Below are 51569 nucleotides of genomic sequence, written 5' to 3'. Positions count from 1 at the left end.
CCTGGTGTAGTCGATGAACTCATCGGCGCCGAGCTTGCGCAGGAACTGCTCATGCCGGCCCGAGGCCACCGCGATGACGTGTGCCCCCTTCCATTGACGTCGAGATCGTCGCACGCAACCCGCAGGACAAGGGGTTCGTGCCGCAGCCGAAGCGGTGGAGGGTCGAGCAGACCTACGGGATCCTCATACGGCACCGGCGCCTGGTCCGCGACTACGAGCACCGCCCCTCCTCCGCCGCCTCCCGCGTCTACTGGGCGATGACCCACGTCATGACCCGACGCCTCACCGGCGCGAACGCCCCCACCTGGCGCGCGGCGCAGGCGGTGGCAGCGTGAACATCCGGCCCCTGCTCGATGCCCTGGACCTCCAGGAAGACGCCGCCCGGGCCCTGGCCGACGACCTCCGCTCGCAGATCGACGACCTGCAGACCCGGTTGCGGGAGGCCGAGATGCACCTGGAGCACCTCACGATCACCCGCAAGACCGTCACCGGTCTCGCCGACCGGCTCCCGGCCGTCGCGCCGGCCCTGCCCGAGCACCCGGACTACCCCCACATCCTCGCCGCCTTCAACCACGCGACCGGGCCGGAAGCAGTAGCCAGCATCCCTCCCCCAAGCATCACTTCGAAAGGGACATCAACTCACGAACGCCCACTCAGAAGCCGTATCTCAATCGTCCACGGGGCGGACATCGGCGGCCGGACTTGGCCATCAGGACACCATCACACTGCCCCTGCAGCGATCTCGTAAGAACCGGCTGATGACCCATCCCCGATGAGTAAACGGCCGGTGATGTACGGACTTTCGGTGAGCTCATATGCATAGGTTGAACTCTCCCCCAGCGGGAGAGTCAAGCCCGCAGTGCCTCTGAGTAGGGTCGACCGTGCATGCGTCCCCGGTCCGGTACCAGACTGGGGACCCCGGCGCCCTCAGCTCCTCGGCATCCTGGACCTCGGCGTACCTGGACGCCAGGGTCGGCACCATTTACGCCGGGTCCGCCCGGATCCAGCGCGGCATCATCCGCAGTCCTGATCCCGACCGGCGTCGGGCCATCAACCGATCACGTTGTGCTCGGTCGTCAAGAGCATGACCGTCTTCGACCGGTCGAGGAATTTCTCTTCGTCCGGAATCACCTTCTGCTCGTAGACCGGCGACTGCAACAGCTCGAAAATGTCCTCCGGCTTGTCGACCCAGAGCTCGGCGACCCCGTCGTACGGCAGCACCGGGACCTCCGCGGGGAGATCCCGCAGGACGTGCTGTTGTGTGTACCGGCGCACGCGCGACGTGAACTCCGGCAGGGAGAGCACCAACGGTCCATGCTGGTTCTTCCAGTGGTCGACGAACTCGTCGGGAGACATCCCCGGTCGACGGACTAGGTAGATACTGACTTTGATCAACGGCGTTTCCTTTGCGTCCAGTGGTGGCCGGCGCTTGGCGTGCGTGGCCAACTCCGGATCACGCTAAGGCGTACGATCGTACGCGTCAATCGATCCGATCGTATTGGCTATGCTGTACGTATGGCCACTACACGACCCGGAGACGAGCGGCGCCGCGCGATACTCGAACGCGCCATGCAGCTGGCCACGGTGGAGGGGCTCGAGGGCATCTCGCTGGGTGGGCTGGCGACCGCGCTCGGCATGACCAAGAGCGGGGTGCAGAGCCTGTTCGGCACCAAGCAGGACCTGCAGCTGGCGATCGTCGCCACCGCCAGGGAGGGTTTTGAGACGAAAGTGCTGCGACCCGCACAGCGCGCCGACGACGGACTTCCCCGCCTGCGCGCCCTGCTCGGCGGGTGGATCGACTATCTCGACGCGGTCGAGGGGGGGTGCTTCTTCTTCACCGTCGCCACCGAGTTCGATGGTCGGGAGGGGCCGGTGCGCGACGCGATCGCGGACTTGGCCCTCCAGGGATTCGACGCGCTGCGCAGGCAGATCGGGCTCGCCTGCCGGCTCGGCGAGCTCGACCCGGGTACCGACGTCGAACAGCTCCTCTTCGATCTGCACGCCGTCGTGCTGCAGGCGAACTACGCCCGCAGCCTCCTCGAGTACCCGGATGCGTACGACCGCGCCCGGCACGCGATCCGCGAACGCCTCGACCGCGCCCGGAGCGCTGCGGTGCCGCCCCGTTCGTGAGGTGTCACGGCGCATCACGTGCGTCCCCAGAACAGGCTGCAGGCCATCGGGAACAGGTGGGCGGCAACCCGGGAGCCCGGCCGACTGGCGCTCCGGCCGCCTCACGGGCGGATGTTCTGGTTGAACCGGAAGGTATTCCCCGGGTCGCAGGTCTGCTTGACATCTGCGAGCTGGGCGTATGCCGCGTCGCCGTAGTAGGCGCGGACGTAGTGTTCGGGCTTGTCCCGGTCCATTGCGAACACGCCTGGTGCCACAGGGTTCCGGCCAGCACGCTGCCAGTCACCTTCTCCGCCCAGTCGGCTCGTTCAGCGCCGAGATCTTGTGGTGGCGCCATGGTGTTGGCCATCAGATAGTGTGCGGCTTCCCGGTGCTGGAACGCGGTGGCCTCGGCCGAGACGCGGGCGATCGCGCCCCCGAGGGGCACCAGCATGACCGAGCACATGCGCGGCGGCTCGTCGGCCGCCGCTGCCAGCGCCTCGATCACGCCGGTGCGAATGATCGCTCCGTAGGGAATCGACAGCGAGGTCGTCCGTGGGAGGCACCGCATCGCACCGTACGGAGGCATCACATGGCCGCGATCTGGGCCGGCATTGACGCAGGAAAAACCCACCACCATTGCGTCGCGATCGATGAACGCGGCCGTCGGCTGCTGTCGCGATGCGTCGCCAACGACGAGCTGGAACTGCTTCAACTTCTCGCCGATGTCCTTGCTCTGGGCGACGACGTGACCTGGGGTATCGACTTGGCCGACGGCGGAGCCGCCCTCGCCATCACCATCCTCCTCAGCCGTGACCAGCCGGTGCATTACATCTCCGGCCGGGCCGTCCATCGCGCCTGCGAGACTTACCACGGTGAGGGAAAGACCGACGCCAAGGACGCAGCGGTCATCGCCGACCAGGCGCGCGTTCGCCGCGACCTGCGCCCCTTACGCGCCAGCGACGAAACCGTCACCGATCTCAACATTCTCACCAGCCGCCGCATGAGACCTGGTCGCTGACCGCACTCGCACCGTCAACCGCCTCCGGGCCCAACTGACCAGCGTTTTCCCTGGCCTGGAACGGATGCTGGACCTGACCAGCGTCGGCCCGCTCACCTTGCTGAGCGGCTACCAGACCCCCGCGGCCATCCGTCGAATCGGGAGCAAGCGGCTGGAGAGCTGGCTACGCAACCGCCACGTCCTGGACGCCGACCGGCTCGCCGAGATCGCCGTTCGGGCCGCCGAGCGCCAGCACACCAGCCTGCCGAGCGAGAAGCTGACCGCCCAGCTGGTGCGCACGCTAACAACAGAGGTGATAGCTCTCAACCAGCGGGTCACCGAGCTCGGCAAGGCAATAGAGGCCCGGTTTCGCCACCATGCAACCTTCGATGTGATCACCAGCATGCCCGGCATGGGTGTCATCCTCGGCGCCGAGTTCCTGGCCGCCACCGGCGGCGACATGAGCATCTTCGGCACTTCCGACCGGCTCGCCGGCTTCGGCGGCGTCGCACCGGTTCCTCGTGACTCCGGCAAGATCAGTGGCAACATGCGGCGCCCCCAGCGATACAACCGCCGCCTCCTGCGGGTCTTTCACACCTCGGCACTTTCAGCATCCGGCACTGCGAGGAATCTCGCCGCTTCTATCAACGCAAACGCGCGGAGGGCAAGCGCCACACGCAAGCCGTCCTTGCACTGGCCCGTCGCCGCGTCAACGTTCTCTGGGCCCTCCTGCGCGACGGACGGTGCTACGAGCCCACACCGCCCGACACTCTTGAGGCTTGACGGACGACATTAGGAATCGGTAGTACCGTCCGGCGCCATGCAGCCCCAGGGCGCAAACGGGCCAGCCAGGGGCGCCTTGGGACCAGACAGGAGGGAACTGAATGAAACGGACTGGCGCACGATGACTGCCGTCCCAATCACCTCAGCTGGCACCGACGGCACAACAACCCCAGATTAACCGGCTCCTGAATGGCCATCAAACACGATCGCCGGGGCAAAACGCTCTTTTAATGACATGATACGGGGCACCGCCAAGAGCATGCCGCCCTGTCGAGAACGGCCAGTTGCCGGCAGCCCCACAGGAAGTAGGCGAGCGCTGGTGTATGACACCGAAATCCCCGGGCCAGGTCCACGACAACGTCACTAGTGTGATCAGATGACAGAATTCAGCATCCTTGATGACGGCCTGGAATGGCAGAAGGACTTCGAGCGGCGGCTACGCACCTCGTACACAGTGGCCGGGCTCGGTGCGGCCACCGTGGAGCGCATGCTCGAGGATGCACGCGCCAGCATCGGCGACTGGACCGTCGCCGAGATCACGGACGCCGGAACCCGAGTGGGATACGTCGCCGTGGTCGTGACCGACGACAACGGCACGTTCGCGGGCCGCATCGGCGACCTCCACATCGACGCGCTCCACGCCGGACAGGGACACGAACAGGCCGCCCGAGACTGGGCCGAGGCATGGTGCACGCAGCGCGGCGCACGCCGACTGGACATACGGCTCACCGAGCCCGCCGGCGAACTGTTCAACGGTTACAGCGTCCGGGGCCAGCTCAGGGCGCGGCGCGTCAGTTCCCCGCCGGAACCACTCGACGGTGTCACCGCACGGCCGATGGCACCCGCCGAATATCCCGACTGGCTCACCTCCGAGAAGGCCGCCTACGTCGGCGACATCGTCCGGGCAGGAGCCCTGAGCCCCGAGGAGGCCGTACGCAAGTCCGACCAGGACTTCGCAAAGCTGCTTCCCGAGGGCCTGGCGACGCCCGGCAACACGTTCCTGGTGCTCGAAGCGTCGGGCGAGCAGATCGGCACCGGCTGGCTGAAGCACGGGCACCTCCCAGAGGTCACCTACGGCTTCTCGCTGCACATCCAAGAGCAGCACCGCGGCAAAGGGTACGGGCGAGCCGCGATGGCGGCCGGCGAACAGGCAGCGCTCGCAGCCGGCGACTCGCAGCTGATGTTCACCGTATGGGGCGGCAACGAGGTGGCAATGAACCTGTACACGAGCGCTGGCTACCAAGTCATCGAGGAAAGCCGGTTCATTAGTCTTCCCCGCTTCGCGGCTTGACGCGACTCACCGCAGCACCACGAAACCGCCGTGCGACTGGCTTGTCATACAGGCCTCAGACACTTCCTAATGTCGTTGTCAAGCCGCAGCATTGATCGGTTGTGAGGCTTGGTAGAGCACTCCGTCACGGATCATGGCCCATAGAACGTTGGCTCGTCGGCGGGCGAGACACAGGAGGGCTTGCTTATGGTTCTTGCCTTCGACGCCCTTTCGCTCGTAGTACGCCTTCGAGGCGGGACATGATCTGAGACTGGCCATAGCAGAGAGGTAGAAGGCTCGCAGGAGACCTCGGTGGTAGCGCCGGGGACGGCGCATGTTTCCGCTGACGCGCCCTGAGTCGCGGGGCACGGGAGCCAGGCCCGCGAAGGCGGCCAGGCGGTCCACAGTGCCGAACGCTTCCAGGTCACCGCCGGTGGCCGCGAGGAACTCCGCCCCGAGCATGGTCCCCATGCCTGGCATGCTGCTGGTCACTCGCACATGCGGGTGCTGGCGAAACCGGGCCTCGATCAGGGCGCGAGCTCGGGGATTTCCTCGTTGAGGGTCAGTACCCCCTTCGCAAGACAGGCGACCATCATCGCGGCCAGCTTTTCGCCGGGCAGAGCCGTGTACTGGGCCTGGGCCGCCTCGACGGCAGTGCGGGCACTCCGGCTCAGTGGTGACCTGGCGGCGCACGCTGATGGTGTTGCTGTCCGCGCAGGGCATGCCGGTTGCGAAGATTGCCGAGGTGACGTTCACCAGCGCGGACCGGGTGCGGGACGTGATCCACGACTTCAATGCCGACGGCTTCGAGGCGCTATACCCGAAGTGCAAGGGCGGCCGGCCCAGGACATTCACCCTGCCCGAGCGGCGCGAGATCAAGAAGATCGCCAAGTCCGAGCCGGTCGAGCACGACCTGCCGTTCTCGACCTGGAGCCTGGCCAAGCTGGCCGACTTCTTGGTCGCCGAGGGGGTGGTCGACGACATCAGCCATGAGGGCCTTCGGGTCCTGCTCCGCGAGGAGGGCGTGTCCTTTCAACGCATAGAGAGGTGGAAGACCTCCCGCGACCCCGACTACGCCGCCAAGAAGGCCCGTGTCAAGCACCTCTACGCGATCGCCGACGGCGAGGTCATACCCGAGGACGGCGATCCCGAAGTCATGTTCTGCCTGGACGAGTTCGGCCCGCTCAACCTCCAGCCCCACCCCGGCTGGCAGTGGGCCGAGCGCGGCGGACGGCACAAGGGCCCAGACCGGGAGCCGAGACCTCGCCGGCGCGCTACCTACACCCGACCGCACGGGGTCAGGCACCTGTTCGCCGTCTATGACCTCGGCAAGGACAAGCTCTACGGACACACCAAGCCGAAGAAGAACCGCACGAGGTTCCTGGAGTTCTGTCGGTACCTGCGCAGCCTCTACCCGCCCGACATCCGGATCGCGATCGTGCTCGACAACTTCTCCCCGCACCTGACCACGAACAAGGACACGCGGGTCGGCGACTGGGCGTCGGCCAACAACGTCGAGTTTGCCTACACACCGACGACCAGCTCCTGGCTCAACCGCATCGAGGCCCAGTTCACCACCCTGCGCTACTTCGCACTGGACGGGACCGACCATGCCAGCCACAAGGAGCAGGGCAGCACGATCCGCCGCTACATCAACTGGCGGAACAAGCACGCCGCCGACGAACGGCTACGCGAAGTGGTCGACAGGGCGAACGTTGCCTGATGCGGCACTAGTAGGGCTCCGTTAGGTCTGTCTCGCGGTCCTGTTTGGGGGCATGTTGGGGATGTGGACGCACATGAAGTGAACCGGGCTCGGGCAAAGTTGGCCTTATTCGTCGCCGACGTGTTCGCGTCGGTGCCGCGCAAGGATCAGCGGGCGAAGGGTGACTGGTATCTGCGGGGGCTGATGCTGGACGGGCGGCGCAAGTCCATCCAGCCGATGGCGGAGCGGCTGCCGGATGGCAACGAGCAGAACCTGCAGCAGTTCGTGAACCAGTCGACCTGGGATCCGGTGCCGGTGCGGCGGCGGATTGCGGAGCGCATGGTGCCGCAGATCGGCCCGGATGCATGGGCGGTCGATGACGTGTCGTTCCCCAAGGACGGCCGGATGTCGGTGGCGGTCGCGCCCCAGTACTGCGGGACGCTGGGCAAGCAGGCCAACTGCCAGGTCGCGGTGAGCGTGCACGCGGTCTCCGACACTGCCTCGTGTCCGTTGCAGTGGCAGCTGTTCGTGCCCGAGGAGTGGGCGGACGATATCGGACGGCGGCGCAGGACCGGGATTCCGCAGGAGGTCGGGCACCGGGAGAAGTGGCGCCTGGCCTTGGACAGCATCGACGAGCTGGCCGGGTGGGGTCTGGTGCCGCCGGTGGTGGTGGCCGATGCCGGCTACGGGCAGAACGCCGACTTCCGCGACGGCCTCGACGGCCGGGGCATCGACTATGTCGTCGCCATCCGTTCGGACGTGACCGTCCATCCGCACACCGCCGAGCCGTTCGCGCCGGCGTGGTCGGGCAACGGCCGCAAGCCGCAGCCCCGCTACCGGGACAAGCCGTCCTCGGTGGCCGCGCTGGCGGCCGGCCAGGGACGGGAAGCGTTCACCGAGGTGTCCTGGCGTGAAGGCTCCCGCGGCGTGATGCGCTCGCGCTTCCTGGCCGTGCGGGTGCGGCCGGCCGGGGTGAGAGCCCGCCGTCTGGCCCAGGCCGCCGCCACCGCCGAACACGGCCACTGGGACGGTGTCCTGCCCGAAGTCACACTGCTGGTCGAATGGCCCGAAGGCGCCGAAGCACCCACCGACTACTGGCTGTCCAACCTGCCCGCCGCCACCGCGCTGGCTGAACTGGTCCGCCTGGCGAAGATCCGCTGGCGGATCGAGCACGACTACCGGGAACTCAAGCACGGCCTCGGCCTGGACCACTTCGAGGGCCGTTCCTGGGCCGGGTGGCATCACCACGTCACCCTCGTCACCGCCGCCCACGCGTTCCTCACCGAACAGCGACTGGCCCCAAAAGCCGGTACAGCGGACTCACCCTCTACCAGATCCTCGACGCCATCCAAGACCTGCTGAACTGCTGGACCGGCACCTGCACCACCTGCCACCGCCCCCTGCCCAGAACATCCACCACCAGCCAGAACCCAAGAGCCAGAGCAACCTAACGGAGCCCTACTAGTTGAGTGGAGATAGCGCTCCGCCACATGACGATAGCAGTGTTGCACGCGCTCTTGCGCGCAGTGCGTGCATGAGGTTCAATTGAGCCCATGACAGACCTGCACGAGCTGGTCGCCCCGAACCGGCCGCCAACGCCCTCTTCGATCTCAGCCAACCCGACATCGACTTCACCGCCGTGGCCACCGGCATGGGCATCCCCGCGACCCGGGCTGCAAGCACAACCGAACTAGCCGAGCACTTCTCCACCGCGCTGGCCACACCCGGACCACACCTCATCGAAGCGACCCTCCAGCCGACCTGAAAGCGATGTCGGAAACAGCGACAGCCGAAGACCTCGATCATCAACGAACACGCAGACAGAAACGGTGCGATGCGAACGGAAACCTGGGACGCAAGCCTCTCAGGTTTCGCGTGCACCGCCGGGCAAGCCGGACAGCTCGGAGGAACCTTCTTCTGCACGGGGGCCGGGGACCGGGAAGTCGTTCCACCTGGAAGAGATGAGGCGACACGCCGTCGCGGCTGGTTCCCTTTGCCCGCACACCACCGGATTCCGCAATGAACGCGAAATCCCCTTCTCCCTTCTCGAACAGTTCGTCCACGTTCCGGGGATTCCCGACGACGTACGCTCGGCCGTACCGCGCCTCTTCCACCGCGCGCCACCAGCCACCACTCCCGTGCCGCTCCTGCAGGAGTTCGTCTCCGCGCTGGTGGTGACGGCCGCCGGACGCGCCGGGCTCCTCGTACTCGTCGACGACGCCCAGTACGCGGATCCCGCCTCGCAGTCGTGTCTGCTCCATCTCGCCCGCCGCCTCAAGTCCTACGACGTCACCCTCGCGATGGCCTATCCGCTGACCTTCCACGAAGGCGGCCGCGGCCATCTGGAGTTCGTCGGACTCCCTGGCACCCGACACGCACGGAAGACGAGCCTCACGTGAACCGAGAGAATTCCAGCCGCGTGATCGTCATGACAGGTGTCGGTACCGGCATCGGATCGCGGTTGCCACCGATTCGCCATCTACAGCGCCACACGATGGTGCACGTCGGACACAGGCCCGAAGCCGATCGCACGCGGGCACACCGCCATTGATGATCCGCAGTCCGGAGCGCACCACCGAAGCGCACGGAGCAAGCCGCCGTAGAGGATGGATGAGATCTTTGAAAGACGCCGATGTGACCTCGCTGTCGGTCCAGGAGCTTCTCCCGCAAATGGCCAACCTCCGGGCGCACTGGCTCGCTTGGGGTGGCTCCATGAGCGTCGACGAGGACCTGGTCGTCTACCGCAGCGGTCTTCAACACAGGCTGCTCAACGGCGTTCTCCGACTTCGCGGCCGGAGTGTTCCCGAAGTCGCCTCCGATGCCGAGCGACAACTGGCCGGCGTACCCTGGCGATGGTGGATCGGCCCGGACAGCGACACCGGCGTGGCCGAGGCACTGCGGGACCGGGGCTACCACCGCAACGGCGCCATGCCGGTCATGGCCGTCCGGCTCGACCAGCTGCCCGAGCCCTCTCTGTCCGCCCCTGCCGGCCTGGTCATCGAGCACGTCGACGGGCCGGAGGGCATAGCCGACTACGTCGACGGTTACGCGTCATCCTTCGGAGTCGGCGCCGGTCTCCGCGACGCCGTGGTGGCCGCCGAATCCGGCCTGCGCACCGATCTCGGCCGACTGATCCGACTGGTCGGGCGGATCGACGGCCGCCCGGTGGCCACGTCGGCCGTGCTGATCAGCAACGGCATCGCCGGTCTCTACTGGATCGGGACCGACCCGTCCCTACGCGCACGCGGCATCGGTACCGCGCTCACGGCGGCGGCGATGCAAGTAGCCCGAAGTGAACAGGCGTTGGTCTGCACGCTCCAGGCCAGCGACATGGGAGCACCGGTCTACCGCCGCCTCGGTTTCACGCAGGTGAGTGAAGTGGAGCTCTACTCCCCTCCTGCGGGGTTGTGAGGAACGAGATCCCCTCGCGTGATCTCCCGCACGACCACCCGCAACGGCTGCCGGTCCGGCATGGCGGGAGTGGCGGCGGTCGCCGCCGTTCTGGAAGAGACCCGCGGCTCGCTCAGGCGAAGCTTTCCGGTGCCATCCGCCTGACGGAGGAGCAATGCTCAAGACCTAAGACGCCATCCGCTTACCGCTGGGCAGGCTTGATGAGTCGAACACGGTTCCTGTTCGGGTGATCTCTCGGTGGGCATAACGGCAGAGCCTCCTGGTAGCTCGGGGTTGCGATCCCAACCGAGCAGCACCAGGAGGCCCTGTGTCGCAGTCTGTCGCGTGTGCGTCCGTGGAGTCCAACGCGCCGTCTCCGGCGTGTGACTGTCTCGCGCACAGGTTCGGCAACGCGGCGGACGGGCCGGACCGCGCCCCGTGTTACGACTCCGACCTGACGGAGGCCGAATGGCAGGTCATCCGGCCGCTGCTGCCGGTCCCCGCGTGGCTTCAGGGGCGGGGCGGACGACCGGAGGGCTATTGCCACCGCGTCATGCTGGACGCGGTCCGCTACGTCGTCGACAACGGCGTCAAGTGGGTCAACCTGCCCTGCGACTTCCCGTCGTACCGGCGGGTGCACGCGTTCGCCCGACGCTGGCAGGTGACGGGCCTGCTCACCGAACTCCACGACCGGCTGCGTGACAAGGTCCGCCAGAAGGACAGCCGTTCGCCGGACCCGACGGCCGCCATCGTGGACTCGCAGTCGCTGCGGGCGGCGACGAACATCCCGCGCTCGACGTCCGGGTGGGACGGCGGGAAGAAAGTGGGTGGCCGCAAGCGGCACCTGGTCATGGACTGCCTCGGCCTGGTCCTGGCCGTCGCAGTGACCGCGGTGAGCGTGCAGGACCGCGACGCCGCCGTCCCGCTGCTCGAGCGGCTGCGCACCATGTACTTCTCCATCCGCCTCGTCTGGGCGGACGGCGGTTATGCCGGTCGGCTCGTCGACTGGGCGGCAGAGAAACTCCAGCTCGCCCTTGAGATCGTCAAACGCACCGACGACACCAGCGGGTTCGTGGTGCTGCCGCGCAGGTGGGGGGTGGAGCGCACCCTGAGCTGGCTGATGCGATCGCGCCGCCTGGTGCGCGACTACGAGACACTGCCCGCCATGCACGAGGCCATGGTGCTGTGGTCCATGACCATGCTCATGAGCAGCCGCCTGGCCGGGCGCCGCCCCTGCGCCTTCAGCCGGCCGACGCCCCGAGCGGGGTGAACACCCCCGGCCGCACTGGAGCGCCCACCCCCGCTCCACCAGGCGTTTCGCCTTCGACCGCAGCCCCTCGACCGTCGCTGGAACCGCCTGAAGGCCCAGGGCCACGGCCAGTTGCTGGCACCGCATACCCTCCCGGGCCGCATCCGACTCCAGCACGGACATGATCCGCTGGTAGTCCGGAGGCAGGACCGTCGCTGTCATGCCCTCGGTCCTCTGGGCACCACCGACCCCGCCACCGCACTCACCACCGGCTCCGCGACCGCGACGGGCGGCTCGGCCAGCACCTCAGTCACCGTCACACGGGCATCCGCCAGACGCTGAAGTGCCCGTTCCGCCTGGCCGAGGGCAGCCTCCACCCGCTCGGCCTCCTCCCGCAGCCGTGCCACCTCTTCCCGGACCTTCTTCTCCCGGACCTTCTTCTCCCGGGCCTCCAACAGACCGAGCACCGACGGCACCAGCCACCTCCACAAACGGGACGAGCAGACGAACCACGCCCATCTCTCCTGCCACCAGCCGGAGTTCATGCCCACCCAGCCCGAACCAAATGATCACGTTCGGAAAGCGGATGGCGTCTAAGACCGTGTCCTACATGGTCAGTTTGCGGAGTCGTTTGTAGCAGCAGAGAGCGGCTGCGAGGCCAAGAAAGGCCAGGTAGTTGCCGGGTTCCGCTCGTAGCGGTGGTTGAGACGACGGTAGCCCGTCAGCCAGGACATGGTGCGTTCGATGACCCACCTGCGGCGGCCGAGCCGTTCGCTGGAGTCGATGCCCCTGCGGGCGAGCCGGACGCCGATGCGCTTGCCCCATAACCATCGTCGCAGGTGGGGTACGTCGTACGCCTTGTCGGCATGCAGGGGGTCTGTCCAATCAATTAGACACTCCCGAACGTGGGGACCGGCGAGAGGAGCCAGCGGGTGAGGCGGACGCCCTCCATGTGCTTGTCGACGGCCATGTCGGCGATCCGGCCGATGGCGTGGCGGGCGGCCACGACGGCGACCACGAACAGGATCGGGATCACCGCGTGCATGCCCACGCCCAGCGGGTCCGGGTCAGTCCCCCTCGGAAGGCGCCTTCCGCACCTGTCCCGCACTGCCTGCGTGGCGCCCCAGGGTCTAGGAGTCACTCCCGTCACCCAGGTTCTGGCCTGAGTTCTGGTGCGCGCGCTTCGTCCGACTCGACAACAACTCGCCCGCGACGAGCGTCAGGGCGCCCACGACACGCACCCAGCGGGGTCCGCCCCGCGCTGCCCACACCACACAGACGCACCCGCCGACGACCAGAACGAGCAAGCCGACCAGAACCAGAACCGCCATGTTCCCCACCCCTGTTGCCAAACCACTATAGCGAGACCGCCGTTGTGAACAGTCCCACGATCTTCTCAGACGGACGGTCCGGCGCCCGTGCCCGGCCCCGCTTCGGCAAGGTTTGGGGCCACCTGCGCTGCAGAGCCGGGACGCAGGCGTGGTCGGAGGTCGCGAGACATCGCACACAGCACATCGACCCGGCGACGGGCGAGAGGGAGAACGCCGATCGCAGCGCGCCACGACCGCATCCAGCCGGCCCCGGTCCGGTCGACGGCCCGCGATCTCCAGCGGCAGCACGATGTTCTCCGAGCCGTTCAGCTCCGGCAGCAGGTGCTGCCGGAAGACGAAGCCGATGCGATCGCGGCGCAGGTCCGTGCACTGTCGCTGGGACAGTACGGTGATCTCGGTGTCCTCGATAGTGACTGCTGCCGTAGCATAGGCCTGGGTCGCCGGCCGCGCGGACCGTCGTGCACGTGAGCAGATTCGAATTCGCCGGTGAGTCCTAGAGGTTGACGAAGCACGACAGCGAGCCCTTGGCGTCGGGCTTCTGCTCGTCCTTGAGCTTGCCGTCGACGTAGATGCGGCAGAGGGTGCCGGGAGCCGCGTCCTTGACCGCCAGGTCGTTGAAGCCGAATACTTCCTGGTCACCAAGCACGGCCTGGCCGTCGCGATGCAGGGAGACGGCGCCGGCTTCGAGACGCCGCACGCCTACTTCCTCGAACGCCTCCTGCCGGTGTGCACCCAGCTCCTCGACGCTGCCGCCGCCTCCGGCGAGATCCACTCCGACCTCGACGCCTACCACCTCATGCGCGGCGTCGGAAACCTCTGCATCGGCACCGAGAGCGACCCTCGCTACGACGCACGCCGACTGATCGCACTCCTCGTCGCAGGACTGCGCCAACCGCACTGACATCGGCCCGTCAGGGTGACGTCGGCTTGTCGAGGGTCAGGCCGGTTCCTGCTGTGAAGCCGTCGAAGATGTCGAGCCGGTGTGCCCAGTTCTTCCACGGGGTTGAGGTCGGGCGAGCAGGCAGACAGCAGGAACACCGCCGGCCATTCACGCTGGGCGATCACGTCCGGCCGCCGGCGGGCTGCGACCCCTGCGCGACCCGGACGCGCCCCAGCTGAAGGAGACGACGGCCGCGAGCACTGCATCGGTCCGTGCAAGATCCGTCAGCCCTCCCGTGCGCGACGCGTACACAACGGGGGCTGCCGGCCGCGGCCGAGACGCCGCCCAGCCACTGGCCACCTTCGGCATCACGTGATCAAACCGGACAGGGCCTCCGACGACGCCGCCCTGGGGCGGATGCGACCGCCGGGAGAGTGCACGTGATCGACGCGGGGCCGGGGGCGGTGGAGTCGGCTCAAGAGGTCGTCGCGGGAACGAGGTGGTCGAGTCCCTGCGCACTGCCCGTCGCGGCCTCGATCGAGCGCGGCAGCATGACGCTCTCGTAGGCGCGGACGGCGTCGTCGACGCTGGATTCGGTGACGAGGGCGTGGGCGAGGTCGGAGCCGTCGAGCATGGCGAGATTGGCGCCCAGCCCGACCGGGGGCATCAGGTGCGCGGCATCGCCGAGCAGTGTGACGCCGGGAACGTGCTCCCAGGTGTGTGGGGCGGGCAGGACGAACAGGGACCGGTTGATGAACCAGTTGTCGCTGTTGCTCAGGATGTAGCGCAGGCTCTCGTCCCAGCCGTCGAACATCGTCAGCAGGTGCGACCGTACGGCCTGCTGGTCGCCGAGGTCGATACCGGCAGCCCCGTGCCAGTCCTCCGGCGCGCGGAACGCGATGTAAGCGCGGATGTGGCCGTTGCTGTTGCGCTGGGCGACCAAGGACCTGCCGACGCCCTTCGCCAGCATTGATCCGTTGCCGACCAGCCGCGCGAGGTCGGGATGGCGGGTGTCGCAGTGGTCGAATCCGGTCTCGACGAAGGTGACGCCGGTGTAGCGGGGTGCGGCGTGCGACAGGGCCGGGCGGACGCGCGACCATGCACCGTCGGCGCCGACCACCAGGTCGAAGTCCTCGGCGGTGCCGTCACTGAAGAGCACCCGGCAGGTGCCGTCCGGCAGCGGGGTGACCCTGCTGACGGCGCGGTCCCACCGCACCGTGCCCTCGGTGAGCGAGTCCAGGAACAGACCGCGCAGTTGGCCTCGATCGATCTCCGGCCGTCCGCCGTCGGCGGACGGCCCCTGATGCGCCAGGAGGGCGGCGTCGGCGAAGTCGAGCACGCGCCACTCCTCTCCTTCGGGGCGGGCGAGGGCTTGGAATCGGTCGAGAAGCCCCGCCGCCCGCAAGGCGGCCTGACCCGTGTCGGCGTGCAGGTCGAGGGTGCCGCCCTGCGGGCGGGCGTCGACGGAGGCCTCGCGTTCGAAGACGGTGACGGAGCGGCCGTGTTGCTGCAGGACTCGGGCGCAGGTGAGGCCACCGAGGCCGGCGCCGACGATCGCGATGCGGGGACCGCGAGCAGGGTGCATGGGAGTGTCCCTCGGGAGGTGGGTGAGCCGCCGGGAGGTCCGGCCTCACCAAGAAAGCACACTCACCAAATAAGTGCAACGACTAAACTTTTGAAGTTGCTTCACCCCGGGGTACGGTATGCGAGTGACCGAACCGACCGGGCGCCGCGAGCGCAAGAAGGCCCAGACCCGCCAGTCCCTGGCCGACGCCGCACTCGAACTCTTCCTCGACCGCGGCTACGACCAGGTCGGCGTCAAGGACATCGCCGACGCCGCCGATGTCTCGGTGACCACCTTGTTCAAGCACTTCTCCGGCAAAGAAGCCCTGGTCTTCGACCAGGACGACGACCTGGAGGCGGCGCTCGTCGCCGCCGTGCGCGACCGCCCCCCCGGCCAGTCGATCCCGCAAGCTCTGCGCGAGCACATCCTGCTGAAACAGACCCAGTTCGCCGTGCATGCCACGGACCCGCGGTTCGCCGATTTCACGCGCATGGTGCAGGAGACCCCTGCGCTGCGCGACTACGCCCACCGCATTTGGACGCGCCACGAAGCGGCCCTGGCGCGGGCCATCGCCGAGGCTGTCGGCGCCCCCGAGGACGATGTCAGCTGCGCCGCCCTGGCTCATTTCGCCCTTGAGGCCCGCGGCCTCATCCTGCGGCACGCCGAGCCGCACCGCGCCGCCGACGAGGCCTTCGCATTGCTCGAACACGGCTGGGCGGCTTCCCGCCCGGGCAGCTGACCCGGTCTGCGCGGAGCCCTGGTGTACGAGGACGCGTTGCGCGCCCTCACAGGTTCAACCTGAGTAACTACTCAGCCACACAAGCCACCTGAACCGGCATCCAGCCGGACAAAACCTCTGAACGACACCGCCCTGACCGTTCGTCGTCGGCCCAATCGGTACCCGGGCGCCGCCGGCAGGAACCCGATGATCCACCGGACACACGGCCTGGAAGGCTCATGAAGATCTTGTTGAGGGACTGTCCGGCGGTGAGCCGGGCGATTTCTCGGTCTATGTGGTGGCCGGGCTGATCGTCCAGGTGCTGCCGGCGCGGGTGAGTCCGAGGTTGATCAGTCGGCGGAGGTTGAGGGCGGCGGCTCGGGTGTGGAGCCAGGCATTGTTGTCGATGGTGCCGCGGTAGCGGAGTCTGCGGTTGCCGTGCTGGACGAGCCAGGCGACGGCGCGTTCGACGGGTGGTCTCCAGCGGCGGTAGGCGGCTTGCCAGCCGGGGACGGTGGCGGCCTGGCGGCGGGCGGCCGCTTGCAGGTCGTGGTGTGGGCGGATGGTCAGGATGCGGCCGGCTTTGGCCTTGGTGCACCGCTCGCTCTTTGGACTGCCTGAGTAATCGCAGTACGGCGCGAGCAAGCATACGGATGGGCTTCGCGGCTGCCCCCAACGAAGAGCGCTGACCGCTAACCAGGGGCCATCGTTGCGTCCCCGCTCAGGTCCCTCGACAGGTCGTCGAGGGACCTGCTTCGTTACTGATCTTGAACTCGGGTTGTCGCGGACGGGAGTGATAGTCCGGTTCCGGCGAGGCACCCGTCGATCAGGCCAGGGCGGGTGGTGGGCCGCCCCGGCGACCTCCTCCGGCTCGACCGGGCGACCTGCCGGAGACGTCTTGGTCAGGGCGTCGAGCGCGGCGGCCGTCGGTGCTGTTCCCGGTGTGCGGGTGGGGCCCGGGCGCGGTCGCCCGGTCGCAGGTGCGCTGCCTCGACTACTCGTTCCCGCGCGTCGCCGTCACGGCCGCGCCCAAGGGCCGCTAGGGGTGGTCCGCGGCATTGCCGAGACCGGTGCGCAGGTCGACCAAAGGTCACGGCCCTGGCCTCCGCCGAACCGGGCCGCGTTTCCCCGCTTGCCATGGGCGATCACGCCGCCGTACATTCCCTGCACCCGGCTTGTCCGGCCGCTTCGTCTATCCCCTTTGAGCACATGAGGAGCGCCCGGTATGACGGGTGTACTGGCGGTCGCAGGCGGCACCGCATCCGGCAAGTCCACCCTTGCCGAAGCCCTGTCGCTGCAGTGTCCCGAGAGCATCGCACTGGTCCATCTGGACGACTACTACGTGCCCGCGCACGACCCCCTGAGGGGTGTGTGGACGGTCAGTGCCGACGGCCACGCCGTCCTCGACTGGAACCATCCGGGGTCGATCGACGAGACAGCGGTGACGCACGCCATTGACGCGGCGCTGCTGCGCCCCGGCGTGCTGCTGGTGGTGGTCGAGGGCCTGTTCGCGCTGTCACTGCCGTCCGTGGTCCGGCGGGCGGCGTGGCGGGTGTATGTCGACACCCCCGACGACATACGCCTGGCCCGCAAGATCCTCCGGAAGATCGAGGTACAGCGGCAGGACCCCCGACTGTCCCTACGCAACTATCTGCAGACCGGCAGGGACCGCCACGCAGCCCACGTCGCGCCCTCCCGGGCGGCGGCCGATCTGGTCGTGAACGGGACCGCGAGCGAGGCGGAGATGCTGGCGGCCGTCATGCCGCTGATCGGGCCGGCCCTCGCGCCGCCGCCCGCGGCGCCCTCGCGGGCACGGGAGGTGCGCGGTATGCCCCGTACCCCCGGGGTCCCTGCGTTCGCACTGTGACGTGCCCCCCCCGGGGGGCACGGGCCCCGCCGAGGAACGCCGCGTGATCACCCTTCCGGCAACACAGCCCAAGCCCCGGCGGGCTCTCAGGTGGATCACGACCGATCCAGTTCACCTGCAGCCAGGCGAACTACAGGGGCGACATATCGCGGGACCAGGGGAAGACCCGCATCCAGGCTCTCTCCCGCTTCGCCCGGCACCGCATGGGCGTGCTCTTCGCGATGCTCCGCGACGCGCCTACACGCAGGGCAAGACCGGGGACGTGGACGGCGCGCTCGCCGAATCCTCTGGACTGCTGGAGGACTGCGTACGTGTACCGGTCGGCGAGGTCCCGTTGCGGCTGTTGCCCGAACCCCGGCCGGCCGGATCATGCCTCTCATAGCCGAGGTACTCGGTCATCTCGGCGTCCAGGGCCCGCTCGAGCACCGCCCGGGTGACGGCGGTCAGCAGCCCGCCCTCGCCCAGCAGAGCGGCTCCTGAGGAGTCGGCACGGTCCATCAACCGCTCGACTACCTCGTCCCCCAGCTTGTCCTCGACCGGCTCCACAGCCGGGTTCTCGTTGTCTGCCATGTTCGTCCGTCCCGGCTGGCCAAGGCCCTGCACCGGGCCCCGGCCAGCCTGTCACGTCACGGACTTACACGATCTTTCAGACACACCCAAAGGGGCCGGGTGCACGCGTGGTCAGCCGAGGCATATCCCGAGCAGGCAGACCTCCGTCGGCGAGGTCGACGCCCGTGAGGGGCTGGTGGTCTGGGACGTGCCCGGCTTCGTGCCGTCGCCTGTCGCGGGCGCCGGCTGCTGTTGCGCCGTCGTACCGGAGCGGTCGGGGGCCGTGTCGCCAGTGGCCGGGGCGGTGCTCTGGGGATGCGGGGCCGCCGTCGTGGTCGGGCGGGCAGGAGTTACGGCGTCCGGCTGGGCGCGCGGTGACGTTGTGCGGGGCGTTGCGGCGAGGGACTGTTGCCGCGGTGCGTTGGTCGTCGTCGGCGGCTGCGGCTGGGAAGGGGCGTGTGACGGCCGGTGAGTGTGCTGAGTAGTCGCCGGTGCGGCGGCCGGTCGGTTCTGTTCGGGCGTCTGGTCCTGCACGGTGCCTGTCCCCGGGGCGTCCGGCGCCACTGCTGCCTGTGCCCGGTCGGTGGAATGCCGGTCCATCATGGCGATACTCAGGCCGCCTCCGACGAGCGCCACAGCACTCGCGACCGCCGCCCGGCGCTGGTTCTTCCTCCAGCGGGCCAGTCGGCGACGGCGTGCCGCACGCCCCTGCCGTGCGGGCGGCAGGGGCTCGGGCATCGGCGGCGACGTGCGGGGTCACGTCCATGGCAGTGCTGGACTCCGCCTCGCCGTCCGGGAGGCTGTCGTGCCACGTGACGGAGGCCGCGGCCCGGTGGGCCGTTGTGGCCGGTCCGGCGCTCGTCATCGCCGGGGCCGAGCCCCTGTGGCCGTCGGCGGTGGGCGGGGCGATGTCCGGGGCGTAGGCGCCGCACCCGGGGCACACCAGCGCGCCGTTCAGGTGCCGACGGCATGAAGAGCAGTAATCCATCTGTGCTTTCTGGTCTTCCTGGTTCGACGTGCCGTCGGCCCGCCTGGGCCACGGCTTGGTCCTTGGATGAGGACGGGACACGCGGACGTACCCGCGCCATGGCCCACCCCCTTACGGCGGCGACCCGCGCCACTCCGGCTGGCCAGCCGCAGCGGCTCCGGTGCTCCAACGACGGGCTTGCTGACCCGTATCCCGTCCGGGCAGCAATTCCGCGGCCTGGTGCTGCGTGTGTTCCGCAGCGAGTTGAGCTTCGGCGACGACGTCACCCCGCTCGCGTATCAGGTCCTCATAGATCGGCAAGCGATCGTTTCCAGTTGAGCTGTGTGTCATGGTCGGCCCACTCTCATGGCGATCAACAAAGCGGCCGGTCGACTGTCAGGCTCGGTTGAGCCGGGCAGCGATCCCGTGGCCGATCAGCAAATAGATGACGGCCGGGAGGCCGTAATTGAGGACAACGCGTAGCCCCTCTGTGTCCATCGTGAAAATGTCCTGCGACCACCAGGACAGCCAGCCCGCTGTGCCCCGCACAAATTCGACGAACACATTCGCGCGGTTCGCGTCGAGCAGGAACAGCAGGATCCACAGGCCCAGCAGGCCCGCCGCACTGTCGGCGATCGTGCAGATGGTGATGGCTGTACGGCGCGTGGTGGCCCGACGGTGCAGAGAGCGGTCTGGGGCCAGCGGCTCGTTGTATGCCTGGTATCCGGGAACCGGGTCGATGTTTCTCACAGGGATATCCGATCTGACGTAGTGCCGTGTCTGCGCGCTCGCGCCAGGGCGCCGAGATTCAGCTGGACGGTACCCCGCTTCTCCCTACTTCTGCGTTCCGCATGCACTGCAGCGTTACACCGACGTCTGGGATGTCCCAAATATGGCTGCCTATACAGGCACTTACCTGCATGTTCGTATGCCAGGGCAATTTTCCGGACGGAATGGAGGAGTGTGATTCGGGTGCCGTCGCAAACATCGGCCGCCTGTGTTCGCGTAATTCGTGACCAGGTCATGAAGGAAGTCAGACTGTTCCTTCACAGAGTTGTCGGTCTGGCAACCATTCCCGTCCCCCGTGACACTCCCGTCCTGCGGCGCGCTGTTGGAAGTGACCCCGGCAGGGGTCACGGCGCCCATCCTCTGGGGGAGGGTCTGCAGGCGCCGATGTGCCGGGGCAGGTTCGGTTCCCCCCGTGCCGGGCCTGCCCCTGCTCTCCCAGCTCGGAGAGCTGTGTGGCGGATGGCGGCCCAGGGGTGTGACGGCCCGTCACTCCGGTGCGCTGTAGGAGTGGGCCCAGGGGCCTCGTGGCACCTGCTCGCCCCTATTCCGAGCGGGTGGTCGCGCAATGAGGGGCAGGCAGGTGAATCCCCCGTCGTCTGTCGGCATGCGCACCCCAGCGCCCGATCCGAGAGGGAGTGTGCGTCGGCCCGGGCAACCGGGACGCCCGCAAACCGAACCACCGGGCCATGGGGGAACTACGGGCAACGCGATGATCGGGGTGGGTGTGCAGGGTCTGCTGGCGGACCGTTATGAGTTGCAGGAGCTGCTGGGACGCGGCGCGATGGGCGAGGTGTGGCGGGCCTGCGACCACCTCCTCGGTCGACCCGTGGCGGTCAAACTCCTGCGTGCCGAGGAAGTGGCGGACGCCGAGCGATTCCACCTGGAAGCGCAGATCGCGGCCCGGCTCAACCACCCCAACGTCGTGGGCATGTACGACTTCGGCTCGCACCACGATCAGCTGCACCTGGTCATGGAACTCGTCGACGGCTGGAACCTGGCCCAGGAACGCTCCCTGCGCGGCGCCCTGGCCCCGGCCGAGGCGGCGGCCATCACAGCCCAGGCGGCCGCCGGCCTCTCCGCGGCACACCAGCAGGGAGTGGTCCACCGGGACGTCAAACCCGCCAACGTCATGCTGGCCACCGACCGCACGGTGAAGATCACCGACTTCGGCATCGCACGCTTCACCGAGGAGGCCGCCAGCGGCCTGACCGCCACGGGCAAGATCATCGGCACCGCCGACTACCTGGCTCCGGAACGCGCGTTGGGCCGTCCCGCGCAGCCCGCGTCAGACGTCTACTCCCTCGGTTGTGTCCTGTACGAACTACTCACCGGGCGGCCTCCGTTCAGCGAGGCCACGTCACTGGCCGTGGTCCAGCAGCACGTCAGTGCGACACCAGCGCCGCCCTACCGCCTGCGCCCGGGCATACCGCGGTCGGTCTCCGACTACGTGCTGCACATGCTCGCGAAGGACCCGGCCCACCGGCCCACCGCCGAGCAGGCGGCCGACTGGCTGGCCACGCAGAGCGGAACGTCGCGGCCGGCCGAGCTCGACGGCACTACCCTCATGCCCGCCCCGGCAATTCCATCGTCTTCGGCCCTGCACGCCGATGAATCCCGCGCCGGCACGCACTCCCGCCCCAGTGGTCGTCGCAAACTGGCCTCCAAAGTCGTTCTCGCCGGCGCCGGCCTCGCGCTGTTCGCCGGGGCCACAGCCCTCGGAGCCTCGCTGAATTCCGGCGCCACGGCACCTACGTCTCCGGTCTCTCCCTCACCCACTCGCATCGCACGAACACCCGCCAGTCGGGCCCCTGCTACGACACCATCGCCTGCCCCTCCGTCCGCCAAGACGTCACCCAGGCCGCAGCACGGTGGCGACAAGGGCGGCGAGTGGTCAGGCAAGCACGCCGACGGGAAAGGAGGAAAAGGACGGCAACGGCACGCCGATTCCTAATGGAGATGTCAAGCGGCCAGGGTGACGGGCGGTATGCGGTCGTAGCACCGTCCATCACGCAAGAGGGCCCACAGAACGTTGACCCTGCGGCGGGCGAGAGCCATGACGGCCTGGCTCTGTCGTTTACCTTCGGCGCGCTTGCGGTCGTAGAAGCGGCGGGATTCGTCGCAGCAGCGGATGCTGATCAACGCGGAGGTGCAGAAGACGCGTTGGAGACGTCGGCTGTAGCGGGTGGGTCGGTGCAGGTTGCCGCTCACCTTCCCGGAGTCACGAGGCACTGGGGAGACGCCGGCGAAGGCGGCCAGCCGGTCCGGGCTGGCGAAGGCGCCCATGTCTCCATCGGTGGCAGCCAGGAACTCGGCGCCCAGCAGAACACCGATGCCGGGCATGCTCGTGATCACTTCCGCGTTGCGGTGACGGCGAAACCGGCCCTCGATGAGCTTGTCGGTCTCCGCGATCTTCTCGTTGAGGGCCATCACCTCCCTGGCCAGGCAGTGCACGACATGGGCGGTCATGTCCTCGCCGGGAACAGCGGTGTGCTGTCCTTCGACCGCCTGGACGGCCTTGGCGGCGAGTTCGTCCGCGCTGCGGACCTTGCGGTTGCGCAGCCAGGTGGCCAGGCGTCGTCGGCCGGTGCGGCGGATGGCGGCCGGGGTCTGGTAGCCGGTCAGCAGCACCAGGGGGCCGAAGTTGCCAAGGTCGAGCTCGCGTTCCAAGCCGGGGAAGATCTCGGTGAGGTGGCCGCGGAGCCGGTTGATGGTCCGGGTGCGGTCGTCGCTGAGGTCGCGGCGGTGCCGGGTGAGGACCTTCAGCTCGGACACCAGCTCGTCGCCGGGCCGCAATGGCGTGAGGTCGCGCCGAATGCGGACTTGGTCGGCGATGACCGCTGCGTCCTTGGCGTCGGTCTTCCCATCGCCCCGGTAGCCCTCGGAGGCCCGGTTGACCGCCCGTCCGGGGATGTAGAGCAGTTGCTGGCCGTGGTTGAGCAAGACCGCGATGGCCAGAGCGGCCCCTCCATCCGCCAGGTCGATGCCCCACGTCGCTTCGTCGCCCAGGTCGAGAACGTCTCCGAGCAGCTTGAGCAGGTCGTTTTCGTCGTTGGCGACGCGCCGGGACAGCAGCCGCTTGCCGGCGTCGTCGATCACGACGCAGTGGTGATGGGTCTTCCCGGCGTCGATCCCGGCCCAGATTGCTGTCACTCGCCACTCCGCAGGTCGTGTTCGTACAGGTACCACGGACGACCTCGCTGTCGAGTCCCTACTGAGCGATCAGCGCCGCAATTCCTAATGAGCAGCCGAGTCGTCGTGGGGCGCCGGGCGGCGAATCGGCAGAAGCCACAACCACGGCAGACGACTGAAAGCCACACCCGGCACCCCTGGGTGAGCCAACCCTACGAATGGCTCGCTCAGCCCGATCAACAAGGTAGGGACGACTGAGCCGCTGAGAGATGCCGCATACAGCGTCAGGGCAGGCAGGGGGAACCAGCCGCCGCTGCTACTGCCGCAGCCGGTGCACAGGCCGAAGGCGTCGCGGTAGGGGCCGCAGCGTTCTTCTTCCCGGGCGGCGATCTCGCGCGGGAGGACGGGGCGCGGGTAGGGGCGTCCGCTGCCAGCGATCGGGCTGCCGTCGACGGGGTTGGCATCGTAGTCGCGCTAGCGCGGGTGGATGGACAGGGACCACCAGGGTTGTCCGGAGGTGGTGGTGAACATGTGGCGGACGTTGCGGATCGCGCAGCAGGGGTGGTCGGTCAGGAGGGTCTGGCGAGCGAGGATCCAGCAGCGTCCGCCGAAGGTGTGCGCTTCCGCGACGTACTCCGCCCCCTCCCCGCCCGCAGCGAGCCCTTCGGCTACGGTCTGACCCTCGCGTACCTGGACATGCACGGGGAACTGGTGACCATCAAGTTCGAGGTCTGGCGCGAACTGGCCGCCGGCATCCGCGCCCCGAGACTGGACTCGTACGACATCGCCGACCGACTCCGGTTAAGACCGACCGGCAAATGGATCACTTGAGGCGGCGGCTGGTGGGTCGGCCATCCCAGCGGTAGCGGCTGCGTGCCTGCCAGATCAGCATGCGAAGTGTGACGAGGGTAGCGGCGAGGTAGAGGTAGAAGTCCACGACCCTGCCGTTTCTCTCGGCGCAGCGCCGAAGCTTGCCGTAGCCGTTCATCCACGAATGCGTGCGCTCGACGGGCCAGCGCCTGCTGGCCTGGATCGGGGCGGGCACACCCTTGCGGGCGATCTCGGCAGTGAACCCCAACTCGGCTATCAACGCGCGGGACTTGATGCTGTCGTAGCCCCGGTCGAGGTTGACGTTCACGGTGTCCGGCAGCATGCCGACCTGCTCCTGCGCGGCGTCCAGGGTCAGTCCGAGCAGTGGCGAGTCATGCCTGTTGGCCCCCTCGGAGACGATCCCCAGCGGGACGCCGCGGGCGTCGCAGGCGGCGGAGCGCTTCAGCCCCTGCTTGCCCCGGTCGACTGGCGAGCGGCCGGCCTTCTCCCCGCCGGACAGGGCCTTGGTGATGCAGCCGTCCACCGAGATCTCGCCAAGGTCGAGGCCGATCATCCGGTCGTAGGCGTCCAGGGCGAGAGCGTGCAGCGCTTTGGAAATCCCTTGCCGGGACCACTCTTTGAGGCGTCGGCGGATGGTGCGGTCCGAGTATCCGGGCGTGGAGATCCGCTCGTAGCCGGAACCATGGACCAGCGCGAGCACGACGTGCTCGAAGACGGTTCGGTCGGGGATCCGGCGGCGGGGACAGCCCAGCGGGTGGCCGACGACGAACTCCTCCCGGACGGGGAGGAGCGCGGCGAACTGGTCCCACAGGGGTTCGAGCAGGCAAGCTGGCAGCGCGGGCACGGCCGTCCTTCGTGAGCACTGAGCGTAGAGATTACGAGCATGAGGCACGCGCAGGTCGGCGGGGCGACCGACCCTGAGCTCAGGGCAGGTTCACCACGGGAGGTTCCCGGATCGGTCGATGAACTGTCCCGTCGGCCCGTCCGGGCCGATCGTCGCGAGGGTCACGATGGACTCTGCGCCGTCGGCGACGCTGTGTCCGAGGCCGCCGGTGAAGTCGGTCGCGGTCTGCCCGGGGTCTGCGGCGTTGACCTTCACGTCCTTCAGTTCCTTGGCGTACTGCGTCGTGAGCATCGTGACAGCGGCCTTCGAGGCGCAGTAGAGGGGCAGGGCATACTGTGACTCGATCCGCGCCGGGTCCTGGGTCATGCTGAAGGAGCCCATCCCGCTGGACACGTTGACGATGACGGGGTTCGGCGACTTGCGCAGCAGCGGGAGGAAGGCGTGCGTGACGCGCACGATCCCGACGACGTTCACGTCGAGCACGGCGCTCACGTCGGCCGCGGTGTACTCCTCGACGGGGCCGACCTTGCCGAGGACGCCGGCGTTGTTGACCAGGACGTCGATCGTTCCCTCATGCGCGGCGACATCCGCGGCCGCGGCCTGGACCGAGGCGTCGTCGGTCACGTCGATCTGAACGAACCGGGCGCCGAGCGACTCGGCCGCGGCCCGACCGCGCTCACGGTGGCGGGCACCGAGGAGGACGGTGTGCCCCGCCTCGACGAGGCGACGAGCGGTTTCAAAACCGAGGGACTTGTTGGCCCCGGTGATGAATGTGGTGGTCATGCTGGCTCCTCCTGGTCCGAACAGCACGGTCGTGCGCTGTTCACGCACTCCATGCTGGGTCCCCGGGAGGGTTGGCGGGAGCTACGAAACTTCCTGGTATCGCGCGTACCACCCAGCAGCCTGGTCCACCGGACGAGGCAGAACGCGGGCCTTCATCCCTGAGGAGACATCCTCTGGACCCCAATGGCCGCAAGCAATTCGAGTTTGCTGCGGGCGTCGGTGCCTGGCTGCGGCGTGTACACCACGAGGCGGAGGTTCGTGTCCTGGGTGTTGAGGATGTCGGAGTTCATGGCGATGTCTCCGACATCCGGGTGCTGGACGAGTTTGTGCGCACTCTGGTGACCGCCCACCGCTCGGCGGCGCCACAACTCGCAGAACCGTGGGCTGAGGTTCAGCCTCGATACCAACGCCGCGAGGTCGGGATCGTCGGGGTACCGGCTCGTCGTCGCGCGCAGGTCGGCGACGAGAGACTCCTCGAACGCCGCCCGCTCGGCCGCCGTCTGCCGGACCCGGGGCAGCTCACCCAGGAACTGCCAGACCAGGACGTTGCGGTCTCCCACACCGCGGACCGTGGGATCGCCGAACGTGGCCGCGAACAGCGGATTCCAGTGCAGCAACTGCCAGGTGGCGTCGTAGATCGCCAGCGGGTTGCCGGCGAGCTGGTCCACGATCCGGTACAGGCTCCCTGGGATCGTTCGTGGAACCCGGCTCGGATCCGCTGCATGACCGGCCATGCGCAAAAGGTGAGCGTGCTCGTCGTCGGACAGATGCAGGGCTCGCGCCAGGGCCGAGCAGACCTGCGCCGAGGGTGTCGCCACCCGTCCCTGCTCCAGCCGGACCACGTACTCGACCGAGATGCCGGCCAGCGTCGCCAGCTCCGCGCGTCGCAGACCGGGGACCCGACGGGGTGAGCCGTGTGCGAAGCCCACCGTCGCGGGGTCCAGCCGGTCCCGCCACGCCCGCAGCGCGGCACCGAGTTGATCCATGAACACCACTCTCCCGCACACCCCGCCCCGCTGGGTGGTACGCGCTGTACCACGAAGTCCCGTAGCTCCCGTCGACACTCCCCGGGGCTCAGTGTCGAGTCGTAAACGGCGCACAACGATGCTGTTCGGAGTCAGGAGGAGCAAGCATGACCACCACGTCGAACCACTACGTCACCGTGCTGTGGGAAGCCCGGGCCAAATCCGGGAAGGAAGTGCGATGAAGGCGTTCATGACAGCCGCCGTCACCGCATCGCGTTACGACGCGGGCAACATCGACTATGAGGCTCACCAGGTCGAGGGACAACCGGGCGCGTTCGTCATCTTCGAGCGCTGGGAGAGCCGCGAGGCCCTCGAAGGCCACCTGCAGGCACCCCGCATGCAGGAGCTGGTGCCCCAACCGCTGGAACTGATGGACGGCAGCATCGAGGACGGGATCCGCTTCCTGCAGCCGTTCCGCAGCTCACCGTCCAGGAGTCCCGCCACAAGCTCGCCCGCGATATCTGCCACAGCAAGAAAGGCACCATCCACCAGGCGTACCGGGACGGGATGGAAGATCAGTTGGGCTCGTTGGGCCTCGTGCTGAACGCAGTGGTCCTGTGGACGACGCGCTACATCGACGCCGCAGTCGCCCAGTTCCGCGCCTAGAGCCACGAGATCAGTGACGAGGATGTCGCCCGGCTTTCCCCGCTCAAGCACAAGAACCTCAACTGCCTGGGCCGCTACAGCTTCACGGCCTCCCAGCCGGTTAAGGGGCTCGGCCCTTGCGCGACCCGGACGCCGTCGACCTCGACGATGACGGCGACGGCCAGGAGGAGTGAGTGCCGCATCCGTCGTCCGGGGCGGGTCGTTGTACTCCGGGAAGACCACCGCCGACCGGCGGCTACGGCTGGGCCGCGGACACCGCTGTTGGCGATTCCCCGAGTCAACACAGAGGTGCGGCTCGTCCGGTGCGGCACGCGCCAACGCAGGTTCGAGTCAGCCGATGGAGGAGATGCCGCCCTCGCGGGCGTCGAGCAGCTCGTCCCAGTGCTCGGTCGCCCATCGGCACGCGGCGGCCAGCGGCTCCAGCGTGCTGCGGCCCAGCGGTGTCAGCGCGTACTCCACCCGCAGTTTCGGGTCGGCGTGCACCGTGCGTGACACGAACCCGTTCCGCTCCAAGCCGCGGAGCGACTGGGTGAGCGCCTTCGGGGTGACGCGGCCCAGTGGCACGCGGAGTTCGGAGTATCTGCGCGGGCCGTCTTCCAGGCAGCGGAGGACCAGGGGTGCCCATTTGTCACCGAAGCGGAAAGGCAGCAGCGAGGACGGGCACAGCTCGTCGAACAAGTCGGGTGGCAGCGGTGGCCGTTGCGTCATCGAGGGTCTCCCGTCTCCGGTCTTGGTATCCAGATGGTGACCGACCTTCTGGATATCTTCCGGAGCATCGACTCAACGGGAGATATTCCGACGACGGGCAGGATCGTGGTTTTCGGGGCGGGTGACCGCCTGCCTGCTCGACAACCTCACCGATCCGCACCCGTCCTCCTCTGGCCGGAAGGCAGCCGGCGTGCCGATTTGCACCTCATCAGAGTAACGAGCGTCGAATGAACACCATCATTTCGACCTATAAAGGTAAGGCAGGACATTATGCGTGCAGCCCGCTTCCATGAATACGGCGGAGCGGAGAGCCTGGTGACCGAGCAGGCCCCCGACCCCCACCCCGGACTTGGTGAGATCCGTGTCCGCGTCGCGGCGGCCAGCGTCAATCCCATCGACTGGAAGCTGCGCGCCGGCGCCCTGCACCAGCTGATTCCCCTGGAGCTACCCGCCATTCCCGGGCGCGACGCCGTCGGCGTAGTCGACGAAATCGGTGACGGAGTGCAGGGGGTGAGCATCGGCGACCGCGTCTTCGGGCTGGGCGGTGTCACCGGCTCAACCGCAGAGCTGGTCACCCTCTCGGCCTGGGCCCACGCCCCCGACACGTGGAACGATGAGCAGGCTGCGGGCGCCGGTCTCGCGTCCGTGACCGCGATGCGCGGCCTCAGCGCGCTCGGCTCCCTCGCGGGGCGCACCCTTCTCGTCGAGGGCGCCGCCGGAGGCGTGGGCAGCGCGGCAGTCGAGATCGCTGTGGCACAAGGTGCCACAGCGATCGGGACAGCCAGCGAACGCAACCACGAGTTCCTCACCTCTCTCGGCGCCGTTCCCACGACCTACGGCCCCGGCCTCGCGCAGCGCCTCTCCGCTCTCGCTCCGCACGGCGTCGACATCGTGCTCGACACCGCGGCCTCCGGATCCCTTGACGACCTCGTCGCGATCACGGGCGACCCGACGCGCGTCGCGACGGTCGCCGACCACGCAGGCGGGCAGCGCCTGGGCACGCATGTGGTCAACGCGGAGAACGACTCCACCCTCCTGTCCGCGGCCGCGGAACTGGGCCGGCAAGGCCGCTACACACCCCGAATCGAACAGACCTACCCCCTGGAGCGGATCGCCGACGCCCACGCGCACGCCGAGCGCGGACGCACACGCGGAAAGATTGTGATCTGCATCTGAAGCGGGGGCATGGCACAGATGCGCCAGCCCGCCAAGCGATGAGGCGGGCTGGCGCTGACTACTAGTAGGACTCCGTTAGGTCTGTGTGTCGACCTTGTTCAGGGGCATGGTGAATGGGGGGATGCACATGAAGTGAACCGTGTTCGGGCGACGTTGGCGTTATGCGTGGCGGATGTGTTCGCATCGGTGCCGCGCAAGGACCAGCGGGTCAAGAGCGACTGCTATCTGCGGGGACTGATGATGGACGGTCGCCGTAAGTCCGTCCAGGCCATGGCCTCGCGGCTGCCCGACGGCAATGCGCAAAACCTGCAGCAGCAGCTGCTGCAGGCTTGCGGGGCTGGTGCCTGTCCAAGACGGCCTGGGCGCTGGTGAGCAGGGAGCGCGCGTTCTTGAAGGACGCGGCCGCGACGCCGATGGCTACGGCTACGGCTACGGCTGGCCGGTGAGGAATGAGGAGCCGGAGCAGTCCGCTGGGGTGACCGCACTGATGCCCGGCGCCGCAGGTGACCAACCAGCTTGTCCCACGTGGCGCAGGACACGTTCATGACAGGATTGTGCTGGGGGAGGTTCAGGGAAGTCATAGTGGCGCCCGCGACTGCCGTGAAGGGATGACCCGTGACGTCCACTGCGCCTCCCCCCATACCCCGAGCCGCAGGGTCGTTTCCGTTCATAGGTCACGCTCTGAAAATGCGCGACAACCTCGGTTTCATCGACTCGCTGCGCGAGACACGGGAACCACTCGTCGAGATCGTCCTGCAACCCGGGACGCGCACCATCGTGGTCCAGGACCCGGCCCTGATCCACCAGATGCTCAAGGGCCTGGGACCCAGCCTCGACAAGGGCCGGCTCTACGACAAGCTGGGCCAGCTGCTGGGCGACAGCGTCGTCACCGCCACCGGCCGCGACCACGTACGCAAACGCCGCCAGCTTCAACCCGCGTTCGCCCACACCGAGATCAGCCGGTACGTCGACCTCATGCGCGCCGAGGTGACGGCCACCGTCACCGCCTGGGAGCGCGGGCGGCCCCTCGACGTACACGAGGCGATGGTCGGGCTCAGTCTCGACATGCTGGCCAAGACGGTGCTCGCCGGCAGCCTCGATGACGCCGTCTTCCGCCGGCTGCGCAGCGACGTGTCGGTGGTGATGAACGGCGTCGGTTTGCGCATGATGCTGCCCGACTGGGCCGAGCGCCTGCCGCTGCCCTTCAACCGCCGCTTCGACCGGGCCCGGGCCGGGGTGCGCGCCACCATCAACACCGCCGTCGACGAACTGCAGGCCTCCGGGCACGACACCGGGGACATGCTCTCCATGCTGCTGCGCGCCATCGACGAGGAGACCGGCGAGCCGCTGACCGGGCATCAGATCTGCTCCGAGATCTTCCTCCTGGCCGTGGCGGGCACCGAGACGACCGCGTCCTTGCTGTCCTGGACCCTGTACGAGCTCGCCCGCAACCCCGGCATCGAGGCCCGGGTCCTGGCCGAGCTGGACGAGGTCCTCGGCGAACGGCCGGTCGCCTTCGACGACGTGATCCGGCTGCCGTACCTGAACCGGGTGATCACCGAGACCCTGCGGCTGCACCACCCCGGCTGGCTGGTCACCCGCCGCACCACCGAGGAGACCCGGCTCGGCGAGTGGACGCTGCCCGCCGGCACCGAGCTGGCCTACTGCCAACACGCCCTGCACCGCGACCCCGAGCGCTTCCCCGACCCGCTCACCTTCGACCCGGACCGGTGGACCGACGCCGCTCAGGAGCCTCCGCCGGGCGCGTTCGTGCCCTTCGGGGACGGCAAGCACAAGTGCATGGGGGACCGTTTCTCCCTCACCGAGATGGTCACGGCGCTCGCGACGATGCTGCGTTCGGTACGGTTGGAACTCGCCGAGGGCCAGGTCATCCGCCAGGTCGCCCGGCTCACCGTACGGCCGCGCAACCTGCGGATGACCGTCCGCCCCCGAGCCGGGGTCGGCCTCTAGCTGCGTGTCTCTTGCGGCACCACTGTCAGGGACGGTGCCGGCGTTCCCATCCCCCTCGCGCGCGATGCCCATCAGCCTCAGCGCGGCGAAGGAAGAGGATGCCGGCCACTGGTGCGCGTCCAAGACGGCCTGGGCGCTGGTGAGCAGGGAGCGCGCGTTCTTGCGCAAGGCCGCCGAGCCGTACTTGCCGCTCCACGCCTACCAGAAGACGCTCCCGTGGTCTCGTGAGCCGCACCCCGGGTGGCTTGAGGGGACCGAATGGGGCAAGGAGCACAGCGGCCGGCCAGAGACGCCCGGCTGGACGCTCGAGCAGGTCCGCAGGTACGACGAGCTGTTCGAGGAGCTGCGGAAGGCGACGGAAGCCGTACAGGCGTAGGGATGGTGGGAGTGCTGCGACCAGGAAGGCATCAAGGGCGCCGAGTTGGTCGTCGTCCGCATGGCCCTCAAGCACGCCGACGGCGCCGTCCCGCTGTGCCAGGAGGGCGTCGAGGCGACGGCCTGACCGCCGCAGCTCACGACTTGGCACCGGTTCCTTTCGGCCTACCAGCCTCTGGGAGGCTGGGGTACGGCGAGGCCGTCCACGCCTGGCTGCGGGCCAACCGCCTGGGGCAAACGGCTAGTGGATCTACGGACCCACGGGGTAGGCCACCGGCGTGAGCGTGAGATCGACATGCTCGACGAGCCGCTCGCCTCTTCGCCCGGAACCGTGGGGCCGACGCCCGTCCGTAGCGGTCCCGACCAGCATGTCGGCGGGGGCAGGCACCCGTCATGTTGCGCCATGATCGCGCGGTGAGCCGGGAGATGCGGCTGTTCACCGGTGTCAAATAGGCCGACCAACATGAGCATGCGCCAACAACGATGACCAAACGGTGCCAACCATCGCGACCAGGGCGGAGCATCGGGCCTGCTCGGCGCGATCCCGCGGTGTCATCTATTGCGACCGGTCACACGCAGCTGTGGGCTGCGCTGCACCGTACAGCTCTCATCGCATCAAATCGCGCGCCGCTTTCGTGCAGACGTTCTATAGTCGCGCTGTTCCGAGGGAGGGGTAGGTTCAGGTGAGGCGTGGGGGACAGTTCGCCGCCGTGTGCACAGCGGCAGTTCTGGTTCTTGTGGGGTGCGGTCAGCGGCATGTTCCCGCGAAGCCGAAAACTCCCTACGGAGGCGTGGCGGACCTGCCGGAGAAGCTCGGCGCGGACGGTACGACCATCACGGTCGGCGATCCGGAGGCGTCGCTCACGGTGCACCTGTACGAGGATCCGCGTTGCCCGTACTGCGGGGAGTTCGAGACCACTGGCGGTGCTCCCGAACTGCGGGACGCGACCGTGCAGCGGAAGGCCAGGACCCAGTACACGCTGGCCTCCTTCCTCGACGACCGGCTCGGTGGCACCGGCTCGAAGAAGGCCGTCAACGCGCTGCGTGCCGCCCTGGCGGAGGGAAAGTTCGCCGAGTACCACGCCGTGCTGTACGCGAACCAGCCCGCCGAGAGTGTCGACGGCTACACCGACGCCAGCCTGCTGAAGCTGGCCCGTCAGGTCGAGGGCCTGCGCAGCCCCGCGTTCGATGCCGCCGTGAAGTCCATGAAGTACCGGAGCTTCGTCGCAGCCTCCCAGCGGGCCTACGAGCAAGCCGGAGGCGCGAAGGAACCGGACGGGCCGGGGACCCCCACCGCCGTGATCAACGATGTCCGGATCCCGCTCAAGTACAACGGAATGCTCTACGACCGCACGTTCTTCTCTGGCCTGCTGCAGCGCATTCACGACGACCCCGGGCAGTGGCAGGACACCGATCTGTGAATCACCAGCGTGCCAAGGCACGTGGGTGTGGAGCCGGTTGCGGCTGAGGGTTCGATGAGCCTCAACTCGGGCGCCAGTCGGCGAGCGGGTCGAAGCCCAGCAGTTCGATCTTGTGCCATCGCGTCGATTCCTTCGGCCGCCACGCCAGGTAGGGCGGGTAGGCGAGCGTGAGGTGCGCCGCAGGCGGGTCGTTCATGTAGTCGGCTCTCGGGCAGCCTTCGACGTGCGGGCATTCCTCAACCGTCCGGTTGCACAGCCCGCACAGGAGTCCTTCTCCGAACTTCTAGCCACGCTTTCGGGCTGCCGACCAGAGCAACCCGCGACGGCTGGCCGGTGACGACGGTGTCCGAGCTCTCAGGTTGGGAAACGACGGCGCTTCCGCGGTGAGAAAGCCTCTGATCTGGTCGTATGTGCTCTGGCGTAGCGGTCGGGAGTGCGGGATCGCACCGCTGTTGACCGTGGTTGACCGCTCTTATGGGCACGCTATGGGCACGCGTCCGGTCCAGGGGGTCTGGCGGATGTTCGTGGGGTCAGGGGCGGCGCAAGTCCGGAGGGATAGCCGTCGGCCGGGCCGGCTGTCCTTGCGTTCGCACACCAGGCGAGTTGGAGGATCCGCTCGTGATGTGATCGTCACCACAGAGACGACGAGTGTCGAGCGGACAGGGCTGGTTGTGAAACTTTCCCTGCGTGACCGGATACGCGCCGGCGATCCGGAAGCCTTCGCCGAACTGTTCGGCGCGCATGCCAGGGCCGTCTACGGCCATGCCGCCCGCCTGTCGGCAGACCGGGGCACTGCGGAGGACGTGGTGTCCCTGACCTTCCTGGAAGCCTGGCGGCTCAGGGAGAAGCTGAGACCCGAAGGCGCGGCCCTGGAGGAAGATGCCGACGTGCCCGACGGCGACGGACTGCGCCCCTGGCTGTACGGCATCGCCACCAACGTTCTGCGCAACATGCGCCGCGCCGCCCGTCGGCACAGCGCCACGCTCGCCCGGCTCCCCGACCGCCCGGCGGACCGTGACACCCTGCCCGACTTCGCCGACGACGTCGTCGGGCGCATGGAGAAAGCCGAGCGGCTCGCTGCCGCGCATACCGCGCTCGGCCGGCTGCGCAGAGCCGAGCGTGAAGTGTTCGCACTGTGCGTCTGGTCGGGACTGAGCTACGCGGCCGCAGGCGAGGCCCTCGGTGTGCCGGCCAGCACCGTACGGTCGCGGCTCGCCCGGGCGAGGCAGCGTCTACGGACGTTGTCGGAGGCGGAGTTGGCCCGGCGCAGGTCCGCCGGGCAGCCGGCCAAGTACCCGGCGGAGCCAAGTGCATCGTCGATACGCGATGTTCCACCTCAGCAGGAAAAGCCGGGACTCGGCCCGCGCACCGGACAGGTACCGGGTGGCCGTCCCGAAACGGCCCGGTCGACTCAGGAGAAGCACCGATGAACCCCGAAGAGCGCGAGGAACTGGCCAGGCTACTGCCGAGCCCGGGCGAGCCGGTCCTGACGAGCGACCGCCACGACCTGCTGAAGGACCTTCTGATGAGAGAGCTCACCGAGCAAGCCCAGGAACTCCCGGACATCGCGACGGCACCCGGCCGGCGAGCGCGTGCCCCCCGCCGGCGGTTCGCTGTCATCGCCGTACCCCTCGCCACGGCGGCAGCGATCGTCGCCGCGGTCCTTGTCGGGTCCGTCGGATCCAAGACCGCCACGACCGATGCGGACGCGGTCGACCTCCTCCATCGCATCGCCGAGGTCGCCGCCGCGAAGAAGTCCGTGCCCGTCAGGGACGACCAGTACATCTATGTCCGCACTCAGGGCTCCATGAAGTTCTCGGAAAAGGACATCCGGATCCTGCGCGAAGCGAGTTGGACTGCCGTCGACGGCAAGCGCGCGGGACTGCGCCGGGTCACCGTGCTGGTGGGTCCGCCGTTCCGGCCCCGGGACCCGTTCTCCTCGTACTCCAAGGGCACTCACGACATGAGGCTGAGCCCCGACCCGAACGTCGCCACGTTCCGTGAGCTTCAGGCGCTGCCCACCGACCCCGACTCGCTGCTGGAGAAGATCTACGCCGGCACGAAGGGGGAGGGGCAGACCAGGGAGAGTGCGGCGCTGGAGAAGATCGGCGACATACTGCCCGACGCCACGCTCCTGCCCGAACTGGACGCCGCGCTCTACCGCGCGGCCGCGAAGATCCCGGGCGTCTCGGTCGTCACCGACGCCAAGGACTACAAGGGCCGCTCCGGCATCGGCCTGAGTTTCAAGGAGCGCGACGACCGCACGGTCTGGGTCTTCGACAAGAAGTCCCTCGACTTCCTGGGCTCGGCGGACGAGGCGCTGCTGGCTGTCGGGGTCGCGGACAAGGCAGGCGAGACGCCGGCCACATGATTGCTCGTTCCTGGAGAGCAGTCCTGTCTCGCAATTGAATTGGGCTGGACAACAAACAAACCCCAGGTCGCTGACCTGGGGTTTCAATATGGAGTGGGTGACGAGAATCGTACTCGCGCTCTCAGCTTGGGAAGCTGCGGGCATGTGGGGCCGGTCTGGGCGCTGACCTGGGCGAACGGCCGGGCCGTGGCGTCGTCGGGTTCGGCTGCTTTCACCATGCTTCCCCGCTGTTCCCCGCTCGATCTGGTGCGCTTGTGGTGCGGAGTGGTGCTGTGCTCAGCGGGCCGCGTCGGTGAGCGGCCCTACCACTTCCTGTCAGGCGCCGAGAGACGTTGTACAGCGCTTCTAACGCAGCGACGAACGAGAGAGCGTGAGCGCGCTGAGCTTGCGTCGCTATCATCGGCGCACCAACGACGGAGGGGGTGCCCGTGAGAGTGATCAAGGTCGTCACGACGGTGCAGGAGTTCAACGTCCCTGAAGGATTCGACTCGTGGCCTGCTGAAAGCCAGCGCAACTCACTGGCTGAGCTGGAAGGTAAGGGCGGTTACAAGGAGCTCTCCCGCACCGAGAGCCTCTCCTACCCAGAGCAGGTCCAGAACGTTGCCAGCGGCGTCAGCATCTGAGCCAGTGCAGACAAAGCAGGGCCCATGGATGCGGCTAGCGCGCTTGGGCCTTGCGGCACTCCTGATCCAACGCACGGATCACTTGCCCGAGGAGCCGTTGGCCCTGTCGCTGGTGCCATTCTCATAGCCCAGGTCGGTGCAGACCTGCTGTGCGTCGGCGAGAGCACTGTCCGTCTGCGACGAGCACGCGGCCAGAGCCAAGCCCGCCGCGAAACCCAAGGCATATCTTCGGATACGCACCAAGATCACCCCACCTTTTGCAGCGCGCTCCCCAGCACGCGTACGGCTTGTGCCGCGGTCTCAGCGAGGAGAGTAGCGACCTCCGGTACCTCCGCGTACTCCTGGAGCCGGGCCAGCACGACGCGGACGCGTTCGGCTGCCATCGTCGCCCGATGTTCCCGGTGGCTCCCCGCACGATCTGGCACGGTCGTGCTCGGTCCTGCTGTTGAGGCGGACCAGGGCTTAAGAACGAGCGAGAAAGACCGAGAAGGACTGCGTAGGCGGATGCCGCCTGAGCGGTATGTATCACGAAGAGTGAGCAAGCTCGCGAAGGCCAGACAAGATCATGTGCCGACTCGTAATGCGTAGGCAAGCGCGTGCCTCCGCCTGGGTGCGCCCGGCTGACCAACCATGCAACCGAGGGGCAGGGAAGGGCCGATTGCGGATGGGTCGGGCGATGGTCAGACTGGGCGAGCGGCGACCTCTCGATCAGGGCATAGGCATACGGCGGGCTGTACTCAGGCCAGCCGCCGCAGATCCTCCAGATACTGCAGGACCGCGGCCACCCGGCGGTCCACCTTGTCCGTCGGGGACAGGTCGAGCTTGGCGAAGATGCTGCGGATGTGTTTGTGGACGGCGCCCTCGGTGACGACGAGGCGTTCGGCGATGGCGGTGTTGCCCAATCCCTCGGCCATCAGGGCAAGTACGTCCCGTTCGCGGGGGCTGAGCCGGTCGAGGCGGGTGTCCTGGCGGGAGCGGGTGAACAGCTGCGCGACGACCTCGGGGTCGATGGCGGTGCCCCCGGCGGCCACCCGGTGGAGGGCGTCGAGGAACTCCTCCACCCGGCCGACGCGTTCCTTGAGCAGATAGCCGAGGCCGCCCACACCGCCGCCGAGAAGTTCGGTGGCGAAGCTCTGCTCGACGTACGCGGACAGCACGAGGACGGCCAGGTCGGGCCATCGGCGCCGGGCCTCGACCGCCGCGACGATGCCCTCGTCGGTGTGGGTCGGCGGCATCCGTACGTCGAGGATGGCGACGTCCGGCTTGTGCTCGTCGATGGCGGCCAGCGCCTCGTCGGGGGTGCCCGCGGTGGCCACCACGTCGAGGGACTCGGCGCGCAGCAGCAGGGCGAGGCCCTCGCGCAGCAACGGGTCGTCCTCGGCGATCACGATCCGCATGTCACCATCCTTGTCTCACGCTCCACAGGGAAGATCCACCTTCAGGGTTGTCGGGCCGCCGGGCGGGCTGGCCAGGGAAAGGGTGCCGTCGTGCGCCGCGATCCGGCGGCGGATGCCGGTGAGTCCGGAGCCGCCGTCCTCGTCCGCGCAGCCCCGGCCGTCGTCCTCGACGGTCAGGAGGAGACGGCCACCGCGGCTGCGTGCCATGACGGTGGCGTGTTCGGCGCCGCTGTGCTTGGCGATGTTGGTCAGGGCCTCGGCGACGACGAAGTAGGCGGTGGCCTCGACGGAGGCGGCGCAGCGTTCGGGTACGTCGACGTCGATCCGGCAGGGCACCGCGCAGTTCGCGGCAAGCCCGGAGAGCGCGCCCGCCAGCCCGCGGTCGGCGAGCACCGGGGGCAGGATGCTCCGAGACACCGTGCGCAGCTCTGCAAGGGCCTGTTCGGCGGCGGACTGGGCGCGTTCGAGGAGTTCGTCGGCGCCGGCCGGGTCGCGGGCCACCATCCGGCGGGCCGCGCCGAGCAGGACGGTGACGGAGACGATCCGGTTCTGTGTGCCGTCGTGCAACGACCGCTCGATGCGGCGCAGTTCGGTGGCGTGGGCGTCGAGGGCGGCGGCGCGGGTCGCGGTCAGCTCCGCCACCCGCAATGAGAGATCGGTGTCGGGGCCGGCCGCCAGGAGGAGGCGTCCCGGACGGGACTGCAGCCGGGCCATGCCGGGGCCGAGTCCGAGGATGATGAGGATCCAGCCCACGCCCAGCATGGCCACGGCGAGGGCGGCCGGCCAGGAGTGCGCGTTGCCGTACCCCACGGATGTGGCGGTCACGTCCCTGGGCATGAACTTCCAGTACAGCGGAAACGCGGTGTCGCGCACGGCGGAGATCGGCAGGATGACGCCAAGCAGCCCCAGTAGGAACCCCAGGGTGGCGTGCCGGACCAGCCAGCGCAGCTCCCGCCGGGTGGCGGGGTCGACGAGGGCGGGCTGCAGCCGTATCGGCGAGGGTTCCGGAGCGACGACCTCGGGACCCCAGCGGCCGAGCCGCTCACGCTCCCGGCCGGCCAGGGCATGCAGCGCGCGCAGAAGCGCGGGTGCCATGAGCAGCCCCACGCCGACCAGGCTCGTCACGGCAGTGACGGCCAGCCAGAGCAGCGCGAGCAGCGCCAGGAGCGCCGTATTGAGCCCGGAGACGAGCTGCGCGGTCGCGGCACCCGCGGCGCTCAGGGGTCGTACGACGGTGTCCTTGAGCCCCGCGCTCCGGTCACCGGCCGCGGCGTCCTGATCGATGGCCACAGGGCCCTCCCTTCGTCGCGAAGGACCTTACGGCGTGGGCCCGTTCGCCGTCTGCCCGGCGGCCGAGGAGTACAGCCTGCTGTACCTCGAACCGGGCGGGCTGCGGGATCGGCCGACGGGGGCGCGATCCATAGCGTCGGTGACGACAGCCGACCTCGGGAGGAAGCCCCATGCCGAACGCCGACCCCTACCGCCTGACCAGCGCCGACGCCACGCCCGGCACGTCGTCGACGCCCACCCTCACCCGCGGGGACGCCGCCCACGCCCTGCTCTGGATCCTGGTGGTGATCAGCGCGGTTGCCAACATGGCTGCCTCGTTCGGCGACTCGCATACCTGGGTGAGCCTGGCCTGCGGCGCGGTCACCGTGTTCTGCGGCGGCACCCTCGTCGTGCGCAACCTGCGGGGCCGTCGATGAGCCCCGCCTTCGCCCGGGCCCGCCGCTCGGCGACGACCGTCTCCGGCATCCCCGGCGCGCCGACGTCCGCCATCGCCCTGGACCGGGTCAGCAAGGAGTACGGGGGCGGCGTACGCGCCCTCGACGAGGTGTCGCTGACCGTCGAACGCGGCACGTTCCTCGCGGTGATGGGCCCGTCGGGCTCCGGCAAGAGCACGCTGATGCACTGCGCCGCCGGGCTGGACTCCCCGACCTCGGGCAGTGTCCGCATCGACGGTCACGAGATCGTCGGCCTGAACGAGACCCGCCGCACCGAACTGCGCCGCGAGCGCGTCGGGTTCGTGTTCCAGGCGTACAACCTGATCCCCTCGCTCAGCATCGAGGACAACATCACGCTGCCGCTGAGACTGGCGGGACGCGCCCCGGACCACGACTGGCTGCGGACGCTGGTGGAGCGGGTCGGGCTGACCGACCGGCTCACCCACCGCCCGGCCGAGCTCTCCGGCGGCCAGCAGCAACGGGCCGCCGTCGTCCGGGCGTTGGTGGCCAAACCGGCCGTCGTGTTCGCCGACGAACCGACCGGCGCACTCGATCTGCGCAGCGCCCACGAGGTCCTCGACCTTTTGCGGGACCTGGTGAACGACCTGCACCAGACGGTCGTGATGGTCACCCACGACCCGGCCGCCGCGGCCCGCGCGCACCATGTGCTGGTGATGGCCGACGGCCGGGTGGTCGAGGCCCTCGAAGCGCCGACCGCCCCCGAACTGGCCCGCCATCTCGTCGCGTTGGGAGAGGTCTGAGCCATGCTTCGTCTCGCGATACAGATGGTCCGGCACCGGATCACCGCGCTGATCGCCGTGGCCTGCGCGGTCCTCGGCGGCGCGGCTCTGATCACCGGCACCGGCGTCCTGGCCGAGTCCGGCCTGCGCTCCCACCTGCCCGTCGGCCGCCTCGCAGGCGCGGACGTCGTCGTGGCGGCCGACCAGGAGTTCCATCCGTCCGGGGACCTGCCGATCGCGCTCCCGGAGCGACGTACGGTCCCGGCCCGCCTGGTCGGCGAACTGGCCGACCTGCCGGGCGTCACCGCCACGGTCGGCGACATCGGCTTCCCCGCCGCGCTTGTCGATGCCCGCGGGCGTGTCGTGGCGACCGGGGCTCCCCAGGCGTCGGGGCACGGCTGGTCCTCCACGAAGCTGCTGGACGGTGCGCATGTGAACGGCAGCGGGCCGGCCGGTTCCGGTGAGGTCGCAGTGGACACTGCCACCGCCGCCGCGGCGGGGGTGAAGGTGGGCGACCGGGTCCAGGTCGTCGCCAATGCCCGGCCCGCCGCCGGTTACCGGGTCTCGGCGGTCGTCGACGCGCCGGGCGCGGGTGTCTTCTTCGCCGATACGACGGCCGTACGACTCTCAGGGCGGGACGGCGGCTCGCGCGCCGGAACCATCGACCTGATCGGCCTCCGCGCCGCATCCGGCTCCGCGGAACAGGTCGCCGCCGAGGTCCGTACGAAGCTGAAGGGCACCGGCCTCAAGACGGTCACCGGTGCGGGCCGCGGGGACCTGGTGTCCCCCGGAGCGGGCGCGTCCCGCTCCCTCCTGATCCTCCTCGCCGGTTCGCTCGCCGGGATCATCCTGCTGATCACCGGGTTCGTGATGGCGAGCGCGCTGGCCGTGTCGATCGCCGGGCAGCGCCGGGACCTGGCGCTGATGCGAGCCGTCGGTGCAACTCCCAAGCAGATCAGACGACTTGCCGCCGCCCAGTCGAGCGTCGTCGCGGCCGTGGCCCTCGTACCCGGTGTCGCACTCGGCTATCTGCTGGCGGGCCAGTTTCGGGGGCTGTTGGCGGACCGCGGGGTCGTTCCGTCCGAACTCCCGCTCACCCTCAGCCCGTTGCCCGCCCTCGCGACGATCCTGTTGATGGTCCTGGCCGTGCAGGTCTCGGCCCGCGGCTCGGCGTGGCGCACCTCGCGGATGCCGGCCACCGAGGCGGTCGCCGAATCGCGCAGCGAGCCGCGCAATCCGTCGCGGACCCGGACCCGTATCGGCCTGCTGATCATCGTCGCCGCGACCACCATGTCGGTCCTGCCGCTCTTCTCCCGCACAGTCCTCGGCGCTACGGCCACGTCCATGGCGGGCATTCTCGGCGCGATCGGCCTGGCCCTGTCCGGCCCGGCGCTGGTACGGGGCATCGGGAACGCCGCGGCCCGGCGCGCCCGGTCCGGCGTCTCCGCCCCGACCTGGCTGGCCATGGCCAACGTCCGCGCCTACGCCCTGCGCAACGCGGGGATCGTCAGCACCCTGGCCATGGCGGTCGTGTTCGTCCTGACGTACACCCTCACCCAGACCACCGTGCTGGCCGCCACCGCGCACGACACCCACACCGGCACCCTCGCCCAGCAGCGGCTGAGTGCGCCGGGCCTGGGCGGACTGCCCGCCGGGACGCTCGCCGACGTACGGAAGACCGCTGGGGTACGGGCGGCCGTCCCCGTCAGTGACACCACCGCCATCTGGACGTACGACATGTTCGGCGACCCGGAGACCGAGTCCGGCTCGGCGATGATCCTCACCCCGGACGCGTCCGACCTCCTCGACCTCGACGTACGCGACGGCAGCCTGGACCGTCTCACCGGCGCCACCGTCGCCGTCAGCAGCGACGTCGCGCGCTCGCGCTCCGCGTCGGTGGGCCATGGAGTCCGTCTTGTCCTCGGCGACGGCGCGAAGGTCGACGCCAAGGTGGTCGCCGTCTACGCCCGCGGCCTCGGCTTCGGCACGGTGGTTCTCTCCCACGACCTGGCGGCCAGCCACACCACGACGGGGCTCGACCAGAGCATCCTGATCCGCACGGACGGAACGGCGACCGCCCGGCAGGCCCTGACGACCCTCGCCGCGTCCCACCCGGGCCTGGCACTCGAAGACACCAACCTGGCCTCCGGAGACGGCCTGAAGGACGCGCCGCCGGAGGTGTGGATCAACCTGGCCACGATCGTGGTCCTGCTCGTCTACCTCCTGCTCAACATCGCCAACAAGCTCGTCGCCGCCACCGCCCAGCGCCGGGTCGAACTGGGGGCCCTCCGCCTGAACGGCACGACCCCTCGCCAGATCCGCGCCATGATGCGCCGCGAGGCAGCGGTAACGGCAGCCACCGCGCTGACCGCGGCCCTACTGCTCTCTGCCGTGCCCCTCGCCCTCCTGGGCCAGGGCTTCCTCGACCGCCCCTGGCCCGCCGGCCCGGTGTGGCTGCTGCCCGCCCTCGCCCTGACGGTCACCGTCACGGCGTTCCTCACCATCGAACTCCCCACCCGGCAGGCCTTGCGCACACCGCCCGCGGACGCCATCCGTGCCCAGTGAGCGCGCCTCCCCAGACGCGGTCAGCCCGCCAAGGCGATCCACACAGCGAAGACCAGGAAGACGATGCCGCCGAAGAACAGGAACACCACCGGCCCGTCGTGTGCCGCCACATGAGCACGCGAGCCGTCTGCGGGTCGTGCGACAGATACACCACTCCCACCTCCCGCCCCGTCGCCAGCCCCATCCCGCTCCCCCGGGCTCGCGGTGAGAATTCCACCCGGTACCCGCGATGCTCGGTGAGGGCGATGACCGGCACCCATGTCGGCCCGTCGGAGTCGTGGGTCCGCACGTTGTCGACCACGACACCTGCGTCCGCATCCCGTGCTGCCGCGACCGCCGTACCACCACGGTCTCCCGCAGCATGGCCGCAAAGAGCAGCATGGCGGCCGCCCCGCACGCCAGAGCACCGATGGGCATACCGCTACCTTCTGCTCGGGCACGCCGCTCACGCCTCTTCGAGCCGCGGACGCAAGAGACGCACTGATCTGGTGTTCAGTTGCGGCCTCCGCCGGGGTTGCCCGACTCTACCCGGCAGTACGGGTAACAGGCTTTGACTGCCCGGAGTCGACGTCGGTGGCGCCACCTCCGGCGCCACCGGGAGAGCGGCGGCCGGCGGTCACGGCGCTCAGGGCGAGTACGGCCAGCCCGCACCCGGCGGTGATCCACCGGGCCGCCGCCCTCGACCCGGCGGCGACCACGGCGCCGATCACCGCGATGCCGATCGCGGAGCCGACCTGTCGGCTGGTCGCGGCCACCGCGGCGGCCACCCCCGCCCGGTCGCGCGGCAGGCCGGCGACCGCAGTGTCGGTGATCGGCGCGTTGACGAAGCCGAAGCCGAGGCCGAACAACGTGTAGGCCAAGGCCAGTAGCGTGCACGAGGGGTGGATGGAGCGGGTGACGAGCATCGCCGGCACACCGCTGGCAGTGATACCGGCCCCGGCGATCAACAGCGGCACCCGCGGGCCCCGACTGCCCACGATCCGCCCGGACAGCGGCGGGCACACCAGCGACAGCGCCGCCATCGGCAGCAACCGCAGCCCTGCCTCCAGCGGGCTGAGCCCCAACTCACTTTGCAAATAGAGGGCGTTGGAGAAGAGGAAGCCGCCGAGTGCGGCGAACGCGAAGACGGCTGTCAGGGTGGCTCCGCTGAACGGCGGGCTGCGGAAGAGCCGCGGATCGATCAGCGGTTCGGCGCACCGGTTCCCGTACGGCACGAGCCCGGTGAAGGCGCCCGCCGCGGCGATGAGGCAGGCCGCGATCAGCGGGGAGGTCCAGCCCTCGCCGGGCCCTTCGATGACGGCGTACGTCAGCGCGCCGAGCAGGACGATCACCAGCAGCTGCCCCACTGGGTCCGCGCCGGGCCCGTGCCGCACGCGACTCCGGGACGACCAGCGCGGTGAGGACGAGCGCGGTGAGCCCGATCGGTACGTTCAGCCAGAACACCGACAGCCACCCGACCGACTGCACCGGTGATCGCCGCGATCATCACACGGCCCGAGACGGTGCCCAGGAGGCCCGGTATCCGTTTCGGCCTTATCGACCAGGCGCTCGTCACTCTGGAGGACACGCTGGGGGCGGCGGATCCGGAGGCGTTCGCGCAACTCAAGCGGGACCTCGCGGTGGTGGTCGGCGCGGAGGCCCTGTTCACCCTCACCGACCTCTGCGGGCTCACTCCCGACGAGGCCGTCACCAGCGCCGTACGGACTGCGACGACGCTGACCGAAGCGGCGGTTCGAACGGCCGGTTGAGGCGTATGCGCCGACGGAGGTACAGCCTGCTGTACCTCCACTTGGGGGGCGCACGGCAATGATCCGCGGACGCCTGACTGGTGTGCTGAACACGTCACGTCAGCCAGCATCCGAAGGGACACCGCGGTGAGCATCCAAGCCCCCGTCAGCATCGAGAACCGACCGGCACATACGGGCTCCGGCCTGCGGGGCAGCATCCGCCGCCGCCCCCTGCCCTGGTTCTTCTCGCTGGCCTACCTGCTGAGTTGGATTGCCTGGACGCCGTACATCCTGTCCGAGAACGGCGTGGGCGTCTTGCACTTCGGCTTCCCCGGGGTCGGCGGGACCACCCAGCTCCTCGGCGTCCTGCCCGGCGCCTACCTCGGCCCGATCACGGCGGCACTCCTCGTCACGGGGATCACCGAGGGACGCCGCGGACTGCGGGCCTGGCGCGGGCGGATGACCAAGTTCAAGGTCGGCTGGCGCTGGTACCTCGTAGTGCTGCTCTCGGTGCCCGCCACGCTGACCCTCGCCTCGGTCGCACTGTCCGACCACGGCCCCGCGGTGCCGCCCGCCGCGGTCCTTGCCGCGTTCCTGCCCGGCCTGATTTTGCAGATGATCACAACCGGCCTCGCCGAGGAGCCCGGCTGGCGCGAGTTCGCCATGCCCCGCCTGCAGCGCCGTTACGGCCCGCTGCTCGGCACCCTCGTCGTCGGCCCGCTGTGGGGTGCCTGGCACCTGCCGCTGTTCCTGACCGAGTGGGGTGGGCCGCACGTCACCTGGACCACGCCACTGGAGTTCATCGCCACCACGATCGCCTTCAGCTTTGTCATGACGTGGGTGTTCAACCGCACCGGCGAGAGCCTGCCGCTGGCCATGCTGCTGCACTGCGGGGTCAACAACTACTTCTCCCTGGCCTGGTCCGACATGTTCCCGTCCCTGCCCGACGGATACGCCGCCCACGCCTTCCTGCTCAGCTCCACCGCCGCGGCCGCCGTCCTGCTGATCGCCACCCGCGGCCGGCTGGGCTGCCCGCCGGTGCGCGACGCCCACGTACTGCCGGGGCGGACGGCCTGACCCCCGCGGTCCGCCGGACCGAGGCACCCGAGATGGCATGTGACCACGGTGGTCATGTGCCATCGGCCGTGCTCCCGGCGGGCGTTCAGCCGGCGCCGGACCGTCCGTGTGAGAGGAACGCGGGACTTTTCACAACAACGGTCTCCCAAAAGCGGTTTGGCAACAGAGGTGGGGAACATGGCGGTTCTGGTACTGGTGGTGGTCGTCGTCGGCGGGTGAGTCTATGTGGTGTGGGCGGCGCGGGGCGGACCCCGCTGGGTGCGAGTCGTGGGTGCCTTGACAGGACACGAACCACGACCGGCTCACTCTTGGCAGGGCCGCTGCTCGCCCGGATCTGCGAAAGCCATGACCCGTCACGGAACTGCTTGACGACCGGCAGCACGCGGTTGGCGGGCACCCGCCACAGCAGATCGGCGCCGGTGGCGGCGAATGCCGGCCACAACGGGACACCGAGGAACTCACGGTCGGCCAGGACGAGCCGGCCCGGGCCGACCGACCGCGGCAGACGGCCGACCAGGGTGACTTCCCCGGTGCGGCAGCCCGCGAGTTCGGCATCCAGCACCGCATGGCCGCCCACCTCCACAGGAAGAGCTGTTCGGCTCTGGGATCGAGTCCCAGGCCCGTGAGGGTCCGGCCGCGTCCACGTTCGCCGCAAGCCCGAGCAAGCGCCGTGTTTCGTCGTTGGCCAGGAGCAAAGATCATGTAACGCGGACGGGATCACGTGCCATTCACCTGCATATCCACCTGAGGGAGAGCCGACCGCGGCGCACCTGCGGCCGGCGCAGACGCGCCACCACTGGTGATGGAACGGCTACGGCTACATACAGGGGTCGGATTCCGCCACCTCCCGGTTGTCAAGTGAGGGGATGCGCCCCTGCGTCGTCCGCGAAGTCCGCGGCGATCGCGCGCACCTTGCGCTGCTCTTTGCGGGCGAGGGTGACGAGCAGTTGGAAGGCGGTGGCCTCGTCGCAGCCGCGGCGGGCCATGAGCATGCCCTTGGCGCGCTCGATCACGGAGCGGGCCTCCACGGCCTCTTTGAGCTGGCGGTTCTCGACTCTGAGCGCTTCCACGTCATCGATCAGGGCGAGAACCGCGCGCATCGCATCCATGAGGGTTGCGATGTGGTCCCGGGCCGCCGTGGGAGCGGCGCTGTTCGGTCCGTCGGAAGACATGAGGGCCATGCTTGTCGCGGAATCACAGGTTCAGCAGAGCGTCTGTGAAGAATGCGGAGACTTTCACCTCTGCGTAATCAAGGCGTATATCTGCCTACGTTTGACCGGGACGGATGGTGCAGGGCGGCACAGATGTGACGCCATGCCAGCGAAGCACGTAAACATCAGGCTAACTGCCAGCTTGTTCGGGACGAATCCCGGGCGAACTGTGCGAGCCCGCTGCTAGCCTCTGGCATCCGCTCCTGACCGTGGAGCCGGTACGTCCTTCCGTACCTCTGGCACGTCCCGCACCTCCCCACGCCGCGTCGAGACCGTACGTCCGCGAGGGTCACCGCTCGCTCCTCCGCCCGTGTCCTCGGGCGGTCTCGGTGTCCGTCGCGCCGCTGAGCCGACGGCACGCGTTCTGGGGGGACTCCATGACGCACATGATCCATTCCCGTACGGCTGCCCAGGAGGGCACGCCTACAGCTGGCAGGGAACTCGGCGGGGGTGACGGCGACGGCGCCGCGCCCCGGCTGACCGTCCTCGTGCCGACCCGCGACGAGCAGGAGAGTATCCCGCTGCTGCTGAACCGGCTCGGCCCCGCGGTCGCCGCACTCGGGGCCGAGATTCTCTTCGTGGACGACAGCGACGACGGCACGGTCGACGAGATCGCCGCCGTCGCCCCGGCATCTCCCGTGCCGGTCCGGCTCCTGCACCGGCCGCAGGGCCTGCGCGGCGGCGGGCTGTCCGGTGCCGTCGTGGCGGGGACCCGGGCCGCGCGCGGCGCCTGGGTGCTGGTCATGGACGCCGATCTCCAGCATCCACCGCAGGCGGCCGCCCTGCTGGCCAGGACCGCGATGCGGGAGGGCGTCGACATCGCTGTCGGCACCCGGTACGCCGGCACCGGTCAGTCCGAGGGGCTCTCGGGCGCCGGCCGACAGGCCACCTCGTCGTCCGCAACCCGCCTGGTCAAGGCCGCCTTTCCGCGCCGCCTAGCCACCGTCAGCGATCCGCTCAGCGGGTTGTTCGCCTTCCGCCGGGACGCGATCGACACGGACCGGCTACGGCCCGTCGGCTTCAAGATCCTCCTGGAGATCCTGGTCCGCCATCCGGCGGCCCGCGTCGCCGAGGTCGCCTACACCTTCGGCCCCCGGGAGGCGGGCCGGTCCAAGGCCTCGGTCAGGGAAGGCCTCGCCTTCGTACGGCATGTCGCGCGGCTGCGTCGGGGGGTGGCCGGCGGGCAGCGGCAGCTGATCCGCATGACCGCCTTCGGGCTCGTAGGAGCGTCCGGGATCGCCGTCAACACGACCGCGCTATGGCTGTTCTTCAATGTGCTCGGGGTGCACCACCTGGTCGGGGCGGCACTGGCGACCCAGTTCTCCACCACCTGGAACTTCGTGCTCACCGATGCCGCCGTCTACCGGAACGGTCAGCGCAAGGGCACCTGGTACGGGCGCGCCGGCCGCTTCTTCGCCATGAACAACCTGCTGCTCTTCGCCCGGCTACCCCTGCTGCAGTGGCTGGTGGTCGCCGGCATGGGCGTGCTCACCGCCAACGCGCTCACCCTCGTGCTGCTCTTCCTCCTGCGCTTCCTGATCAGCGACCGCATGATCTACAGCGGCGGCGAGAAGCAGGTCCAGCGGCGCGATCCCGTGAAGATGCTGGTCGACACGGACTCTCCGGTGCCGCCCGTGAGCAAGAAGCGGTCCATGTACCTGCCGTATCGCTACGACGTCGCCGGCACCGTCACCATCGGCTCCCAGATCCGACTGCCCGAGCTGGAGTTCTTCCGCGCGCAGTGGATTCCGGACGCGGACGTGGACATCGCTGTACGGGTCGGGGACGTCGGGCGGCGCAGGCCGCGGGGGCGGGCCAAGCTGACCGAGGACCGCAGCGCGTCGGCAGCGCTGCGCTACGAGGAGCATCTGGGCCGCTTCGGCGCCAACTTCCGGGTCCGGCTGGGCCCGCCGATCACCGTCGAGGTCGGCCCGCTGCTCGCCCGCTCGCCGCATGTGGTGTACACGAACGTGGTCGAGGCGCTGCTGCGGTTCGTGCTGATCTCGCGCGGGCGGATGCTGCTCCACTCCGCCTGCATCGAACTGGACGGACGGGGCGTGATGTTGTCGGCGCTCACGGACACCGGCAAGACGGCGACCGTGCTGCGGCTGCTGCGCGAGCACGGCGGGCGGTTCCTGTCGGACGACATGACCGTCGTCGACGCGACCGGGCTGGCCGTGTGCTTCCCGAAGCCGCTCACCATCAGTGCGCACACGCTGCGTGCCGTGCAGGCCGAGGACCTTACGAGGAAGGAGTGGAGGCGGCTCAACATCCAGTCGAGGCTGCACAGCAAGGGCGGCCGGTCGATCGCGCTCATGCTGTCCCGATTCAACCTGCCCATCATGGGCATCAACGCGCTCACGCAGATCCTGGTGCCGCCGCCGAAGTACAACGTCGACCGGCTCGTGCCGTGCCGGCTCGGGTCAAGCACCGAGGTGAGGGACCTGTTCGTGATCGAGCGCGGGGCGCCGGATCTGTACGACCTCGATGCCGACGTGGCCCTGGAACGGATGCTGGTCAATACCGAGGACGCGTACGGCTTCCCGCCGTACCGCCATCTCGCGCCCGCCCTGTACATCGACGGTCTCGACCACGTCCAACTGCGCGCCCGTGAGCGGGAGATACTCGCCGGATTCCTCTCCGGGGTCCGTACGCGGGTGATCGCGTCGGACCGCTTCGGGTGGGCCGACGAGATCCCGCGGCTGCTGGCGGGCGAGGGCCAACGGCCGCCGGTGAGCAGCGCCGAGGCCTGGCCCCGGTGGGGCCTGCAGCCCAGCTCGGCCGCATGACCGACCGCTCCGTGCTCCCCTCGGGAGCATCCCGTACCGCCCCGGCGCCGGCCCCCTCCGGCGCCGGGGTACGGGCCGTGATGCCACTGGCCCTGATCCTTCTCGTCGCGGCGTTCCTGCGACTGTGGCAGCTGACCGCGACCGGGTTCAACAGCGACGAGGCGGTGTACACGGGTACGGCGGCCTCGCTCGCCGGGGACGGCCGACTGGGGTCGCTCTTCCCGGTGTTCAGGGCTCACCCGGTGCTGTTCCAGTCGCTGGTCTCGCTCGCGCTGCGCATCCACGAGAGCGACTGGGCGGCGCGTGTGGTGCCGGCGCTGCTCGGGGTGGTGACGGTGGCACTGACGTACGGGCTGGGGCGCAGGCTGCACGGGCGGCGGGCCGCGCTCGTCGGCGCGCTGCTGCTGGCCGTGATGCCGTACCACGTCGTCGTCAGCCGACAGGTGCTCCTCGACGGACCGATGACGCTGTGCGCGACCGCGGCGCTGTACTGCGTCGTGCGGTACGCGGAATCCCACGCCCCGCGCTGGCTGTTGGCGGCCGGTGGCATGCTCGGGTTCACGGTCCTGGCCAAGGAGACGTCGATCGTCCTCCTGGGATCGCTCTACGCGTTCTTCGCGCTGACCCCGGCCGTGCGCACCCGCTGGTGGCACCTGCTGCCCGCGCTCGGGGTGGTCGGGGTGGTGGCCCTCGCGCATCCACTGTCGCAGTTGCTTGCCGGGCATGCGCGAACGGGTGGCAGCTATCTGCTGTGGCAGATGTTCCGCCGCGCCAACCATCCTTATTACTTCTACGGCCGTGAAGTTCCGTGGGCCGTCGGCCCGTTGGTGGTTGTGGCGGCCGTCGCCGGGCTGGTGTGGCTGCGGCGTGAGAACACCTGGCGGGAGCGGCTGCTGGTGTGCTGGGTGGTCGTGCCCGCGCTGTTCTTCACGGTGTGGCCGGTGAAGGGCTTCCAGTATCTGCTGCCCGCGGCACCGGTGTTCGCGGTGCTGGCCGGACGGACGCTCACCTCGTTCCCGCGCGTGGTGCGGGCGCAGCGCCTCGCGGCTGCCGCGGCGATCTGGCTGGTGGTGGGCTCGTTGGCCCTTCCGTCCTGGGTGCGCATCCAACCCCAGACAAGCACCCGGTTCCTGGCCGGGACCGGCGGACTGCCGGGCGGGCGGGAGGCCGGGCAATGGGTGCGGACGTACGCGCCGGAGGGTGCGCGGCTGCTGGCCATCGGGCCGTCGATGGCCAACGTGGTGCAGTACTACGGTCTGCGTCCGGTCTCCGCGCTGTCCGTCTCGCCCGATCCGGCCCGCCGCAACCCCAGCTACCGCGCGGTCCCGAATCCGGACCGGGCGCTGCGGGACGGCGACTTCCAGTACCTGGTGTGGGACGCGTACACAGCCCGCCGTACGCAGTTCTTCACCCGCAAATTGGCGGTACTGGTGAAGCATTACCACGGGCATGCGGTGTTCACGGCGCGCAATGCGAGCGGGGTGAAGGTGGTCGTGATCTACCGAGTGAGGCCGTCATGAGGGTTGTGCTCGTCGCGTTGCTCCTCCTGCTGGCGGGCGCCGGACCGGCTACGGCGTCAACTCCACGTACCCGTACGCCCATTGAGCACCTTGTCTATCTCATGCAGGGCGACCGTACCTTCGACCACTACTTCGGCACCTATCCGGGTGTCGACGGTCTGACGCAGGGGGACCGACAGGAGGTCGATCCTGCGCACCCGGCCGCCGGCGCCGTCGCACCGTACCCGCTGCACGGCTCGGGACCGGTCTCCCCCGGTGCCGGACCCCGCCTGGTGCAGCGGCAGTTCGACGGCGGGCGGATGGACTCCTTCGTCTCCGCCTTCGAGCGGCAAGGCCGGGACGGGCGGGTGGCGATGGGCTACTACGACCGCCGCGACCTGCCCTTCTACTGGAACGCGGCGGACCACTACGAACTCTTCGACCACTTCTTCGCCTCCTCCCTGGGCGGCACCCGCACCAACCGCGCCCATTGGGTGGCGGGCACCTCGGACCTGAATGGCCCCACGATCTTCGACCGGCTCCAACAGGCCGGTGTCAGCTGGAAGTTCTATGTCCAGAACTACGACCCGAAGCAGACCTACCGCTCGTCCGACGCCCTCACGACCCAGACCGTACGCGTCCCGCTCCTCGACATCCCGCGCTTCGCAGACGGCCCGAAGCTCAACTCGCACATCGCCGACCTCGGCGAGTACTACCGGGACCTGGAGCGCGGCACGCTGCCGGCGGTGGCGTACATCGCGTCGTCGGGCGCGGGCGAGCGGTCGGCACGCTCGGTACCAGCCGGACAGCGC

Annotated in this window: 47 protein-coding genes and 13 pseudogenes (1 of these 60 running past the window's edge); 35 read left to right on the top strand and 25 right to left on the bottom strand. The window is 69.0% G+C overall.

Annotation, left to right across the window (positions count from 1 at the left end; translation table 11 throughout):
* Positions 1 to 92: 92 nt before the first annotated feature.
* Together ACWGKT_RS31115 and ACWGKT_RS31110 are read left to right on the top strand one after the other, a co-directional pair.
* Positions 93 to 335: pseudogene (locus ACWGKT_RS31115) on the top strand (IS5/IS1182 family transposase); the annotation flags it as partial.
* Entirely contained in the window at positions 332 to 748 is a 417-nt protein-coding gene (locus ACWGKT_RS31110; protein WP_453276297.1) for a hypothetical protein, read from the top strand. The pseudogene ACWGKT_RS31115 and the gene ACWGKT_RS31110, both read left to right, overlap by 4 nt.
* 302 nt (positions 749 to 1050) lie before the next feature.
* On the opposite strand, the gene ACWGKT_RS31105 is transcribed toward ACWGKT_RS31110, so the two are convergent.
* On the bottom strand, positions 1051 to 1446 hold the full coding sequence (locus tag ACWGKT_RS31105) for an EthD domain-containing protein (RefSeq protein WP_453276296.1): 396 nt from the start codon (positions 1444 to 1446) through the stop codon (positions 1051 to 1053).
* Between the two features lie 69 nt (positions 1447 to 1515).
* Between ACWGKT_RS31105 and ACWGKT_RS31100 the strand changes: the two genes are divergently transcribed.
* The gene (locus ACWGKT_RS31100; protein ID WP_453276295.1) at positions 1516 to 2130 is read left to right on the top strand and encodes a TetR/AcrR family transcriptional regulator; all 615 of its coding nucleotides are present in this window, start codon (positions 1516 to 1518) and stop codon (positions 2128 to 2130) included.
* A gap of 101 nt (positions 2131 to 2231) precedes the next feature.
* On the opposite strand, the gene ACWGKT_RS31095 is transcribed toward ACWGKT_RS31100, so the two are convergent.
* Complete coding sequence (locus tag ACWGKT_RS31095) at positions 2232 to 2363, bottom strand: BBE domain-containing protein (RefSeq protein WP_453276294.1); 132 nt, start codon at positions 2361 to 2363, stop codon at positions 2232 to 2234.
* Between the two features lie 335 nt (positions 2364 to 2698).
* Between ACWGKT_RS31095 and ACWGKT_RS31090 the strand changes: the two are divergent.
* Both ACWGKT_RS31090 and ACWGKT_RS31085 read left to right on the top strand, forming a co-directional pair.
* Positions 2699 to 3889: pseudogene (locus ACWGKT_RS31090) on the top strand (IS110 family transposase).
* A 376-nt stretch (positions 3890 to 4265) separates the two neighbouring features.
* Positions 4266 to 5180: an N-acetyltransferase family protein gene (locus tag ACWGKT_RS31085; RefSeq protein ID WP_453276293.1), complete on the top strand. Its 915-nt coding sequence runs from the start codon at positions 4266 to 4268 to the stop codon at positions 5178 to 5180.
* Positions 5181 to 5258: 78 nt separating this feature from the next.
* Here ACWGKT_RS31085 and ACWGKT_RS31080 read toward each other — a convergent pair.
* Positions 5259 to 5821 (bottom strand): annotated as a pseudogene (locus ACWGKT_RS31080) (transposase); the annotation flags it as partial.
* A gap of 2 nt (positions 5822 to 5823) precedes the next feature.
* On the opposite strand from ACWGKT_RS31080, the pseudogene ACWGKT_RS31075 reads away from it, so the two are divergent.
* From ACWGKT_RS31075 to ACWGKT_RS31050, 6 genes and pseudogenes are all read left to right on the top strand, one after another.
* Positions 5824 to 6882 (top strand): annotated as a pseudogene (locus tag ACWGKT_RS31075) (IS630 family transposase); the annotation flags it as partial.
* Between the two features lie 63 nt (positions 6883 to 6945).
* On the top strand, positions 6946 to 8223 hold the full coding sequence (locus tag ACWGKT_RS31070; RefSeq protein WP_453276292.1) for an IS701 family transposase: 1278 nt from the start codon (positions 6946 to 6948) through the stop codon (positions 8221 to 8223).
* A 262-nt stretch (positions 8224 to 8485) separates the two neighbouring features.
* Positions 8486 to 8626, top strand: coding sequence for a thiamine pyrophosphate-dependent enzyme (locus ACWGKT_RS31065; RefSeq protein ID WP_453276304.1), 141 nt, complete (start codon positions 8486 to 8488; stop codon positions 8624 to 8626).
* 196 nt (positions 8627 to 8822) lie between these two features.
* A complete protein-coding gene (locus ACWGKT_RS31060) occupies positions 8823 to 9260 on the top strand; it encodes a hypothetical protein (protein WP_453276291.1) in 438 nt (145 codons plus the stop codon).
* Between the two features lie 313 nt (positions 9261 to 9573).
* Complete coding sequence (locus tag ACWGKT_RS31055) at positions 9574 to 10272, top strand: GNAT family N-acetyltransferase (protein ID WP_356159918.1); 699 nt, start codon at positions 9574 to 9576, stop codon at positions 10270 to 10272.
* Positions 10273 to 10579: 307 nt separating this feature from the next.
* Positions 10580 to 11521, top strand: a complete 942-nt coding sequence (locus ACWGKT_RS31050; protein ID WP_453276290.1) for an IS5 family transposase — start codon at positions 10580 to 10582, stop codon at positions 11519 to 11521.
* 197 nt (positions 11522 to 11718) lie between these two features.
* On the opposite strand, the gene ACWGKT_RS31045 is transcribed toward ACWGKT_RS31050, so the two are convergent.
* The 4 genes and pseudogenes from ACWGKT_RS31045 to ACWGKT_RS31030 all read right to left on the bottom strand — a co-directional run bounded on the left by ACWGKT_RS31045 (position 11719) and on the right by ACWGKT_RS31030 (position 13477).
* Positions 11719 to 11976 (bottom strand): hypothetical protein, encoded by a 258-nt coding sequence (locus tag ACWGKT_RS31045; RefSeq protein WP_453276289.1) that lies wholly within the window; start codon positions 11974 to 11976, stop codon positions 11719 to 11721.
* A gap of 130 nt (positions 11977 to 12106) precedes the next feature.
* Positions 12107 to 12372 (bottom strand): annotated as a pseudogene (locus tag ACWGKT_RS31040) (transposase); the annotation flags it as partial.
* A 29-nt stretch (positions 12373 to 12401) separates the two neighbouring features.
* Positions 12402 to 12566, bottom strand: a pseudogene (locus tag ACWGKT_RS31035) (DUF2637 domain-containing protein); the annotation flags it as partial.
* Between the two features lie 758 nt (positions 12567 to 13324).
* The gene (locus ACWGKT_RS31030) at positions 13325 to 13477 is read right to left on the bottom strand and encodes a hypothetical protein (protein WP_453276288.1); all 153 of its coding nucleotides are present in this window, start codon (positions 13475 to 13477) and stop codon (positions 13325 to 13327) included.
* Here ACWGKT_RS31030 and ACWGKT_RS31025 point away from each other — a divergent pair.
* Positions 13460 to 13732 (top strand): annotated as a pseudogene (locus ACWGKT_RS31025) (SbtR family transcriptional regulator); the annotation flags it as partial. The gene ACWGKT_RS31030 and the pseudogene ACWGKT_RS31025 overlap by 18 nt on opposite strands.
* Before the next feature lie 454 nt (positions 13733 to 14186).
* On the opposite strand, the gene ACWGKT_RS31020 reads toward ACWGKT_RS31025, so the two are convergent.
* Entirely contained in the window at positions 14187 to 15296 is a 1110-nt protein-coding gene (locus ACWGKT_RS31020) for an FAD-dependent oxidoreductase (protein WP_453276287.1), read from the bottom strand.
* Positions 15297 to 15420: 124 nt separating this feature from the next.
* Between ACWGKT_RS31020 and ACWGKT_RS31015 the strand changes: the two genes are divergently transcribed.
* Complete coding sequence (locus ACWGKT_RS31015) at positions 15421 to 16014, top strand: TetR/AcrR family transcriptional regulator (protein WP_453276286.1); 594 nt, start codon at positions 15421 to 15423, stop codon at positions 16012 to 16014.
* 270 nt (positions 16015 to 16284) lie between these two features.
* On the opposite strand, the gene ACWGKT_RS31010 is transcribed toward ACWGKT_RS31015, so the two are convergent.
* Positions 16285 to 16638, bottom strand: a complete 354-nt coding sequence (locus tag ACWGKT_RS31010) for a transposase (RefSeq protein WP_453276285.1) — start codon at positions 16636 to 16638, stop codon at positions 16285 to 16287.
* A gap of 580 nt (positions 16639 to 17218) precedes the next feature.
* Here ACWGKT_RS31010 and ACWGKT_RS31005 point away from each other — a divergent pair.
* Positions 17219 to 17860 (top strand): uridine kinase family protein, encoded by a 642-nt coding sequence (locus ACWGKT_RS31005; protein ID WP_453276284.1) that lies wholly within the window; start codon positions 17219 to 17221, stop codon positions 17858 to 17860.
* 294 nt (positions 17861 to 18154) lie between these two features.
* On the opposite strand, the pseudogene ACWGKT_RS31000 reads toward ACWGKT_RS31005, so the two are convergent.
* From ACWGKT_RS31000 to ACWGKT_RS30990, 3 genes and pseudogenes are all read right to left on the bottom strand, one after another.
* A pseudogene (locus ACWGKT_RS31000) lies at positions 18155 to 18430 on the bottom strand (transposase); the annotation flags it as partial.
* A 111-nt stretch (positions 18431 to 18541) separates the two neighbouring features.
* Positions 18542 to 19147: an SCO2400 family protein gene (locus ACWGKT_RS30995; protein WP_453276283.1), complete on the bottom strand. Its 606-nt coding sequence runs from the start codon at positions 19145 to 19147 to the stop codon at positions 18542 to 18544.
* Positions 19148 to 19214: 67 nt separating this feature from the next.
* Positions 19215 to 19397: pseudogene (locus ACWGKT_RS30990) on the bottom strand (SCO2400 family protein); the annotation flags it as partial.
* Between the two features lie 177 nt (positions 19398 to 19574).
* Between ACWGKT_RS30990 and ACWGKT_RS30985 the strand changes: the two are divergent.
* Positions 19575 to 19715: a hypothetical protein gene (locus ACWGKT_RS30985; protein WP_453276282.1), complete on the top strand. Its 141-nt coding sequence runs from the start codon at positions 19575 to 19577 to the stop codon at positions 19713 to 19715.
* A 57-nt stretch (positions 19716 to 19772) separates the two neighbouring features.
* On the opposite strand, the gene ACWGKT_RS30980 is transcribed toward ACWGKT_RS30985, so the two are convergent.
* Positions 19773 to 20126: a hypothetical protein gene (locus ACWGKT_RS30980; protein WP_453276281.1), complete on the bottom strand. Its 354-nt coding sequence runs from the start codon at positions 20124 to 20126 to the stop codon at positions 19773 to 19775.
* Between the two features lie 748 nt (positions 20127 to 20874).
* Here ACWGKT_RS30980 and ACWGKT_RS30975 point away from each other — a divergent pair.
* Positions 20875 to 22116 carry a serine/threonine-protein kinase gene (locus tag ACWGKT_RS30975; RefSeq protein WP_453276280.1) on the top strand — a complete coding sequence of 414 codons (1242 nt, stop codon included), beginning with the start codon at positions 20875 to 20877 and terminating at the stop codon, positions 22114 to 22116.
* Between the two features lie 8 nt (positions 22117 to 22124).
* On the opposite strand, the gene ACWGKT_RS30970 is transcribed toward ACWGKT_RS30975, so the two are convergent.
* Positions 22125 to 23315: an IS110 family transposase gene (locus ACWGKT_RS30970; RefSeq protein ID WP_453276279.1), complete on the bottom strand. Its 1191-nt coding sequence runs from the start codon at positions 23313 to 23315 to the stop codon at positions 22125 to 22127.
* 510 nt (positions 23316 to 23825) lie between these two features.
* On the opposite strand from ACWGKT_RS30970, the gene ACWGKT_RS30965 reads away from it, so the two are divergent.
* Entirely contained in the window at positions 23826 to 24125 is a 300-nt protein-coding gene (locus tag ACWGKT_RS30965; RefSeq protein ID WP_453276278.1) for a hypothetical protein, read from the top strand.
* On the opposite strand, the gene ACWGKT_RS30960 is transcribed toward ACWGKT_RS30965, so the two are convergent.
* The 3 genes from ACWGKT_RS30960 to ACWGKT_RS30950 form a co-directional block, all read right to left on the bottom strand.
* Positions 24118 to 24969, bottom strand: a complete 852-nt coding sequence (locus ACWGKT_RS30960) for an IS5 family transposase (RefSeq protein WP_453276277.1) — start codon at positions 24967 to 24969, stop codon at positions 24118 to 24120. The two genes, ACWGKT_RS30965 and ACWGKT_RS30960, sit on opposite strands and share 8 nt — an antisense overlap.
* Before the next feature lie 90 nt (positions 24970 to 25059).
* On the bottom strand, positions 25060 to 25752 hold the full coding sequence (locus ACWGKT_RS30955) for an SDR family NAD(P)-dependent oxidoreductase (protein WP_453276276.1): 693 nt from the start codon (positions 25750 to 25752) through the stop codon (positions 25060 to 25062).
* 152 nt (positions 25753 to 25904) lie between these two features.
* Positions 25905 to 26738, bottom strand: coding sequence for a helix-turn-helix domain-containing protein (locus ACWGKT_RS30950; protein WP_453276275.1), 834 nt, complete (start codon positions 26736 to 26738; stop codon positions 25905 to 25907).
* Here ACWGKT_RS30950 and ACWGKT_RS30945 point away from each other — a divergent pair.
* Positions 26737 to 27069 (top strand): annotated as a pseudogene (locus tag ACWGKT_RS30945) (putative quinol monooxygenase); the annotation flags it as partial. The gene ACWGKT_RS30950 and the pseudogene ACWGKT_RS30945 sit on opposite strands and share 2 nt — an antisense overlap.
* Before the next feature lie 125 nt (positions 27070 to 27194).
* Positions 27195 to 27556, top strand: a pseudogene (locus ACWGKT_RS30940) (Tn3 family transposase); the annotation flags it as partial.
* 157 nt (positions 27557 to 27713) lie between these two features.
* Here ACWGKT_RS30940 and ACWGKT_RS30935 read toward each other — a convergent pair.
* Positions 27714 to 28091 (bottom strand): winged helix-turn-helix transcriptional regulator, encoded by a 378-nt coding sequence (locus ACWGKT_RS30935; RefSeq protein ID WP_086881851.1) that lies wholly within the window; start codon positions 28089 to 28091, stop codon positions 27714 to 27716.
* 270 nt (positions 28092 to 28361) lie between these two features.
* Here ACWGKT_RS30935 and ACWGKT_RS30930 point away from each other — a divergent pair, with 270 nt between their 5' ends.
* From ACWGKT_RS30930 to ACWGKT_RS30910, 5 genes and pseudogenes are all read left to right on the top strand, one after another.
* Positions 28362 to 29267, top strand: a complete 906-nt coding sequence (locus ACWGKT_RS30930) for an NADP-dependent oxidoreductase (RefSeq protein ID WP_453276274.1) — start codon at positions 28362 to 28364, stop codon at positions 29265 to 29267.
* Positions 29268 to 29348: 81 nt separating this feature from the next.
* Positions 29349 to 29597, top strand: a pseudogene (locus ACWGKT_RS30925) (transposase); the annotation flags it as partial.
* Positions 29598 to 29882: 285 nt separating this feature from the next.
* On the top strand, positions 29883 to 31238 hold the full coding sequence (locus ACWGKT_RS30920; protein ID WP_453276273.1) for a cytochrome P450: 1356 nt from the start codon (positions 29883 to 29885) through the stop codon (positions 31236 to 31238).
* A gap of 64 nt (positions 31239 to 31302) precedes the next feature.
* Complete coding sequence (locus tag ACWGKT_RS30915) at positions 31303 to 31614, top strand: hypothetical protein (RefSeq protein ID WP_453276272.1); 312 nt, start codon at positions 31303 to 31305, stop codon at positions 31612 to 31614.
* A 682-nt stretch (positions 31615 to 32296) separates the two neighbouring features.
* On the top strand, positions 32297 to 33034 hold the full coding sequence (locus ACWGKT_RS30910) for a DsbA family protein (RefSeq protein WP_453276271.1): 738 nt from the start codon (positions 32297 to 32299) through the stop codon (positions 33032 to 33034).
* A gap of 61 nt (positions 33035 to 33095) precedes the next feature.
* On the opposite strand, the gene ACWGKT_RS30905 is transcribed toward ACWGKT_RS30910, so the two are convergent.
* Positions 33096 to 33230 carry a hypothetical protein gene (locus tag ACWGKT_RS30905; protein ID WP_453276270.1) on the bottom strand — a complete coding sequence of 45 codons (135 nt, stop codon included), beginning with the start codon at positions 33228 to 33230 and terminating at the stop codon, positions 33096 to 33098.
* A 475-nt stretch (positions 33231 to 33705) separates the two neighbouring features.
* Here ACWGKT_RS30905 and ACWGKT_RS30900 point away from each other — a divergent pair, with 475 nt between their 5' ends.
* The 3 genes from ACWGKT_RS30900 (at position 33706) to ACWGKT_RS30890 (ending at position 36028) form a co-directional block, all read left to right on the top strand.
* Entirely contained in the window at positions 33706 to 34464 is a 759-nt protein-coding gene (locus tag ACWGKT_RS30900) for an RNA polymerase sigma factor (RefSeq protein ID WP_453276303.1), read from the top strand.
* Positions 34461 to 35405: a CU044_5270 family protein gene (locus ACWGKT_RS30895; RefSeq protein ID WP_453276269.1), complete on the top strand. Its 945-nt coding sequence runs from the start codon at positions 34461 to 34463 to the stop codon at positions 35403 to 35405. The genes ACWGKT_RS30900 and ACWGKT_RS30895 overlap by 4 nt, the downstream gene beginning before the upstream one ends.
* A 434-nt stretch (positions 35406 to 35839) precedes the next feature.
* Positions 35840 to 36028 (top strand): hypothetical protein, encoded by a 189-nt coding sequence (locus ACWGKT_RS30890; RefSeq protein WP_453276268.1) that lies wholly within the window; start codon positions 35840 to 35842, stop codon positions 36026 to 36028.
* Between the two features lie 78 nt (positions 36029 to 36106).
* Here ACWGKT_RS30890 and ACWGKT_RS30885 read toward each other — a convergent pair whose 3' ends face one another.
* From ACWGKT_RS30885 to ACWGKT_RS30870, 4 genes are all read right to left on the bottom strand, one after another.
* The gene (locus tag ACWGKT_RS30885) at positions 36107 to 36271 is read right to left on the bottom strand and encodes a hypothetical protein (RefSeq protein WP_453276267.1); all 165 of its coding nucleotides are present in this window, start codon (positions 36269 to 36271) and stop codon (positions 36107 to 36109) included.
* 2 nt (positions 36272 to 36273) lie between these two features.
* Complete coding sequence (locus tag ACWGKT_RS30880; protein ID WP_453276266.1) at positions 36274 to 36411, bottom strand: hypothetical protein; 138 nt, start codon at positions 36409 to 36411, stop codon at positions 36274 to 36276.
* Positions 36412 to 36765: 354 nt separating this feature from the next.
* Complete coding sequence (locus ACWGKT_RS30875) at positions 36766 to 37425, bottom strand: response regulator transcription factor (RefSeq protein WP_453276265.1); 660 nt, start codon at positions 37423 to 37425, stop codon at positions 36766 to 36768.
* A 15-nt stretch (positions 37426 to 37440) separates the two neighbouring features.
* Positions 37441 to 38715 (bottom strand): sensor histidine kinase, encoded by a 1275-nt coding sequence (locus tag ACWGKT_RS30870; RefSeq protein ID WP_453276264.1) that lies wholly within the window; start codon positions 38713 to 38715, stop codon positions 37441 to 37443.
* A gap of 170 nt (positions 38716 to 38885) precedes the next feature.
* Here ACWGKT_RS30870 and ACWGKT_RS30865 point away from each other — a divergent pair, with 170 nt between their 5' ends.
* From ACWGKT_RS30865 to ACWGKT_RS30855, 3 genes are read left to right on the top strand one after another with little or no spacing between them, the layout of a single operon-like run.
* Complete coding sequence (locus ACWGKT_RS30865; RefSeq protein WP_356155290.1) at positions 38886 to 39131, top strand: hypothetical protein; 246 nt, start codon at positions 38886 to 38888, stop codon at positions 39129 to 39131.
* Entirely contained in the window at positions 39128 to 39910 is a 783-nt protein-coding gene (locus ACWGKT_RS30860) for an ABC transporter ATP-binding protein (protein ID WP_453276263.1), read from the top strand. Before ACWGKT_RS30865 ends, ACWGKT_RS30860 begins: the two co-directional genes overlap by 4 nt.
* Positions 39911 to 39913: 3 nt before the next feature.
* Complete coding sequence (locus tag ACWGKT_RS30855; RefSeq protein WP_453276262.1) at positions 39914 to 42454, top strand: FtsX-like permease family protein; 2541 nt, start codon at positions 39914 to 39916, stop codon at positions 42452 to 42454.
* A gap of 524 nt (positions 42455 to 42978) precedes the next feature.
* Here ACWGKT_RS30855 and ACWGKT_RS30850 read toward each other — a convergent pair.
* Positions 42979 to 43921: pseudogene (locus ACWGKT_RS30850) on the bottom strand (MFS transporter); the annotation flags it as partial.
* Between the two features lie 2 nt (positions 43922 to 43923).
* Between ACWGKT_RS30850 and ACWGKT_RS30845 the strand changes: the two are divergent.
* Together ACWGKT_RS30845 and ACWGKT_RS30840 are read left to right on the top strand one after the other, a co-directional pair.
* Positions 43924 to 44202: a hypothetical protein gene (locus ACWGKT_RS30845; RefSeq protein ID WP_453276261.1), complete on the top strand. Its 279-nt coding sequence runs from the start codon at positions 43924 to 43926 to the stop codon at positions 44200 to 44202.
* Positions 44203 to 44328: 126 nt separating this feature from the next.
* Entirely contained in the window at positions 44329 to 45258 is a 930-nt protein-coding gene (locus ACWGKT_RS30840) for a CPBP family intramembrane glutamic endopeptidase (protein WP_453276260.1), read from the top strand.
* Positions 45259 to 46112: 854 nt separating this feature from the next.
* Here the strand turns inward: ACWGKT_RS30840 and ACWGKT_RS30835 are convergent.
* On the bottom strand, positions 46113 to 46430 hold the full coding sequence (locus tag ACWGKT_RS30835) for an ANTAR domain-containing protein (protein ID WP_316756197.1): 318 nt from the start codon (positions 46428 to 46430) through the stop codon (positions 46113 to 46115).
* A 416-nt stretch (positions 46431 to 46846) separates the two neighbouring features.
* Between ACWGKT_RS30835 and ACWGKT_RS30830 the strand changes: the two genes are divergently transcribed.
* The 3 genes in view from ACWGKT_RS30830 to ACWGKT_RS30820 are tightly spaced (each overlapping or abutting the next) and all read left to right on the top strand, a layout consistent with a single transcriptional unit that may run on beyond the window.
* On the top strand, positions 46847 to 49258 hold the full coding sequence (locus ACWGKT_RS30830) for a glycosyltransferase (protein WP_453276259.1): 2412 nt from the start codon (positions 46847 to 46849) through the stop codon (positions 49256 to 49258).
* Complete coding sequence (locus ACWGKT_RS30825) at positions 49255 to 50778, top strand: ArnT family glycosyltransferase (RefSeq protein ID WP_453276258.1); 1524 nt, start codon at positions 49255 to 49257, stop codon at positions 50776 to 50778. Before ACWGKT_RS30830 ends, ACWGKT_RS30825 begins: the two co-directional genes overlap by 4 nt.
* On the top strand, positions 50775 to 51569 hold the 5' portion of the coding sequence (locus ACWGKT_RS30820) for an alkaline phosphatase family protein (protein ID WP_453276257.1). It continues 462 nt past the right edge of the window; only the first 795 of its 1257 coding nucleotides appear in the window; it begins with the start codon at positions 50775 to 50777; the stop codon falls past the right edge of the window. Before ACWGKT_RS30825 ends, ACWGKT_RS30820 begins: the two co-directional genes overlap by 4 nt.

Source organism: Streptomyces sp. NPDC054794 (genome assembly GCF_053611585.1).
This window is presented reverse-complemented; position numbering and strand designations above follow the sequence as displayed.

What these genes read in the sequence shown, in the direction of transcription:
- ACWGKT_RS31100 (WP_453276295.1), top strand. Translation starts at nt 1,516, where the DNA reads ATGGCCACTACACGACCCGGAGACGAGCGGCGCCGCGCGATACTCGAA.
- ACWGKT_RS31095 (WP_453276294.1), bottom strand. Translation starts at nt 2,363, where the DNA reads ATGGACCGGGACAAGCCCGAACACTACGTCCGCGCCTACTACGGCGAC.
- ACWGKT_RS31085 (WP_453276293.1), top strand. Translation starts at nt 4,266, where the DNA reads ATGACAGAATTCAGCATCCTTGATGACGGCCTGGAATGGCAGAAGGAC.
- ACWGKT_RS31060 (WP_453276291.1), top strand. Translation starts at nt 8,823, where the DNA reads ATGAGGCGACACGCCGTCGCGGCTGGTTCCCTTTGCCCGCACACCACC.
- ACWGKT_RS31055 (WP_356159918.1), top strand. Translation starts at nt 9,574, where the DNA reads ATGAGCGTCGACGAGGACCTGGTCGTCTACCGCAGCGGTCTTCAACAC.
- ACWGKT_RS31020 (WP_453276287.1), bottom strand. Translation starts at nt 15,296, where the DNA reads ATGCACCCTGCTCGCGGTCCCCGCATCGCGATCGTCGGCGCCGGCCTC.
- ACWGKT_RS31005 (WP_453276284.1), top strand. Translation starts at nt 17,219, where the DNA reads ATGACGGGTGTACTGGCGGTCGCAGGCGGCACCGCATCCGGCAAGTCC.
- ACWGKT_RS30995 (WP_453276283.1), bottom strand. Translation starts at nt 19,147, where the DNA reads ATGCCCGAGCCCCTGCCGCCCGCACGGCAGGGGCGTGCGGCACGCCGT.
- ACWGKT_RS30975 (WP_453276280.1), top strand. Translation starts at nt 20,875, where the DNA reads ATGATCGGGGTGGGTGTGCAGGGTCTGCTGGCGGACCGTTATGAGTTG.
- ACWGKT_RS30955 (WP_453276276.1), bottom strand. Translation starts at nt 25,752, where the DNA reads ATGACCACCACATTCATCACCGGGGCCAACAAGTCCCTCGGTTTTGAA.
- ACWGKT_RS30950 (WP_453276275.1), bottom strand. Translation starts at nt 26,738, where the DNA reads ATGGATCAACTCGGTGCCGCGCTGCGGGCGTGGCGGGACCGGCTGGAC.
- ACWGKT_RS30935 (WP_086881851.1), bottom strand. Translation starts at nt 28,091, where the DNA reads ATGACGCAACGGCCACCGCTGCCACCCGACTTGTTCGACGAGCTGTGC.
- ACWGKT_RS30930 (WP_453276274.1), top strand. Translation starts at nt 28,362, where the DNA reads ATGCGTGCAGCCCGCTTCCATGAATACGGCGGAGCGGAGAGCCTGGTG.
- ACWGKT_RS30915 (WP_453276272.1), top strand. Translation starts at nt 31,303, where the DNA reads ATGCCCATCAGCCTCAGCGCGGCGAAGGAAGAGGATGCCGGCCACTGG.
- ACWGKT_RS30905 (WP_453276270.1), bottom strand. Translation starts at nt 33,230, where the DNA reads ATGAACGACCCGCCTGCGGCGCACCTCACGCTCGCCTACCCGCCCTAC.
- ACWGKT_RS30895 (WP_453276269.1), top strand. Translation starts at nt 34,461, where the DNA reads ATGAACCCCGAAGAGCGCGAGGAACTGGCCAGGCTACTGCCGAGCCCG.
- ACWGKT_RS30880 (WP_453276266.1), bottom strand. Translation starts at nt 36,411, where the DNA reads ATGGCAGCCGAACGCGTCCGCGTCGTGCTGGCCCGGCTCCAGGAGTAC.
- ACWGKT_RS30875 (WP_453276265.1), bottom strand. Translation starts at nt 37,425, where the DNA reads ATGCGGATCGTGATCGCCGAGGACGACCCGTTGCTGCGCGAGGGCCTC.
- ACWGKT_RS30865 (WP_356155290.1), top strand. Translation starts at nt 38,886, where the DNA reads ATGCCGAACGCCGACCCCTACCGCCTGACCAGCGCCGACGCCACGCCC.
- ACWGKT_RS30860 (WP_453276263.1), top strand. Translation starts at nt 39,128, where the DNA reads ATGAGCCCCGCCTTCGCCCGGGCCCGCCGCTCGGCGACGACCGTCTCC.
- ACWGKT_RS30855 (WP_453276262.1), top strand. Translation starts at nt 39,914, where the DNA reads ATGCTTCGTCTCGCGATACAGATGGTCCGGCACCGGATCACCGCGCTG.
- ACWGKT_RS30835 (WP_316756197.1), bottom strand. Translation starts at nt 46,430, where the DNA reads ATGTCTTCCGACGGACCGAACAGCGCCGCTCCCACGGCGGCCCGGGAC.
- ACWGKT_RS30830 (WP_453276259.1), top strand. Translation starts at nt 46,847, where the DNA reads ATGACGCACATGATCCATTCCCGTACGGCTGCCCAGGAGGGCACGCCT.
- ACWGKT_RS30825 (WP_453276258.1), top strand. Translation starts at nt 49,255, where the DNA reads ATGACCGACCGCTCCGTGCTCCCCTCGGGAGCATCCCGTACCGCCCCG.